The following is a 57,671-nucleotide window of genomic DNA, read 5'->3' on the forward strand; positions in this document are numbered from 1 at the left end:
AATACTACTAATCATTCAGTAATAAAAACAATCAATGTGGGAAGAAAACCAAATGGGATTGTTATAAAAATGTAATCATTATTATAAAGACTAAACCTGATTAAACATTAGGTTTAGTCTAACAATAAAAAACAACAAAAATGAAACTTAATATAATCGCGGTTTTACTCCTAACTTTTCCAATGCTGACAAATGCACAAATCAATATTGGTGATAAAATTCCATCAGTTGAGTTAAAGAGCAGTTCAAATGAGCAAATAGATTTAACCAACTTTAAAGGAAAATTTATCCTAATCGATTTTTGGGCTTCTTGGTGTGCACCTTGCCGATTGGGAAACAAAAAGTTAGTAAAACTTCACAACGAATTGAGTGCAAATACAATCGAAATTATTGGAATATCAATCGACACCGATACAAACAAATGGTTAAAAGCGATAGAAAAAGATAAAATCAAATTCACGCAAGTAATAGATCCGAACGGATTTGATGCTAAGGCAGCAGTACTATTCGGAGTAGACGAATTACCTTCCAAATACCTATTTAATCCCGAAGGTATTCTTATTGCAATAAATCCGTCAGAGGAAGAAATAATGAAATTAATAAAATCATAAAAATGAAAAAAGTATATATAATGATAGCATCAATAGTTTTGATGTTTTCAATAAAAAGTAATGCGCAAATTTCAAAAGCAGAAATTAGAGCAACAGGATTAACCTGTTCTATGTGTTCCAATGCCATCAATAAACAGTTAAAAACACTTCCTGAAGTCCTAAATATTGAGACCGATTTGAATACAAATACGTTTACAGTAACGCTAAAAGAAGGAAATACTATCAACCCTAAAGTATTCAAAGAAAAAGTAGAAAAAGCGGGTTTCTTTATTGGTTCACTTATTTTGACGGTTAACCCAGAAATAATAGTAAAAGAGCCTTATGTTATCGTAAATAAAAAAGAGGAAAAACAGAGCCAAGTTCAAATTCAAGTTTTAGACAAAGGATATGTGACCGAAAAGGAATTTAAAAAACTATCCAAATCTTATAAAGATATTGTGACGTACGCAAATGGTAATGAAGACGATTTTCATATTAAAATAGTAAATTAATGAGAACGTTTTTTATTCTAATCGCACTGGTAAGCATTCAAAAAAGTGTAAGTCAGGAATTGTTTCTAATCACTGATCCGGCGAGTAATGTACCAGCTAATTCACTCGGAGTAAATCTTCTTCAATCGCGCTTTAAAGAGGAATATAAATCGGGATATAATTACCATTTGATGCCCGAAGTAACCTATGGAATTAATAAAAATTTGATGGTTCGTGCATCGGCTTTTGTAAGCAATAGAAGCAACAGCTTAGTAACTGAAGGCGGAAGTTTTTATACCAAATACCGTTTCTATTCTAGCGATGATTTAAACAGTCATTTTCGTTTGGCAGCATTTGGAAGATACAGTTTAAACAATGCAGATATTCACCAGGAGCAAATCGAAATTATGGGACACAATACAGGTTTTGAAACAGGAATTGTAGCTACAAAATTGATTAAAAAGTTGGCAATCAGTTCGTCAATTAGTTTTGAAAAGGCATTTGACAACAAACCAAACTATCCGTTTCCGGCTGAGTTAGGAGATAATGCCACAAATTATACGTTGTCATTTGGTAAACTAATGTACCCAAAAAAGTACACTAGTTTCAAGCAAACCAATATCAATTTTATGATTGAATTTGCTGGTCAAACCATCAATGAAAATGGTAAATCCTATATGGATGTTGTACCGGTGATCCAATTTATTTTCAACAGTCAAGCAAGAGTTGATATAGCTTACAGACAAGAATTAATGAGTTCAATGGTTCGTTCGGCACCTAATGGAGTGTACTTCAATTTGTATTATACTTTCTTCGATTTAACAAAATAAAAAGTTTAACAACTAAAAAGTCAAAAACTATGTCTAAAAACATCTTTAAAAATCACACAATACCACTATTAGTGATGCTTGTTTTTAGTTTTCATCCAATTTATGCTCAAGATAAAATAATTGGTATTTGGCAAACTGAAAATAATCTAGCTAAAGTTGAAATATACGAAAACAAGAATTTAATATATGGTAAAATAATAAGTGTTTCTGACCCAAAGAATAATTCTAAAATTGGATTGTTAATTCTTAAGAAATTCAAACCAATTGGCAATACTTATCATGATGGTACAATTGTAGAACCTAACCATAATCATTCTGTAAACGGAACATTAGAGTTAAGTAGAGATGGAAAAAAATTAGTTGTAAAAGGAAAAGCCTTCCTTGGGTTAATATCAAAATCTGAAATATGGACAAAAATTGATTAGCTATGGAAAAGGAAAAATATATTCCAGCTCTTGGCTACGATTTTTTGAGTAAATACTATGATTTTGCTATTAAAATAACTATGCCTGAGAAAAAATTTAGAAATAAGTTAATTGATTTTGTTAACCCCATTGCAAATGAGAAAATACTTGAATTCGGATTTGGTACAGGTCAGAACATTATCATAGCAAAACAAAGAGAAAGTAATTGTAGGATTGAAGGTGTCGATATTGACCCAAAAATCAAGTCAATCGCTACATTTAAACTAAACAAGCTGGAAATGAATGTTCCTCTACATCTGTATGATGGAAATAAATTGCCATTTGAAGACAATTCATTTGATAAAATTTTTAGTTCATTAGTTTTTCATCAATTAGACAGCATCACAAAATTAAAATGTTTAATCGAACTTAAAAGGGTTTTGAAGCCAAACGGTGAGTTAATAATTGGGGATTGGGGTAAAGCAAAAACAAGATGGATGCGGTTCTCCTTTTACGTAGTTCAATTATTAGACGGTTTCAAATCTACCACTGATAATGTAAATGGATTAATTATAAAATACATTGCCGATGCAGGATTTGAAAATGCTCGTGAAGTAGATTTTATCAACACCACAATTGGTACATATTCGTACTACAGAGCCAATAAAAAAATCGATGAGTATTAATGTTTAAAAATTTGACTATGAAAAACATAAACCTTAGTAAGTTATTAATGATTGTTGTTATTATAATAATGCCAACATTAAGTTTGTTTTCTCAAGAAGGATTCAATTCAAAAAAGCCACATAATGGGGTAATTAAAAAGGCAAAAGGATTTCGATTTGAATGTATTACCAAAGAAGGTAAATTATATTTTTTTGTATTTGATAAAAAAATGAATCAATTATCTAACACCGAAATAACGGGAACTGCATCAATAGTATTAACAAATGATGAAACAAAAAAAGTTGAGCTTATAAAATCAGGCTTAGATGGTTTTATAATTAACGAAACAAATGTTACTAATTATTATAGCATGAATGTAACTTTTAAGATTGGAGAAAAATCAATCACAGTAACATTTTATAAAGAGAGGAAAATGGAACATTTTAAAGAAGACAAAACAAAACATTATCACGAGCAAGGTTCACAACACAATTACAAATAAGAAAATAAAACAACCTTTAAATTCAAATAATATGAAAAAATTAATTTTAGTAACAGTAATAATAGCTGCTGTAGTAACTTCATGCAATCAGAAAAGCAAAGAAACAGAATCACAATCAACAGAGGCTTCAACAACTACTAATGAGTTATTTGCTTGTCCAATGCACCCCGAAGTAACGGGGAAAAAAGGAGAAAAATGCACTAAGTGTGGAATGGAATTAACAGAACCGGTTGCACAAACTGAGTCTTCTCACGACCACACGGATGGTACTCATGCACATAAGGATGATGCTTCTTTTCAAACTCAAGAAACTGCAAAGACTTCTTCCTCTGCGTTTTCCACTAATGAGATTATTGACAATTATTTAAAAATCAAAAATGCGCTAACTAAAGATGATGCAAATGCCGCAGCTAAGGCTGGTAAAACTTTGTATAAAACCTTCAATGCTACAAATACAGACAATTTAACGCCAAGTCAGAAAAAAGAATATTTAGACATCGCTGATGATGCCAAAGAACACGCAGAACATATAGGTGACAATGCAGGTAAAATTGACCACCAAAGAGAGCATTTTGCAATATTGAGTAAAGACATTAATGATTTAATTAAACTTTTGGGTTCAAATCAAAAATTATATCAAGACCATTGTCCTATGTACAATGATGGTAAAGGTGCCATTTGGATAAGCGAAACCAAAGAAATAAAAAACCCATTCTATGGATCTCAGATGCTTACTTGCGGTAGTTTGAAAAAAACATTATAAGTATGAAAAGTAAATTTAAAAAAGTAGGCATAGCACTTTTTTTGGTATTGATAGCAATTCAATTCTATCAACCTGCCCTAAATCATAATTCGGAGCAGGATTATACAGACGATTTCCTTGTCACAACTAATGCGCCAAACAATATTTCAAAACTAATACAGGCTTCTTGTTATGATTGCCATAGTAATAACAGCAAGTATCTGTGGTATGATTATATTCAACCCGCCAGAATGTTTGTAGAAACACATATTACTAATGGTAAAAAAGAGTTAAATTTTAATGAGTTTGGCAGTTATTCAAATCGCAAACAACAAAGTAAGTTAGAAGCAATAAGCAAACAAATTATATCCAGTGAAATGCCCTTAAGTTCCTATACGATATTACATCGCGATGCAGTACTTAATGAAACTCAAAAACAAGAAATAATCACCTGGTTTAATTCAATAAAAGAAAACAGCTTATCTAAAAATTAAGGAAGTATGGTAGAAAAACTAATAATATTCTCACTCAGAAACAGAGCAATTGTGCTACTGGTCGCTGCATGTTTATTTGCGTGGGGAATCTATAGCGTGAGACAAAACCCCATTGATGCCATTCCTGATTTATCAGAAAATCAAGTAATTGTTTTCACAGAATGGATGGGCAGAAGTCCACAGGTTATCGAAGCCCAAATAACATATCCCTTGGTTTCCAACTTGCAAGGAATCCCGAAGGTAAAAAACATTCGTGGTGCATCGATGTTTGGGATGAGTTTTGTCTACATAATTTTCGAAGATGATGTTGATGTCTATTGGGCAAGAACTCGGGTTTTAGAAAGACTTAACTACGCACAACGATTATTACCACAAAATGTAGTTCCTTCTTTAGGTCCGGATGGAACAGGTGTTGGTCATATATTTTGGTATCATTTAGAAGCTAACGGAATGGATCTCGGAGAACAAAGAGCATTACAAGATTGGTATGTGAAATTTGCATTGCAAACAGTTCCTGGTGTAGCAGAAGTAGCTTCATTTGGTGGTTTTGAAAAACAATATCAGTTGGTGTTAGATCCATTAAAAATGCAGTACTACAACGTTAGTATGATGGAAGTAATGAATGCTGTAAAGACTAATAACAATGACGTAGGCGGTCGAAAGTTTGAAATGAGTAATATGTCATACATCATTAGAGGTTTAGGGTACATAAAAAACATAAAGGATGTAGAAGACATTGCTATTAAAAATTACAATTCGGTTCCCGTAAAAGTAAAGGACATTGGCTCTGTGCAAATGGGTGGTGACTTACGTCTTGGAATCTTTGATCAAAACGGAACCGGAGAAGTAGTAGGCGGTATAGTGGTAATGCGTTATGGCGAAAATGCAAATGAAGTCATTAAAGCAGTAAAAACAAAGATGAAAGAAGTTGAAAAAGGTTTGCCCGATGGTGTAAAATTTAAAACTTCATATGATAGAAGTGAGTTAATAGAAAAAGCTATTGAATCTGTCAAAGGAACACTTATAGAAGAAATGATAGCGGTTTCACTAGTCATATTAATCTTTTTATTCCATTGGAGAAGTGCTCTTATAATCTTAATACAACTTCCTATATCGGTGGCAATTGGCTTCATACTACTCGAAGCATTTGGTATTTCTTCAAATATTATGTCGTTAACGGGTATTGCACTAGCTATTGGAGTTGTAGTAGATGATGGTATTGTAATGGTCGAAAACGCCTTTAGGACAATCTCAGAGAAGCAGGAAGAAATGGATGGCAACAAATAACATAGTATCATGAGAGACAAAATTAAAAATCTATTTAAAAAGGAGCATGATCCCTTATCGTCTGAAGAGAAATTAAAACTCATCGAGAGCTCATCAAAGTTAGTTGGTCCGGGTGTTTTTTACTCAACACTAATCGTAATAGCCTCTTTTCTACCCGTTTTTTTACTTACTGGTATGGAAGGAAAGTTATTTAGTCCTTTGGCTTGGACAAAATCATTCATTCTTATTGTGGATGCATTTTTGGCAATTACCCTTACACCAGTGCTTATAAGCTTCTTATTAAAAGGTCGGCTTCGTCCCGAAAATAAAAATCCAATCAACAAAAAATTGGAGAATTTTTATACTCCAATTTTGGTTTTTTGCTTAAAATGGAGAAAAACTGTGTTAGGATTTAACATAATTGCTTTACTTATTGGTATAATCATGTTTACTCGATTAGGTTCTGAATTTATGCCTCCTTTAGATGAAGGCTCAGTACTTTTCATGCCTGTCACATTACCCGATGTTTCCAACTCGGAAGTAAAAAGAATATTGCAGGTTCAGGACAAGCTGATAAAGTCAATTCCCGAAGTAGATCATGTTTTAGGAAAAGCAGGTAGAGCAAACACAGCTACAGATAACAGCCCGATAAGCATGATTGAAACCATCATTTTATTAAAACCTCAAAATGAATGGAGAGAAGATAAAACAAAGAATGATATTATCACAGAAATAAACAATAAACTGCAAATTCCTGGAGTAACAAACGGATTTACTCAGCCTATCATTAATAGAATAAATATGCTTTCTACCGGTATTCGAACAGATGTTGGTATTAAAGTTTATGGAGAAAGTCTAGATACCATCAATGCGTTGTCACAAAAAATCAAAAAAGCACTTGAAGGAACTTCAGGTGTCAAAGATTTATATGCAGAGCCAATTACGGGCGGCAGATATATTGATATTGAAGCAAAAAGAGACATGTTGGGAAGATATGGTCTTTCAGTTGACGATATTAATTCTGTGGTGGAAGCCGCTATTGGAGGAATGAAACTTACTACTACAATTGAAGGGCGACAACGCTTCTCTGTAAATGCCAGATATGCACAAGAATATCGAAACAGTATTGAGGCATTAAAAAAATTACAAGTACAAACCATGCAATATGGACCAATTCCTCTCGAAACTGTTGCAGATGTAAAAATAAGCGATGGACCACCTATGATAAATAGTGAAAACGCAATGCTTAGAGGAAGTGTGCTGTTTAATGTTAGAGACCGTGACTTAGGCAGTACTGTGAAAGAGGCTCAAGAAAAATTGAATTCAATGATATCTAAAATGCCTAAAGGATACTACATCGAATGGAGTGGCCAGTGGGAAAATCAATTAAGAGCCAATAAAACGCTGAGCATGATACTACCTATAGTGGTAATTATTATCTTCCTCATTTTATACTTTACATACCACTCGATAAAGGAGGCTTTGATAACAATGATAACAGTACCTTTTGCCTTAATTGGAGGTGTGTTTATGGTTTATTTTTATGGAATAAATTTATCAGTTGCTGTTGCTGTTGGTTTTATTGCACTTTTCGGAATGGCCATTGAAACAGCTATGTTAATGACTATTTATTTGAATGAATCTATGAACAAAATGGTCGAGAAACACGGAAATAGTTCAAAAACAATTACAGAAGACATATTAAAACAATACATCATTGATGGATCAGCCAAAAGATTGCGACCAAAATTAATGACGGTATCTGTTTCTTTATTTGGTCTTATCCCTATACTATGGGCAACTGGTACCGGTGCCGATGTAATGTTGCCTATTACTGTTCCTCTTATCGGAGGAACAATAACTTCCACAATTTATGTATTATTAGTAACTCCTATTGTTTTTGAAATGGTGAAACTTCGCGAATTAAAAACCAATGGTAAAATAGAACTTATAGATGTTAAAGAATAAATACTATACCGTTATAAGCTTTTTGTTTTTAAGCTATACAAATGTCAACGGACAAGTTATGTCCTTGGATAATATTTTGAACACAATCAAAACCGATAATCCGCAGTTAAAAATGTATGATGCCGATATCCAAAGTATGGATGCGGCCGCTAAAGGTGCTAAGAGTTGGATGCCACCTCAAGTGGAAACCGGATTTTTTATGACACCTTATAATACTACAATGTGGAAAGCGGACGAAATGAGTCCGGGCATGGGTAGTTACATGATTGGAGTTTCGCAAATGATTCCCAATGCAAAAAAGCAGAATGCCGAATACAAATATATGAGCGCTATGTCTTCCGTTGAAAAAGAAAACAAAAACTATACTTTAAATCAACTATATGCCATAGCTAAAACAAATTACTATCAATGGCTTACATTAAATAAAAAAATCAAAGTGGCCAATGATAATTTACTCCTCTTAAACTACATGATAAAAAGCATGGAAATAAGGTATCAATACAATATGGATAAGCTTCCTACTTATTACAAAGCAAAATCCCAGTATAACGAATTAGAGAGTATGATAATCATGCTTCAAAACGATATTTCCCAAAAAAGAATTATGCTTAATACTTTGATGTCCCGGGATAAAAATATTGTATTTGAGATTGACGAAACATTCGAATTAAAGGAATATGATGCAATACTATTGGATACTACTTCACTGTCCAAAAAGCGGAGCGATATAAATGCCTTAACAAAAACCATAGAAATAAATCAACTAAGAATTGAAGCTGAAAAATCTAAACTACTGCCCGAGTTTGGAATAAAATATGACCATATGTTCACTTTTGGACAACAACCACAACAATTCTCACTAATGGGTATGATAACTATCCCCATGCCTTGGTCAACAAAAATGAACAAAGCCAACATAAGTAGCTTTCAAGTTAAAAATGAAAGCCTCAATTGGCAAAAAAAAATGATTTTAAATGAAGCCGTTGGAATGATTTCAGGGATGAATACAGAACTTTCTAACCTAAAAAAACAATACATGATTTCCGAAAAAAGTATCATCCCATCATTGCGAAAAAATTATGACACTGCAATACTGGCTTGGCAAAATAACACCGGTGATTTGTTCGTTGCTTTAGATGCTTGGGAAGCCTTGAATATGGCCCAAATGGATATGTTCAACAAATTACAGGCAATTTTTAATACGCAGGTAGAAATCGAAAAACAACTAGAAATTAAGTAGCTATGAATAAGTATGTAAAATATGGTTTAATTTTAAGTGTAGTAGCAGTTATCGGTGCTATTATTTATTTCTTTATCATAAAACCTGAAGATCATGATACAAGTTCACATGAAGATGTTGTATATACCTGCTCAATGCATCCACAAATCATCAGAGACAAGCCTGGAAACTGTCCTATATGTGGCATGACTTTAGTAAAAAAAGCAACTGACAATCATGAAAAAGAGGATCATAATCTTGATAATGTTATTAAACCTACTGATAACTTTATAGTTGGCAAATTTCAAACTACTACAGCAATAGATTCAACACTATACAATGAGATTAATCTTTCGGGAATTGTTGCCTACGACCCGAACTCAGCAGTAAACATTGCTGCAAAAACAAGTGGAAGAATAGAAAAAATGTATATAAATTTCAAATACCAACGCATTACTAAAGGACAAAAATTATTTGATTTATATAGTCCTGAACTGTTAACAGAGCAAGAAAACTTCATTTACTTAATTTCAAATGATAGCGAAAACCATTCAATCATAGAAGCATCTAAACAAAAGCTGTTGCTTTACGGCATGACTAAGAACCAAATAAACGCGCTAATTAATTCCAAAAGGGCTAATCCTAAAATAGCTATCTACAGCCCTTCAAATGGAATTGTTATAGGAACAGAATCAATGGTTACTTCAACAAATTCTGGAATGCAAAGTATGAACAGTAGCACTGAAAAACTTGAACTAAAAGAAGGTAATTATATAAAAAAGGGTGAGGTCATTTTTAAATTGATAAATACAGACAAAATTTGGGGAGTATTAAATATTACACAAGAAAACAGTAGCCTTATCACTGTCAATCAACCGATTAAAATTACTACAGAACTCAATAATAGTGAATCTTTAGATGCTAAAGTTAATTTTATTGAAACACAATTTAATTCAGGCGATAAAACCAATAGAATAAGGGTTTATTTAAATAATACCAGCAAATGGCCGATAGGTTTAAGATTGCAAGGAGTTGTAAAAACAAAGGCAATTAGCGGCGTTTGGGTACAAAAAAATGCAGTGGTAAGTACCGGCAATAAAAAAATCGTTTTTATCAAATTTCAGAATGGTTTTGAAGCAACACCTGTAAAAACAGGATATGAAATGAAAGAGTATATTCAAATCATTACAGGTATTTCAGTAAAAGATACCATTGCGAAAAATGCACAATATTTAATCGATAGCGAAAGCTTTATTAAAACAGAGTAAATATGAAAAAATCAAATAAAATAGGTATCCTTTTATTATTTGTCTTAATACTTATGGCTTGCAATTCCAAAGAGCATCAAGACCATTCGGTGACCGACAAGGAAGACCATTCCCAACATGATAATAATAAAGAAGCCACTTTTTATACATGTTCGATGGATCCTCAAGTGAAAGAAGACAAACCGGGTAAGTGTCCTATCTGCCATATGGAGTTAACACCTGTAAAACGTGATGAGAATGAGGTAAACCAAATAAGTCTGAGTAGGCAACAAATACAACTTGGCAATATTACAACCCAAGTTATCGAGCAAACACAAAATAATGTCGAACAAAATTATACTGGTGTTCTAACATTCAATCAAGAAAAATCCAAAACAATTGCTGCAAAAGCAATGGGTAGAATAGAAAAGTTATATTTCAAATCCACAGGTGATTATATAGCCACAAATCAACCTGTATTTCAATTGTATAGTGAAGATATAGCAATCGCTAAACAAGATTATTACGCTGCATTTAAACAACTGGAGATGCCCGGCGATTTTGGCAAAAACGCAAAAAACATATTGAATTCGGCCAAACAAAAACTCCTCTTTTACGGACTGTCGCATTGTCAAATTGAGCGTATAAAAATCACTAAAGATGTTTCACCTTACACCACGTTCTACAGTACTATAAGTGGTGCAATCTCTGAAATAAGTGCTGTTGAAGGAAGTTATGTTATGGAAGGCGCTCCAATAATTAAAGTGACTGATTTAAGCAAACTTTGGCTTGAAACACAAGTAAATATCAACTATTTCAAAAGCCTCCAAATAGGTCAAAGTGCTACAATAACCTTTGCCGATTTTCCCGATAAAATAATAAATGCTAAAGTAGTATTTATAAATCCCGAAATAAATCCGGAAACAAGATTACTATTGGTTCGATTTGAAATACCTAATCAAAATCTAATCTTAAAACCCGGTATGCAGGGTATTGCAAAACTCATGATTTCCGGTGGCAAAGGCATCTACATTCCCACTGATTCGGTAATTAGGGAAGAAAATGCATCCTACATCTGGGTAGAAAAAAAGCCCGGCGTTTATGAAAATATGATGGTAGAAACAGGGTTAGAAATCAATGGACTAATCGAAATAAAAACTAAAATCGAAAATGGTCAAAAAGTAGTCATAACAGGAGCCTACGCCATCAACAGCGAATATAAATTCCGCAAAGGAAGTAATCCAATGGAAGGGATGAAAATGTAATTTAAATAGTAAGAATGAACAATTTTAATCAAATAATACAGCAATACAAAATCGATACAGAAAGCGTTTATAATACTTGGTTTGTTGATAATGACCAAAGATTGAAAGCATTCCGAACCATCCGTCGTGGAATCATTCAGGTAGTTGAAGACATTAAAAATAAATCATTCCCAAACGATTTTAAAAATAGTAGCTTAGAGTTTGTACTAAATTGCATTGCCGAGCAAAAGCAGGTATTTGTTGGCGTTTCACATCCTTTTTATTGGAAACCAAAACTTAGGATTCCTGATATCTATGAAAATCAAACCAATAAAGTTGCTTTTGGTCAATTCTTGGAAAATTGCATTAACGCAAAAAACGAAGAACAGGTACTTAAAGAAATTGTTAAACTAGACGATTTACATATTAAGGGATTGGGTCCGGCAGTTGCCAGTATTTTGTACTTCTTGCATCCAACATGGTTTCCTCCTTTTAACACGGCAATTGTAAACGGTTTTAATTTTTTGTTCAAGGATAAAAAGAAATTGGGAAGCTGGAGTGAATACTTAAAAATTAGAGAGACATTAATGGAAACCAATAACAAATTCAAATCGGAACTATCTAATGATTTAGGTGCAATCGCAGGATTGTGTTTTGAAATTGGAACTCAAAAAATGCTAATAGGAAATGATGATTATTTGAGTGAAGATGAGCGCCATAAATTCGAAAAAAACATAGTTAAACGTCAAAAAGAAATTATTGAAGAAAAGAAGGAAGATAATTTGCATAGTGAAATGCAATACCATTTATTGAAAATTGGTGCATCATTAGGTTTCGATGTTACTCCTGCCAGTAATGATAAAAGTAAAGCATACAATGGGCAAAGTTTTTCTTTTATCTCTATTAATAAATTCCCGGAATTACCATGTGACAAAGACACCCAAAACACCATCAAACTAATAGATGTATTGTGGTTTGAGAAAGGAACAAATAATATTATTGGGGCATTTGAAGTAGAGAAAAGTACTAGTATTTACTCGGGTATTTTACGCCTTTCCGACCTTTATTTTAGCATTTCAGATGGTGATGAAGTATTTTATATAATAATTCCTGATAGTCGTGAAAAAGATGTTATTCAACAACTAAACAGACCTGTTATAAAAAATTCGAAAATGAATATCAAATACATTCTTTTTTCAGAGTTAAGAACCAATTGCGATGCAATTTGCAAATTTGGGACAGACCATTCCATTATGGATAAAATAGCAAAAACAATTTAAGACCTAATAGATGAAACTACACATTAAAAATATGGTATGCAGCCGCTGTAAAATGGCGGTAAAATCTGTATTTGAAAGTATGGAGATTAATCCTATCTCTGTGGAGTTGGGTGAAGTTGAATTAAAAAATGATATACAAGAAAGTCAAAAAAACGAGTTACTAAAAAACCTTCGTGCTTTTGGCTTTGATTTAATAGATGATAGGAAAAGTAAAACGATTGATAAAATTAAAACACTCATTATTGATTTGGTCCAAAATAAAAACAATGATTTAAAAACAACCCTTTCCGAGTTTCTATTCCAAGAACTGCACCAGGACTACAATACTTTGAGCAATCTCTTCTCTGAAGTAGAAAACACAACAATTGAAAAATACTTTATCAATCAAAAAATTGAGAAAGTAAAAGAGTTGATTATGTATGATGAATTATCGCTTAGTCAAATAGCCTACTCATTAAATTATAGCAGTGTTTCGCATTTAAGTAACCAATTCAAAAAAGTAACTGGCTTTTCACCAACCTACTTCAAGAATTTAAAAACCATAAAAAGAAAACAAATAGAAGATATATAAATCTTGCAAATCAAACCCAAAATTGTGCAAATCCATAAAGCAGTTATGATAGAAATTTGTATTAAAATAATATAAAAATGATACATACTTACAACATTACCGGAATGACTTGCGATGGTTGTCGCACTAAAGTTGAAAAAACATTAAATACTATTGAGGGTATTGAGGCAAAAGTTTCATTAAATCCACCAATAGCAACAATAACTATGGATAAGCACATTCCAACTGAAAAGCTTAAAGAAGCTTTGACAGCAGTGGGAAAATACACCATAGAAATGAGTAAAGGAAACGTTATTGAGCATTCTGTAACAAACAAAGCAACTGAAAAATCATGTTGCTCCACCCAAACTCATGATCATAAAAAAGAAACAACTATACCAAACAATGCACAAGGAAAATATTACTGTCCAATGCATTGTGAAGGCGAAAAAGTATACGACAAGATAGGCGACTGTCCTGTATGTGGAATGGATTTAGTCAAAGCACCTGAGTTAGCAAGTAGCAAAACTTTGTACACTTGTCCAATGCATCCCGAGGTAATTAGTGAAACTCCGGGTTCATGTCCTATTTGCGGTATGGATTTAGTACCCATGGAACCAAGCGAAAGCGAAGATCAAAGGACTTACAAAGATTTGGTCAAAAAAATGAAAATTGCAGTGGTATTTACTGTTCCCATTTTCGCTATTGCAATGATAGAAATGGCTCACAATAATCCTTTATTGCAACTAATGGATGCCTCAAAGTGGAATTGGGTTCAATTGCTCCTTTCCTTGCCTGTTGTTTTTTATGCTTGTTGGATATTCTTTGTTCGGGCATGGAAATCAATCATTACTTGGAATTTAAACATGTTTACCCTAATTGGTATAGGTACAGGAGTGGCATTTTTATTTAGTTTAGTCGGAATGTTTTTTCCTGATGTTTTTCCAAGCGAATTCAAAACCGAGCACGGAACAGTACTATTGTACTTTGAAGCGACAACCGTAATTCTAACTTTAGTTCTACTGGGACAATTACTCGAAGCCAGAGCACACAGTCAAACCAGTGGAGCCATAAAAGAATTATTAAAATTGGCACCAACCGAAGCCACTTTGGTAACTGACGGCGGCGATAAAATAATTTCAATCCATGACATCAAAAAAGGCGATTTATTGAGAGTAAAACCCGGAGACAAAATTCCTGTTGACGGAAAAATAACCGAAGGCGAAAGCAGTATTGATGAAGCTATGATTACAGGCGAACCCATACCAGTTGACAAAAAGAAAGACGATAATGTAATTTCCGGAACAATAAACGGCAATAAATCCTTTGTGATGATAGCCGAAAAAGTTGGTTCCGAAACTTTGCTTTCTCAAATCGTGCAGATGGTAAATGATGCCAGCCGTTCAAGGGCACCAATTCAAAAATTAGCAGATAGTATATCTAGATATTTTGTGCCAATTGTTGTTATTGTATCGGCAATAACTTTTTTGGTTTGGGCAAAATTTGGTCCGGAACCGGCATTAGTATATGGTTTTATAAATGCTATTGCGGTATTGATTATTGCTTGTCCTTGTGCTTTAGGATTAGCTACGCCAATGTCAGTAATGGTGGGTGTGGGTAAAGGTGCCCAATCCGGAGTATTGATTAAAAATGCGGAAGCCTTAGAAAACATGAATAAAGTGAATGCTTTAATTACCGATAAAACAGGCACAATCACTGAAGGAAAACCATCTGTCGAGAAAATTTATGCAGCTAATAACAACAATGATGATTTATTACAAAGTATAGCATCATTAAATCAATACAGCGAACATCCATTAGCGCAAGCAGTTGTTAATTATGCTAAAACTAAATCTATTTCTTTAATTGACGTAAAAGATTTTGAAGCTGTTGCCGGTAAAGGCGTAACAGGAACAGTCACCAATAAAAAAGTGGCATTAGGAAATAAAAAACTAATGGAACTAGTCAGAGTAACTGTTCCTGTCGATTTAGAAAACAAAATTATTGCAGAGCAGAAACTCGGTAAAACGGTTTCATACATTTCAGTTGATGGGATTGCCGTGGGTTTTGTATCTATTTTTGACGCTATTAAAGACTCAAGCGCAACAGCAATCAAAGAATTAATCAACCAAGGTGTCGAAGTAATTATGCTTACTGGAGACAATGAAAATACAGCCAAAGCGGTCGCTGATGAATTGGGGTTAGCCTCATTCAAAGCAGGATGCTTGCCCGAAGATAAGCTCAAAGAAATTAAACGATTACAATCAGAAGGCAAAATTGTTGCCATGGCAGGTGATGGTATAAATGATGCACCGGCATTAGCTCAAGCTAATGTTGGAATTGCAATGGGAACCGGGACTGATGTAGCAATAGAAAGTGCCAAAATCACTCTGGTTAAAGGCGATTTACAAGGCATAGTTAAAGCCAAAAATTTAAGCCATGCTGTAATGAGAAACATTAAGCAAAATTTATTCTTTGCGTTTTTCTATAATGTATTGGGAGTGCCAATTGCAGCAGGAATTTTATATCCTTTTTTTGGTGTTTTATTATCTCCAATGATTGCAGCTTTAGCCATGTCTTTTAGCTCAGTATCTGTAATTGTGAATGCGTTACGATTACGAAATTTAAAACTTTAAAAAATGCAAGCGGAAATAAAAAAAATAATCTTTACAAGCTTTATACTGGTTCAATCTTTATTAATAAATGCTCAAGATAAAGTTCAAATCAGAACAACCTCAGCAAGCCCGGCGGCTTCATTTGAGCAAGAAGTAGGCAGTGCAAAAATAAAAATGGCATATAGCAGACCATTGGTAAGAGGCAGAAAAATATTTGGTGAGTTAGTACCATTCGATAAACTTTGGCGAACTGGTGCGAGTGATTGTACAGTAATAACAACTTTCGAAGATATTTCTTTTGGTAACAGTGTATTAAAAGTCGGTAGTTATTCAATATTCTCAATCCCTTCAATTAATGAGTGGACAATAATCGTTAACGCTGATACCACCTTACATGGTGAAACTGGCTATGATGAGAAAAAAGATGTCATACGTTTCAAAGTCCCTACAGAAAAAAGCCCCAATTTCTATGAAACATTTACAATTGAATTAAATGACATCAATAGCAAAGGCGAAGCATTTTTAAAAATACTTTGGGAAAATACCATGGTCAAAATACCTTTAAAGAGTAAGGAAGATGATACCATATTAGCATTGATAGACCAACATATTACTAAAGGAAAAACACAAGATGCTAATTTGTTATTTCAGGCTGCTAATTATTATTACAGTACAAATAGAGATTTTAAACAAGCAATTGAGTGGCTTATTGAAGCCGAAAAAATAAATCCTCAAAATTTCTATTATCCAAATTTGAGACAAAAATTAGCCTCTGAAAATAAAGATTACATGAATGCTATTGAAGCCGCAAAACGAGCTATTTCATTAGCTGACAAGGAAAAAATGAAAAAAACTATCGAAATATTGAACAATAAAATTGCAGATTGGGAAATATTGCTAAAAAGATAATTTCATAAGAACAAATTTTAAAAAATGAAAATACTAAAATGGATTTACAAAACATTCTTTCAAAAAAATTGTTGCAAATAGTAGTAGTACTTCTGGTGACACAATCTTTATTTTCCCAAAAAATAATCCGTTACGATTTATACGTTCGTGATACTATTGTCAACTATTCCGGAAAAGAAAAAAGAGCTATTGCGGTAAATGGTCAAATACCTATGCCAACACTAACTTTTACAGAAGGCGATATTGCCGAAATTTATGTTCATAACGAGTTAAAAGAAGAAACTTCATTACACTGGCACGGTTTGTTTTTGCCCAACAAAGAAGATGGCGTTCCTAATCTTACTCAAATGCCAATAAAACCAGGTACAACTCACAAATATACTTTTCCAATAATTCAAAACGGAACACATTGGTACCACAGTCATTCGGGTTTGCAAGAACAAATCGGAATGTACGGCATGTTTATTATGAACAAAAAACAAGAGGATAAAACCATAAGAAAAGGAATTGATGATTTGCCAACCATTCCTTTAATACTAAGTGAATGGACAGATATGAAACCCGAAAATATTCATAGAATGTTGCACAATGCTTCAGACTGGTTTGCAATAAAAAAAGGGACTACTCAAAGTTATTCCGAAGCCATTAAGCAAGGACATTTCAAAACAAAAATTGCAAACGAATGGAAGCGAATGAACGCCATGGATGTTAGCGATGTGTACTATGACAAATTTTTAATCAATGGAAAACCCGATAGTCAAATAGAAACTGTCAACGGCAAAAAATTAAAAGCAGGTGATAAAGTTCGTTTGCGCGTAGCCAATGGCGGTGCTTCAAGTTATTTTTGGTTAACCTATGCCGGCGGAAAAATTACTGTGGTAGCCAGTGACGGAAACGATGTAGAACCGGTTGAAGTAGATAGATTATTAATCGCAGTTTCTGAAACCTACGATATCATTGTCACCATTCCGGCCGAAAATACTTCTTACGAATTCTTAGCCACACCCGAAGACAGAACAAAATCAACATCACTTTACATTGGTGATGGTATCAAACAACTCATTTCTCCTTTACCTAAATTAAAATATTTTGAAGGAATGAAAATGATGAATGGTATGATGAAAATGAACGGTGACTTAGACGATATGGGAATGCAAATGTCATTAAACCAAATGGACATGAACGTTGTAATGTACCCAGAAATAACGGGAAGCAGCAAACAAATGAAAAAGGATGGAATGGAAAGTATGCCGATGAATTCAGATCATGCTAACCATTCTCAAAATCAATACAATTCCAATGCACTTTCAAGTATAAAAACCTTGAATTACGCTATGCTAAAAGCAACAGATAAAACTACTTTACCCAAAGATGCTCCAGTTAAAGAATTGCGATTTGAGTTATCGGGTAATATGAACCGTTATGTATGGAGTTTAGACAATAAAGTAGTTTCTGAAACCGATAAAATACTAATCAAAAAAGGGGAAAATGTTAGAATTACGCTTTACAATGGTTCTATGATGCGCCATCCAATGCATTTGCACGGACACGATTTTAGAATAATCAATGGTCAGGAAGAATACGCTCCATTAAAAAACGTAATGGATTTAATGCCGATGGAAACCAATGTAATTGAGTTTAATGCTAACGTTGAAGGCGATTGGTTTTTCCATTGCCACATTTTGTACCACATGATGGCAGGAATGGGAAGAGTTTTTACATACGAAAACCAAGCACCAAATCCATTAATTCCTAATCCAAAATTAGCACAGCGCAAACTATTTGCAGATGACAGGCAATTTCACTTTATGGCAGAGAATGACTTTGCCACTAACGGTAATGATGGTATGGCAATGATACAAAATACACGTTGGAGTTTAGGTGCAGAATGGCGATTAGGGTATAACGATATGCATGGTTACGAAGCCGAATTTCATCTAGGAAGATACATCGGAAAAATGCAATGGATAATGCCATTTATAGGTTTTGACTGGCGTTACCGTAAAATGGATGGCGAAATAGAAGAAAACATATTCAACCAAAAAAACACCAAAGACAAGAGAGCCGTTTTAAGTGCCGGTATCAATTACACTTTACCAATGTTAGTGGTGGCTCAAGCCGAAGTATTTCAAGATGGTAATGTTAGATTACAGTTAATGCGAGAAGACATTCCTGTATCAAAAAGAATTCGGGCAGGTTTCATGGTCAATTCAGATAAAGAATTCATGTTGGATGCTAGATATATTATCAAAAGAAATTTCAGTTTCAGAACGCATTATGATAGTGATATGGGATTTGGAATTGGTGCCACATTAAATTATTAAATAAATTCAATTTTTATTCAGAATTTCAATTGTTTCTTTGCATCATGAAAATTTTAATAATTGAAGACGAAATTGAAATTGCCACAAGTATCAAAAATTACTTGAGCAGCAACGATTTTGTGTGTGAATCTGCAAGTACACTAAAAATAGCTATCGAGAAGATCGATTTGTATTCCTATGATTGTATTCTACTAGATTTGATGCTGACAGACGGTGATGGATTTAAAATATTAGAAATACTAAAAAGTCAAAATAAAACTGACGGAGTTATTATAATATCTGCTAAAGATACTTTAGAAACTAAAATTGAAGGTCTGACACTTGGTGCAGATGATTATCTAACAAAACCATTTCATCTATCAGAATTATTAGTTAGAATTCAAGCATTAGTTAGACGAAAACAATTCAACGGAAACAACGTAGTTTCTTTCAATGAAATAGAAATTGATACAATAAGCAAGTCGGTTAAAATCAAAGGGAATAAAATTGAATTTACCAAAAAGGAAATGGATTTATTACTATTTTTGATTGGTAATAAAAATAAGGTCTTATCCAAAAGCGCGATTGCAGAGCATTTATCGGGCGATATGGCGGATATGTTAGACAATCATGATTTTGTTTATGCGCATATTAAAAATATGAAAAAGAAACTCAAAGAGATGGGTGCGTCAGATTATCTTAAATCAGTTTATGGAACAGGTTACAAATGGGAGGATGAATAAAAAACTACTTAATAAAACACTTAATTATTATTTCATTTATGCACTAATTATACTAATCACTGTTGGTCCAGTTTTTTATGTAGTTACAAATATTTTGTATGAAGATGATGCCAACGAAGATTTATATGCTATAAAAAAACAGTTTGATAAATTTAATAAAGATGATCTAAAAATAAGCGAAATTCTGCTTTGGAACAGGTTCAACCGTGATGTCACCATCCAAAAATTTAATGGTATACACAATGATAGTTTATTTGACCATAGCTATTATGATGCATTAAATAAAGAAAACGAACCATTCAGAGTACTAAATTCTCCTGTCAAGATTGAGGGTAAATGGTTTACCTTTTCTGCTAAAATAAATATGGTCGAAAAAGAAAACCTAATTGGAAGTACAGCTTTTCTTTTCATTTCCTTACTCTTACTACTTATTATTGGCTTTTTTATTATCACTAAAATAATATCAAAAAAATTATGGCTACCATTTTATGCAGCATTAGAAAAAATGGAACAATTTGAAATTGATAAATCAACATCAGTTAAGTTAATACAAAGCACAACCGAAGAATTCAACCGATTAAATAATGCGATCGATAACTTAATCCGAAAAAACAGTAGTATCTATCAAAGTCAAAGAGAATTTATAGAAAATGCGGCGCACGAACTGCAAACACCAATAGCAATTTTTAAAGGTAAGTTAGAGAATATTCTACAACGAAAAGACCTAAACTCTGAACAATTCAAATTGATTGATGATTTAAACAACACTACTACAAGACTGGTCAAGCTTAATAAAAACCTATTGGTGTTATCAAAAATTGATAGTAACTCATACAATGAAATTGAGAAAATAAAATTAAGTGAGATTATAAATATTCAACTGGCATTTTTTAGCGAACAAGCACTTTCAAAAAAAATAAATATTACAACAGAACTATCAAATGAAGTTGAAGTCAAATCAAATCATTTTCTCGCAGAAATACTGATCAGTAATCTATTTTTAAACACCATAAATCACAATGAGTTAAACGGTCAAATTATAGTTAAATTAACTAATGAAAGTATAATATTCTCGAACACAGGAACCCTTTTACCATTGCATACTGAAAAAATGTTTGAACGCTTTTCTAAATCCAATCCATCATCCCAAGGAAATGGTTTAGGACTATCCATTATTAAAAAAATCGTTGATATAAACCATTGGTCTATTAACTATCATTTCAATAACAGAATGCATACTTTTGAAATAGTATTTTAAAATTCAGAATTTCTCCAAATTCCATTTATATTTTTGGCCTATTAAAATCAAAAAGATAAAATATAATGCGAATTAAAATCCTACTCTTAGTTACATTTCTAGTATTATCAGTCACAAATTTAATAGCTCAAAACAAATCGGTTACGCTATCTGGCAATACCAAAGACAAATCTACAAAGTTGGCTTTATCATTTGTAAATGTTGTATTAAAAACTTCAAAAGAGGCTACTTTAATTGCTGGAACAATAACCAATGAAGAAGGTCGATTTTCATTGGCCAATATAAAATCTGGAAACTATGTTTTAGAATTCACCTTCCTAGGCTACAAAACCAAGACACTAACAGTGTATGTTGGTTCCCTTTCCGAATTTTTAGATCAAGGTACTATCGAATTAGAAGAAGATGCCACAACTTTACAAGAAGTAGTAATAGTTTCTAAAACAAAAACCGTCAGCGAGAAAATGGATAAGAAAACGTTTTCCATGGCTGACAATATCAGTCAAAGTGGTGGCTCTGTTTTACAATCAATGCAAAATTTACCTGGTGTTAGTGTCCAAGATGGTAAAGTACAAATAAGAGGCAATGATAAAGTGACCATATTGATAGACGGAAAACAAACAGCTTTAACAGGTTTCGGAAATCAATCTGGTTTAGATAACATTCCTGCTTCAGCAGTAGATAAAATCGAAATCATTAATAATCCATCAGCAAAATACGATGTCAATGGGAATGCAGGAATTATCAATATAATCTATAAGAAAAATAAAAAAGAAGGCTTCAATGGTAAAGTGGGTTTTACTACTGGTTTAGGTGCTTTGTGGGAACGAAAAGAAAATCTGCCTACAATAAGAGCACAATATTCACTGACACCAAAAGTAAATCCTACCGTATCGCTCAATTACCGTAAAAACAAAATTAATGCGTTCTTTCAAGGCGATTATTTGTATACAGAAACGCTAAATAAAAATGAATTTGTAACACGAACGTACAATGATGGATCTATAATTAATCAGCAATTAAAAAGAAACCGAAACACCCATTTCACTACTATCAAATCAGGCATTGATTGGACTATTAACGATTATAATATGCTAACCATTTCAGGTTTATTTGGTTCAGAAAAAATTATTGATAACGGCGACCAACCTTTTTTTAATGCAGATTATTCAGAGCGACTGCGACTTTGGCAGTTTTTAGAGGACGAATTAAAAACTACGTTTATGGGAACAGCTTCCTATCAACATAAATTCAAGCAAGCCGGACATTTATTAAATGTAGGCTTCAATTATACGTTTCACAGAGAAGATGAAAAATATTTTTTCGATAATGTTTTGCCAAACTCTTTGAGTAAAGATTCTTTCAAATTATTATCAGACGAGAGTGTAATTGATTTCAATATTGATTATATTAAGCCATTAAAATACGGTCGTATTGAAACAGGGTTCAAATTTAGGAACCGAATAATTCCAACCAACATGCAATTCTTTCCGGGAACAAATTCGCCTTTAGACGCAAGCGCAGGCGGTAAAGCAACCTATGAAGAAATCATTCCTGCGGTTTATGGAAACTACATATACGAAAACAATAAAATCGAAGCTGAAATAGGATTGCGTTTGGAATATTTGGATTTAGAATACGAGGTAAATCCTAATCATCCAACATACCGAACAGATGGATACTCCTATTTTGAACCATTTCCTAATTTCCGTTTTGCCTATAAAATCAATGATGACAACAAAATATCATTGTTTTACAATCGCAGAATTGACAGACCAAATGAAGTAGATATTCGAATATTTCCAAAGTATGACGATGCCGAAATTATCAAAGTAGGTAATCCTGGTTTACGTCCACAATTCACTAATTTAGTAGAATTAGGTTTCAAAAGAAATTTGAAAAAAGGCTATTTATATTCGGCTATATACCATCGTTTTGCCAATGAAACTATAACAAGAATAGCTTCAACCGTTCCTAATAGCAATCTAATTTATGCCATCTTTCAAAACGTAAATAAAAGCGCTAATACAGGTGTTGAAATGGTTATTTCGCAAGACATTGCAAAATGGTATTCTTCCAATCTTAATGGTAATGCCTATTACAATCAAATCGGTGCGTTTACAGTTCAAAATTTATATCCAGAGCCCAATACCTTTTCAGCAGCAAAACAAGATGTTTTCTCTGGAAATATAAAGTGGAACAACACATTACACTTAACTAAAAAAGTTGATGCACAAGTAACGGCAATTTATTTAGCACCAGATATTATTCCGCAAGGCAAAATAAAATCGCGTTTCTCAATTGATTTAGGACTGAAAAAATCAGTTCAAAATGGCAAAGGTGAATTTTTTATTAATGCAACCGACCTATTAAATACGTTAGTAATCAAAAAAGAAATTCAAGGTCAGGATTTTAGTTACACCAGTAATGATTATTACGAAACACAAGTAATTAGATTGGGTTATAATTATAAATTTTAAAAAATATATAAATTTATTTTTGCTTTAATTCAAAATTCAACATTTCTACAAAATTGGTTTACAACTTTGGCTATTATTAATTCAAAAAAATATAATAGCAATGAGAAAATCAGTAATTATTGTAGTGGCATTAGTGTTATCTACAATCGCTTTTGCACAAAAAGTAAAAGCAACAAAAGTACCAGAGATTGTAACTAAATCTCTAATGTCAAAATATCCCAATGCAAAAAATGTAAAATGGGATAAAGAGGAAAACAATTATGAAGCAAGTTTTGAGAGTAATAAAATAGAAAACTCTGTTTTATTCAATGCCAATGGCAAAATTATCGAAACAGAAGTTGAAATTACCGCTGCGCAATTACCAAAACCAATTCTTAATTACATAGGTAAAAACTATAAAGATCAAAAAGTAAAAGAAGCGGCAAAGATAATTTCAGATAAAGGTATTGTTACCTATGAGGCTGAAATTAAAGGAAAAGATTTGCTTTTTGATGAAAACGGAAAGTTACTTTCAGTTAGTTAATTTTTTCATGTTTTGGGCATTCACATCATTTGGTGTGAGTGCTCTTTTTGTTTTTATAATAACCTAATAAAATACCTATGTTCAACAGAATAAAAATTGCTAATCGTTACAGTTTGCTACTTGCATTTATATCATGGTTTATAACATTCTCTTTCTTCCTAAGAATAATATTTACAATATGGCAATACGATGAAGTTTCCTTCAATCTATTCACCATTATAGGGACTTTTATAACAGGATTTTTTTATGATATCGGAACCATAAGTTTCATAATTATTCCTTCAGCCATCTACTATTTTGTATTTCCGAATAAATGGATTGGTTCATGGATTGATAAAATTCTCGTTTGGTTTTTCACTTCACTAACCATTTTCATATTAGTTTTTACATTCTTTGCAGAGATTACATTTTGGGATGAATTTAAAACACGATTTAATTTTATTGCTGTTGATTATCTAATTTATACCCATGAAGTTGTTGCTAACATCCAACAATCATATCCGTTACCTTTTCTTGTATCGGGGGTTCTTTTAATTACAGGAATTATACTTTTTACTTTTTACAAATTAAATATTTTCAAGGAAACATTTACAACAACAGCCAGTCTAAAAGACCGAACCATTGTTTTAGCTACAACAGCAATAACCGCAATGCTTTTCACCATTTTCATTACTAATAATCAAGCTGAATGGTCATCGAACAGATACAATGCTGAAATTTCAAAATCGGGAATTTATTCCTTTTTTGCAGCCTTCAGAAACAATCAAATGGAATACAATGAGTTTTACACTTCTATTAATAACAAAGTAGCATTTGATATCATTAAAAGTAAACTAAATGATAAAGACAGTAAATTCCAATCACAAGGATTATCCATTCACAGAACAATAACAGACACAACGAAACAAGAACCAAGTAAGAAAAATGTAGTTTTTATTTTGGTTGAAAGTTTAAGTGCTAGTTTTATGAAAGAGTTTGGTAATAAAGAAAACATAACACCATTTTTAGACAGTTTAGCTCAAAAAAGCATCTTTTTTGATAACTTATATGCAACAGGTACAAGAACAGTTCGTGGCATGGAAGCAATGACACTTTGCATTCCACCAACGCCTGGGCAAAGTATTGTGAAACGTCCCGAAAATCAAAATCTATACACTGTATCAAATGTTTTCAAAAGCAAAGGATATAACTCCAATTTCTTTTATGGTGGCGATGGCTATTTTGATAATATGAACGCCTATTTCGGTGGAAACGGTTTTACCATTTATGATCGTGGTCGCGGTAGTGTATTAAGTGATAAAATCAAAACGGTACGAAATAATATTAACGATGATGAAGTAACCTTTGAAAATGCTTGGGGAATATGTGATGAAGACATTTATTCTAAAATGCTCAACGTAGCTGATGAGCATTATAAAGTAGGTAAACCATTTTTCAATTTTGTAATGACGACTTCAAATCATAGACCATATACTTATCCAGATAACGCCATCGATATACCTTCGGGTACAGGTCGAGAAGGCGCAGTAAAATATACTGATTATGCTTTAAAAAAAATGTTTGAAAAGGCTAAAGATAAGCCATGGTTTAAAAACACTGTTTTTATAGTTATTGCTGACCATTGTGCCAGTAGTGCCGGAAAAGATGAAATAGATGTTGCCAATTACCACATTCCTGCATTCATAGTAAATTTTCCTGAAGAACTCAATCATAAAGTAACAAAGCAGTGTTCTCAGATAGATGTATTTCCTACATTTTTTTCATTAATGAATTGGAGTTATGAGAGTAATTTTTTTGGAAAAAACGTTTTCAATACAAATTTTGAGGAAAGGGCTTTAGTAGGTACATACAGAAAGTTAGTATTGATGAAAAAAGAAAAAGTAATGATTTTGTCTGATCAAAAAAGACAAGCATTTTATTCTTGGAATAAATCAGATAACAGCCTCAAGCCATTGCCTATGGATAAATCATTCCTTAATGAAACGATTTCATGGTATCAAACTGCTGATTATTTATTTACAAACAAACTGCTCAAATAATGAAATACATACATTTTATAATTAATCCAATATCAGGCGATGGAAAACACAATCTAAGCAGAACAGTTTTGGAAAAATATTTTTCTGAAAAAGAATACAAAATTGCTGTAGACTACTCAAATCATAAACACCATGCTATTATGTTGACCAATAATGCTGTGACTAAAAGCCCAGATTATATTGTTGCATGTGGTGGCGATGGTACAATAAATGAAGTAGCGTCCTGTCTTATCAACACTCAAATTAAACTTGGTATAATTCCTATTGGTTCGGGTAATGGTTTAGCCTCAAATCTTAAAATCCCAAAACTATTAGAAGAAGCAACACAAGTTATTAAAAATGGGAAAACACAATCCATCGACATCGGAAAAGTAAATCAACAATACTTTTTTAGCAATATGGGTATTGGGATCGATGCGTTAATAATTAAAAAATACGATAGCTACAAAAAAAGAACATTAACCGCATACATAAAGGCTTCATTACAAGCTAGTTTAAAATACAAGCCCATAAAAGCGATTCTATCATTCAATAGTCAGATTATAAACAGTAATGCTTTTATGCTTTTCATTTCCAATTCAAACGAAATGGGTTATGGCATGAGCTTAACACCAAATGCAAGTTTAATTGACGGTAAATTAAATTTAGTGCTAATTCCAAAAATAAGTCTAATTAATCAAATCAAGTTAGGACTTCATATAATTTCAAAAAAATCAGAAGCTTATAAAATGGCGCAACACAGTTTAATTGAAAACATAGCTATCGAATTACCAGAGAAAATATTTGTTGACATTCAGGTAGATGGCGAATACCATAACTTAAAAACAAATAAAGTCAATGTTTCAGTTATCAAAAACGGACTTGAAATAGTGTCATGATAAGCGTAAAAAGTTTAATAACAATCAAATAAGTTAAGTGAAAATGAAAATAGTAGAAACAAAAAATATAAACAAAATTGCTGAAATAACAATATTGTTTTGGGTTATGAAAATTGTAGCAACCACGCTCGGAGAAACACTCGGAGACTTTATTTCAATGACTTTAAATTTGGGGTATTTAACCGGAATAGCAATAACCGTTGTCTTTTTTACTGTGGTGCTATATAACCAACTTAAAACTAAAGAATATAACCCACTACCTTTTTGGTTGGTTATAATAGCTACTACAACATTAGGTACCGAAATTTCAGATTTCATTGACCGTAGCTTACACCTAGGCTATACAATAGGTAGTTTAGTATTGTTATCAGGTTTACTCTTTACACTCTATCGGTGGTATTCAAAATATAAAAATTTGAATGTTAATCCGATAATAGAAAATAAGAAAGAAATATATTTTTGGATAGCAGTTTTGTTTTCAAACAGTCTCGGTACTGCATTTGGAGATTATTTAGGAGATGTTCTTGGACTGAGCTACATTCAAGGTGCTTTGATAACTGCTTCAATTATCATAGCAGTAGTTTTAATTCACTATTACACTAAGATTAACGAAGTGTTTTTATTTTGGTTAGCTTTTGTTTTTACGAGACCATTTGGTGCTACTTTCGGAGATTTTTTAACCAAACCACTTGCAAAGGGTGGATTAGACTTGGGTACTTTACAAGCATCAGTAGTTTCAATTGTAATAATGTCTTTGTTGATTTATTATTCTCAAAAAAAAAATTCTGCACAAATTTGAATTGATTATTAATCTAAAAAAATCTAGCTTATGCAAAAAAAATACTTTTATTAATTCTAAATTTTAAAGTATGTATTCAAAAGTGTTTTTATTTTTTATGGTTGGTTCAATCGGTTTTGCACAGCAAATAAAAGATTCATTAGCTATCAATGAGCCAAAAGAGAACAACAAAAAGTTTAACTTCAAACAATTAATAATCCCAACTGTTTTAATTGGGTACGGCGTTATCGGTATAGAAAGTGATGGTTTAAAATTTATAAACTCTGGAATAAAGGAAGAAGTAAACGAAAACATAGACCAAAAAATAACAATCGATGATTTTTCACAATATGCTCCAGCAGCATCTGTATATGCTTTAAATGCATTTGGCATTAAAGGAAAGCATAATTTTAAGGATAGGACAATAATCTTAGCTACATCTTATTTATTGATGTCGTCAACAGTACTAAGCTTAAAGTCAATTACCAAAGTAGAGCGTCCAGACGGTTCAGCTTTCAATTCTTTTCCGTCAGGTCACACTGCAACAGCATTTGCTGGCGCAGAATTCCTATGGCAAGAATACAAAGATGTTTCGGTATGGTATGGTATCTCGGGATATATAGTAGCAGCAGGTACAGGAGCATTCCGAATTTATAATGATAAGCATTGGTTAACAGATGTTGTTGCGGGTGCAGGAATTGGAATTTTAAGTACAAAAGTTGCCTACTGGTTACACCCATTCATTCAAAAAACTATTTTCAATTCTAAAGAAACTAATTCTACAACTGCAATGACACCGTTTTATAATGGAAATCAGTTTGGGGTTGGCTTTTTAAGAAGATTTTAATATTCAAGTGATTGAAATAAAATTTAATTTTCTATTTTTACACTCGTGAAATTTTTAAATATCATATTATCATTCTATCTCATAGCACTTTCGTGTTTGCCTTGTGCGGATATGGAAGTAAGTAGTGCGGCGCATAAAAAAATTGAGATTGCTGATAATCATGACGAAAAATCACACAGCCACGATAAAGAAAATGATTTGTGCTCTCCTTTTTGTAGTTGTAATTGTTGCGGTTCACAAATTGTGAGTTATTTTAAAATTATTAATTATAGTTTCGACTTTTTTTCAAAAAGTATTAAAACTCAACTTCCAACTTACACCTCTAAATTCGCTTCCAATTTTTACGGAAGTATTTGGCAACCACCTCAAATAGTATAATGATGCCCGAGTAATTTCGGGTTAGAAAATTGTGACCTTTTCACAAATAATGGCAAATAATTTATTTGCTAATTTCTAATTCATTATAATATTTTCAATGTTAGACAAAATCATACAATTCAGTATAAGGAACAAGTTCGTTATACTACTTTTTACCTTAGTGCTTTTAGCATGGGGTAGCTATTCCATTAAACAATTACCACTTGATGCGTTACCGGATGTAACCAATAATCAGGTTCAAATTATTACAACAGCACCTACACTTGCCAGTCAGGAAGTCGAACAATTAATCACATATCCTTTAGAGCAATCGGTTAAAACAATTCCAAAAGTTATTGAACTCAGAAGTATTTCTCGTTTCGGACTCTCAGTAGTTACCGTAGTTTTTAAAGATGATGTAGATATTTATTGGGCAAGAGAACAAATTTTTCAACGACTGGCTCAAGCCAAAGAAAACATTCCGGCTTATGCAGGTTCTCCAGAGTTGGCTCCTATTTCAACTGGTCTTGGCGAAATCTATCAATACGATGTTTACGCCAAAAAAGGATATGAAGATAAATTCGATGCAGCAAAATTAAGAACCATTCAAGATTGGATTATTATTCCTCAATTACAAGGCATTGAAGGCGTTGCTGAAGTAAGTACTTGGGGCGGAAAATTAAAACAATACGAAATCGCGGTAAACCCAAATACGCTTAATAGTCTTGGAGTTACTATTACTGAAATTTTTGAAGCTCTCGAAAAAAACAACCAAAATACAGGAGGCGCATACATCGAGAAAGATCAATATGCTTATTTCATTCGTGGTGTCGGAATGGCTACAGGATTAAATGATTTGCAGAATGTGGTTATCAAAAACAGAAACGGCGCTCCAGTATTAGTTAGAGATGTTGCCACAGTTCGTGAAGGTATCGCCTTGCGTTATGGCGCATCAACCAAAGATGGTAAAGGCGAAATTGTCTGTGGATTAGCCTTGATGCTCAAAGGCGAAAACTCAAGTGCAGTAGTAGAAAGAGTAAAAGAAAAAATGGAGCAAATAAACAAAACCTTACCCGAAGGAGTTGTTGCAGAAGCTTTTATTGACAGAGGTAAATTAGTAAATAACGCCATTGGTACAGTTACTAAAAACCTAATTGAAGGAGCATTAATCGTAATCTTTGTGCTTATTTTATTTTTAGGAAATCTTAGAGCCGGACTAATAGTAGCTTCAGTTATTCCCTTAGCAATGCTATTTGCTGTAATCCTAATGAATATTTTTGGAGTAAGTGGAAACCTTATGAGTTTAGGTGCAATCGACTTTGGTATTATTGTCGATGGAGCAGTAATTATTGTCGAAGCCACAATGCACCATCTTCAAAAACTAAAAAGGAAAAAAGAATTAACCCAATCCGAAATGGATAGTGAAGTATATAATTCTGCTTCCAAAATAAGAAACAGTGCTGCCTTTGGCGAAATCATCATTCTTATAGTATATCTGCCTATTTTGGCATTGGTTGGTACCGAAGGTAAAATGTTCAGACCAATGGCCATGACAGTAGGATTTGCCGTTATCGGAGCATTTATATTGTCATTAACTTATGTACCAATGATGAGTGCTATGTTTTTATCTAAAAAAACAGAACACAAAGAAAATTTTAGCGATAAAATGATGGCTTGGTTTGAACGAAAATATGCACCGCTTTTAAACAAAGCATTACAAATTAAAAAAACCGTAATCATTGCTTCAATAGCACTATTTGCTATAGCTTTATTTACATTTCAAAACATGGGTGGCGAATTTATTCCAACCATCGAAGAAGGCGATTTGGCAATCAATGCAACCATTATGACAGGAAGTTCCCTCACGCAAATGGTTGAAACTACCACTAAATACGAACAAATCCTAAAAGCAAAATTCCCGGAAATCAAAACCATAGTAACCAAAATCGGTAGTGGTGAAATTCCAACCGATCCAATGCCTATCGAAAGTGGCGATTTGATTATTGTTTTAAAAGACAAATCCGAATGGACCTCTGCCGACAATTGGGAAGATTTAGCCAATTTAATGAAAGAAGAAATGGAAGCCATTCCCGGAGCTAACATCGAAATATCACAACCTATTCAAATGCGTTTTAACGAATTGATGACAGGAAGCAGAAGCGATATTGCCATTAAAATTTTTGGTGATGATTTAGAAGTTTTAGATAATAAAGCCAAAGAACTAATTTCAAAGATCAATACAATTGATGGTATTGGCGATTTAAAAGCAGATAAAGTAACAGGTTTACCACAAATCACGGTAAAATACGATTACAATAAAATTGCGTTGTATGGTTTGAACATTAGCGACATCAACCAAATAATCCGTTCCTCATTTGCAGGCGAAAGCGCAGGTAAAATTTACGAACAAAGCAAACGTTTTGATGTGGTAGTTCGTTTAGATAAACAAGACAGAACCGATATTTCGGATGTAAGTAATTTATTCATTCCGCTTCCAAATGGTCAACAAATTCCTTTATCACAAGTGGCCAACATCAGCTATGAGCAAGGTCCGGTTCAGGTTTCACGTGAAGATGGAAAACGAAGAATTACAGTAGGTCTAAATGTACGCGGTCGTGATATAAAAAGTGTTGTCGAAGAAATCCAAGACAAGCTAAAAACCAATTTTCAACTTCCGGCAGGGTATTATGTAACCTATGGTGGTCAATTTGAAAACTTGATAGAAGCCAACAAACGATTATCCGTTGCGCTACCAATTGCTCTGGGCTTGATTATGGTTTTATTGTATTTTACATTCAATAGTATCAAACAATCATTACTCATCTTTACAGCCATCCCACTTTCGGCTATTGGAGGTGTTTTTGCACTTTGGTTACGAGGAATGCCTTTCAGTATTTCGGCAGGAATTGGTTTCATTGCGTTATTCGGAATAGCGGTTTTAAACGGAATTGTACTCATTTCCTACTTCAACCAACTCAAAACAGAAGGAATAACCGACCCATTGCAACGCGTTCTAATCGGTACTAAAATAAGATTACGACCGGTTCTTATGACCGCTGCGGTTGCCTCTTTAGGATTTTTACCAATGGCATTATCAACCAGTGGCGGAGCCGAAGTACAAAAACCGTTGGCAACCGTAGTAATTGGCGGATTATTTTCGGCAACATTACTAACTTTAATTGTTTTACCAATCCTTTATCTACTTTTTGAGAAGGGAATTAAAAGAAGAAAAAAAATGGCAACTCCAATTGTTACAATACTCGTTTTATTAATCAGTTCATTTTCATTTGCTCAAAATAGCCAAACCATAACGCTCGAAAGAGCCATTGAAAAAGCAAAGGCAAATAACATCGATTTAAAAATTGCCGATAAGGAAATTGAAAAACAAACCGTTCTAAAAAAGACAGCTTTTCAGGTAGATCCTTTACAAGTGCAATACCAGGGCGGACAATTCAACAGTGTTGATTACGACCATAATGTTTCTATTCAACAATATTTTCCTATTGGTAAAATCACAAAAGCCAACAGGCAATTACAGGAAGAGTTGGCAAAATTAGCTGAGAAAAGAAAAGCACTCACCGAGTACGAAATAGAAAAAGCGGTAACACTTGCCTATTATCAATATTTATATGGTGTTTCTATTCAAAATCTAAATAATGAGTTGTATGCCATTTATTCAAAATTTCTAAAAAATGCCGAACTGCGTTTTCAAACAGGCGAAAGTGGTAACATAGAAGTAATAAGTGCCAAAGCAAAAACAAAAGAAATCGAAACTCAAAAAGCACAACTAGAATTCGATTTAATGGTATATCAAAAGCAATTGCAATATTTCATTCAAACTGATGAAAACATTGTTCCAGATGTGAATACTCCTTTGCAATATGCCAATCCAACAGATTTGAATAATATAAAAGTTGAAGGATTAGTAACCGAATTTTACACGCAACAAATTTCGGTGTATCAAAAAGAAGCCAATACGTTTAAAGCAATGAGAACACCAAAATTAGGCTTGGGATATTTCGGTCAAACCATCGATACTAAATCCTATTTTCAAGGATTTACAGCAGGTTTACAAATACCGCTATTTGGAGGAGCCAATACCGCCAAAGCCAAAGCTTCTCAAATAAGTGTTTCTCAATCGCAATTAGAACTCGATAAAAGTAAGTTGGCTTTAAAATTGCAAAAAGAACAATTGCAAAATGAATTTGAAAAACAGAAAAAAGCATTGCTTTATTATCAAAATGAAGGATTGCAGTATGCCGAACAAATCATTACTACGGCCCAAAAAAGTTATGCCAATGGCGATATGAGTTATTGGTCATACATCAGTTTTTTAAACCAGGCCATTGATATTAAAAAACAAAATGCCGAAGCGGTCAACTCGTATAATCAAAGTGCCATTCAACTGCAATTTCCTTCTTTCAATAATAATTAATAATCTACGATATGAAAAATATATTTTTAAAATCAAATTATAAACCAGGTTCATTTTACAACCTCTTTGTTCTATTATCTTTTTTCTTTGTTCTAACTTCCTGCAACGATAAGAAAACCGAAGAAACCCACAAAGAAGAAAAATCAGAAACCGAAGTGGCTTTAACCGAAGCACAATTCAAAACAATTGGTATTGAAACAGGAAGTATCGAAATGAAAAACCTAAATACTGTAATCAAAGCCAATGGATACACAGCCGTTCCACCGCAAAACAGAGCCGATGTATCTACATTAATTGGAGGTGTTGTAAAAGACATTTACGTTTTAGAAGGAACATTTGTGTCCAAAGGAAAAACATTGGCAACCATTCAAAATTTGGAAGTTTCAGAAATGCAGGAAGAGTATCAATCTGCAATAGCCAACATCGAATACTTACAATTAGAATACAACCGCCAAAAAACATTGAGTGACGAAAATGTAAATCCGCGCAAAACCTTTCAGGAGGTAAAATCAAAATTAGCAGCTGAGCGAGCAAAAGCACAAGCGGCAAAAACCAAATTACAGGCGTTGAATGTTAGTTTGAACGGAAATACTTCTTTGGTTCCAATCATAGCTCCAATCAGCGGTTATGTAGGTAAAATTAGCATTACCAAAGGTGCGTTTGCCGAAACAGGAGTTACACTTTTTGAAGTGGTCGACAACAGCCAAATGCACTTAGATTTGAATGTATTCGAAAAAGATTTAGGTAAAATCTCCGTTGGTCAGGAAGTCGATTTTGTGCTGACAAACCAATCCAATAAATCCATTAAAGGAAAAATATTTGGTATCAATAAATCATTTTCTAACGAAAGTAAAACGGTGGCTGTTCATGCCAAAATAAACCCGGGCGATGCTAAAGATTTAATTTCGGGTATGTATGTAGCAGCCAATATTAGTATTTCCAATCAAACAGTTTCAGCTTTACCAAAAGATGCAGTGGTTAGAAATGGAGAAAAGTATTTTATTTACATTCAGGAAGAACACCACGAAGAAGCACCAAAAAAAGAAGAAAAAGAGCATGTGCATAAAGAAGGAGAAGCACACGATGAACACGCCGAAGGTGAAGAAGAAGAACACAATGAAATACATTTTAAAGCAGTTGAAGTCGTTCCCGGAACTACCGATTTGGGTTACACTGAAGTAAAACTAATAGAAGAACTTCCTGCCAATGCAAAAATTGTCATCAAAGGGGCTTTCTATTTATTAGCACAATCAAAAGGTGGTGGCGAACACGAACATTAATAAATTTTTAAACTTTAATATTTACACTATGAGAACTACAATTTTAAAATCAATTTTTTGCTTTGCAGTAATGCTATTTGTTTCTAATTCCGCTATAGCACAAAAAAACAATGCCAAAGCGGTAATTAAAACTACTTTGCATTGCGACCACTGTAAACAGTGCGAAACCTGCGGATTAAAATTCAATACCGAAATGCTTAAAATCAAAGGCGTTAAAATGTATGAACTGGATGATAAGAAAATGACTTTTACCATCTATTACAATCCAAAGAAAACCACTTTAAAGGAAATCAAAGAAGGCATTGCAAAATTAGGTTATGATGCCGATGATGTTAAAGCAACTGCTGATGGAATTGCATCTTTAGATGGGTGCTGTAAAGCCTAATCTTATGGAAAATCAAAAAAGCCATTGGGAAAATGTATTTGCAAACAAAAATCCAAATGAAGTAAGTTGGACACAAAAATATCCAAAAACATCAATCGATTATTTGGAAACACTAAACCTGCCGTTAACGTCAACTATAATTGACGTTGGCGGTGGTGATAGTAATTTAGTAGATGCTTTACTAGAAAAAGGATACTCCAACATCACTGTACTTGACATTTCTGAATTCGCATTAGAAAAAGCAAAAAAACGCTTAGGTAGCAAAGCCGATTTGGTTCATTGGATTGTTTCTGACATAACCGAATTTAATCCGGAAATCAAATTTGATTTTTGGCATGACAGAGCTGTTTTTCACTTTCTTACAACTAAAGAAGGTATAAACAAATATGTTTCACTTATTGGTAATGCCATTAACAATCAGGGACATTTTTTATTAGGGACATTTTCAGAAAACGGACCATTAAAATGCAGTGGATTAGAAATAACGCAATACTCAGAAAGTAAAATGACTGAAACATTCAAAGAAAATTTCGAAGTGGTGAGATGTTTTACCGAAGACCATAAAACGCCTTTCGATACCATTCAAAACTTTCAATTCTGCGGATTTAAAAAGAAATAATTTATGAAACATCAACACAAATATGATGAGAATGGCAAACAGCTTTGTTGCACTTTAGAAGAGAAAATACATAAACATTCTAATGAAAAATCTGGATGTTGTTCAACAGAACAAGCACATGCTGATGACGATGGTCACGAACATAGTCACTCAACCAACGATAGCACTGTAAAACTGTTTTTTCCTGCCATTGCTTCATTGGTTTTATTACTATTGGCCATTGGCTTTGATAATTATTTCCCTCAATCTTGGTTCAAAGGATATATAAGAATGAGTTGGTATCTTGTGTCCTATTTGCCTGTGGGTTTTCCTGTTTTAAAAGAAGCTTTAGAAAGCATTCGTAAAGGCGAAATTTTTTCAGAATTTTTATTAATGTCCATTGCAACCATCGGAGCATTTGCTATTGGCGAATATCCCGAAGGTGTTGCTGTAATGTTATTTTATGCGGTTGGCGAGGTGTTCCAGACATTAGCCGTAACAAGAGCAAAAGCCAATATCAAAACGCTATTAGACCAACGACCTGATGAAGTAACCATTGTAGAAAATAATATCCCAAGAACAATCAAAGCATCTGAGGCAAAAATCGGAGATATTATTCAACTTAAACCAGGTGAAAAATTAGGTTTAGATGGTGAATTACTCTCTGATACTGCTTCATTCAATACAGCTGCGCTCACAGGCGAGAGTAAACCTGATACAAAATCCAAAGGCGCAACTGTTTTGGCAGGAATGATCAATTTGAATACGGTTGCTCAAGTAAAAATAACTACGGCTTATACTGATAGTAAGTTGAGTAAAATTTTAGAGTTGGTTCAAAATGCTACAGCCCAAAAAGCTCCAACCGAATTATTCATTAGAAAATTTGCAAAAATATATACACCAATAGTTGTGGTACTCGCAATTCTTATTTGTGTTGTTCCCATGCTTTTTATTGCGAATTACGTTTTTAGTGATTGGTTATACAGAGCCTTAGTATTCTTGGTTATTTCGTGTCCTTGTGCATTAGTTATTAGCATTCCTTTGGGTTATTTTGGCGGAATTGGAGCAGCTTCAAAAAACGGTATTCTATTCAAAGGAAGCAACTTCTTAGATGTCATTGCTACTATTCAAAATGTAGTTATGGATAAAACAGGAACCATGACCGAAGGCGTTTTTAAAGTGCAGGAAGTAGTTTTTAATTCTAACTTCAATAAAGAAGAAATTTTGCAAATGGTTAACGCTCTTGAAAGTCAAAGTACACATCCGGTTGCTACAGCCATTCATCAATTTGTTGGTACTATAGACAACTCAATTCAATTACAAGAAGTTGAAGAAATTTCAGGACACGGATTAAAAGCAATCGTAAACGAAAAGCAGTTATTAGTTGGAAATTTTAAGCTAATGGATAAATTCTCAATTAAGTATAATATAGATCCAACAACCATTGTTTACACGCTAATTGCCGTAGCGTATGATAATACATTTGTAGGTTATCTAACCATTGCAGACAGTATCAAAGAAGATACACAAATTACCATTGATAAACTAAAAGCATTAGGTGTGAAAACGACTATGTTAAGTGGTGATAAAAATACTGTTGTTCAATTTGTTGCTCAAAAGTTAGGTATTTCAAATGCTTTTGGTGATTTACTACCCGAAGATAAAGTCAATAAGGTCAAAGAAATATCCGCCAAGAATGAAACAGTTGCTTTTGTAGGCGATGGTGTAAATGATGCTCCAGTGGTTGCCTTGAGTAATGTTGGTATTGCAATGGGTGGTTTAGGCAGCGATGCTACAATAGAAACTGCCGATGTGGTTATTCAAGATGATAAGCCAAGTAAAATCCCAATGGCTATAAACATTGGTAAGCAAACCAAAAAAATCGTTTGGCAAAATATTATTTTGGCATTTGTTGTAAAGGGCATTGTTTTAATTCTCGGTGCAGGTGGTTTAGCAACTATGTGGGAAGCTGTTTTTGCCGATGTCGGTGTTGCTTTACTTGCTATTTTAAATGCTGTGAGGATACAAAAAATGAAGTTCTAAACTTAATTAAATTATATATAAAAAAAAAAAAAAAAAAAAAGTAAGCATTTTTTTTATATCATTATATCATTCAGCTGCACAAAAATTGCTCCTAGTCCAAGTATTCCTTGCATCAATTATTTGTTTGCTTCATTTCGCTAATTTTGTAAAAACAATATACTAATTTAAATTAATAAAAATGAGTAAAATTTTAGGTCTTGATTTTGGTTCAAACTCAATTGGTTGGGCAATTATTGATAGTGAAGCAAAAAGCTTATTAAACTTTGGAATGAGAGTTTTGAAAATTTCTCCTAAACAGAGAGTGATAAAAAAGAGGATAAATCAAAAGACATTTATTTCATTAAATATAATATTCATTATCTCATTAATTTTAGTTGTTTTAAATTTTGAAAATTGGCAGTTTTGGTTAAATATTACACTAACCTCTGTTATCACTAAAATAACATTATCAAATCAATAAATTTAACAATGGAATTTAGAAATCCTCACTATATAGTTCCACCAGGTTCTGCTAAACAAATTCTATCTCATCCATTTTTAAAAAGAGGAGTTACTGAGTTAGCTATTTTTCAAGAACACAGATATGCTTTTTTTTATTGGTTAAAATGGACTAGAGAAAATACAGATTGTAAACCACCTTGTTTAGTAAGCTTAGATTGGCATCAAGATTTGTGTTATCCGTGTGAAACAGAAAAGAGATGGTTATCAGAACTTGATCAATCAAATGATGGCGAAGTAGCTTTATTTAGTTGGGCAAAATTAGCAGGGAATAATGACGGTCACATTTTATCTGCTGCATATCTGAATATTATTGGAGATATTTATGTTCACTGCCGACAAGGTACTTTTGAAAGTAATTGGGAAGATGAAGAACTTATTGATATAAAGGGTAACAAACATAAGATTAAGAAGTTTAAAACACATAAAGAATTAGAAGATTGTTTGTTAGTCTCTGATGAAAACAAAGTATATTTTGATATAGATTTAGACTTTTTTACCTTAAATAATCCTTACAATGGAAAAGGTAAAAAATTCACATATATGAAAAAAGAAGAAATGCAAAATATACTTTCAATAGGTAATCCTTTAACAGAATGGATATTTGAAAGATTGTGTGGTTTCACAATAGCAACAGAACCAAAACATTGTGGAGGGCTTTTGAAATCTAATAAACTTTTAGATATCATAAATAAAATATATTTCAATCCAAGTATCTTTTCTGAAAATTGCGATTGGAAACACAAAAGAGAAGTGTAAAAGATAACATTTTTGGTTTTCAGTTGCCACTCCTTCCCAACGCTCCAAAAAGTTTTTGTATGCCAGAAATATATTACTCCGAAAGAAAAAAGTACAAGGCAACAAAAACTTTTCCCAAAGCTTAGTTACATAATGTGGCATTATAGTGCATAAAGAAGCACTATCTATTTCATGTAACATAGGGATGCACTATAATAACATTATGTAAAAAAGCCGCGCACCCAGCGCACAAGGCAGTGGCTCTAGGGCAACTTTTTTGATAGCAGTAAACTATCTCAAGCTATGTCATCCTGAGCGCAGTAGAAGGCTAACTAAATTAGGTCAGCTATCAAAAAAACCACCCTTCGCCACCGCCACAAACACAGCTATTATTTCAGTTGACTCCAAACTAACTTCAACTTCCATTATAAACCATAGCGCAACTATCTTAGCTACTTTGTACATACATAGGTAGTCCTTGCATTGCTTTTATGCACAGCTTACCTAGTTCAAACTAATCCTAACTGAACACTGACACAGAATATTGAACACTAAAAAAGCTGTCCATAAAACCAAATCCCCAGCAAGAGTATTTCTTTTTATTTGCCAGAAGCAATAATTTAAACTGCTTTCACGATGGCTAAATGCCAAACCGTTTCTCAACAATAAATACTCTGAAAACTGAGACTGCGACTGTCAACTAACAAACAGGCATCTATCCATCACAAAAGCAATCACCACATCCAAAAAAGCAAATAAAAAGTAATACCCTTGCCCCCGCTACTGCCACCTCGCACTAGGAAGTAAAATGCATTGCTTTTTGGCGATGCTTCAATATCTCGAAAGAAACCAAGCTGAATACTGACTACCGACCACTGAAGACTCAAAAAGCATCCCCAAAAACCAACTAAAGAAAGCGTGTAAAATAGTATGGTGGCACAAACCCTCAACTCCGATTGAAAAACTGTAAAGCCACTCAACTATTGTACACCCTTTCTCCGACGCCCAGCGTTCGATTGAAAAATACTTTCATTAAAATTTGGGAAATCAATTCAAAATAAAAAAATAAAAAAAAGAGAGCAAAGATGCGTTCCAGGTATTCAAATAAGCAAGTTCAAGCCCTTCGGGTTTTATAAAAAATCTCCACCCTCACACGTCATTGTGAATGAAGCTTAGCGCAATAAAGCAATCCCATCTTGCAAAGCAACTCGGATTAAGGAAAGTCGGGTAGTATTTTTTCTAAAAAACTTGCTTATTTGAAACCTACCACTTCTACATATGGCTTTCTTTTTTTTCTTTTTTTCTTTTGAAATGAATTATTCTTCGCTTCCAATTAAAAAAACAATTAGCGAAAAAATTTATGTGTGTGCTGAGCATAGCGAGGCACCGAGTTTTCATCAGAAGCTAAGCAGGAAAAGAAGATTTTATAATCTTTAAAAATCCTAAGCCATGACCAATTTTATCATCAAAACCCACAAAAAAGACACCCTCTACGCCAAACCTCACATTTTCATCCTCAACAAAGGAATGAACAGCGGTAAACCACTAAAAGAAGCCTGTGCCAATTGTTTTACACTCATTTTCGAAAACGCCGAAGATACCGAAAACTTCTATTTCATCGCATACAGTATGTGGCAAGCCAAATTCTGGCACATTCACCTTTGCGGTTCCGTAATCCCATTTTTGCGCTTGAACGATTTTAGAAAAGAATTCTTCTTAAAATCCCAGCAGTTAATGAATGATTTTGAAGAACACCAAAAAAACATTGCGGCACTTAAACTTTTAGAACAAAAGGAACTGCAATTTCATCAGAATATAGGCCTTATCAACGATTTACGCAGAGTGATACTGCATCGTTATTGCAATCGATAAGTTTAATCCTAAAATCAATAAAAATGACACTATTCATCCTATACCAAACCGACATCTGGAAAACCAAAAACTCCCGAATCTATTTCGGCGTATTCGATTCAAGAGAAAAAGCAAAAGATTGTGCAAAATATTATGGGTTATATGTGCCAAGTGCAAAAGTTGTTATTGAAAAAGTGGCTCTGAATCAATTCCACAGTAATTAGCAATTAAAAAGCCCGATCTCACGACCGGGCTTTCATTATTAACCTAAAAGTCACCACAACAAAAGGCTAAACTATTTTTTGTGCTTCTTAAAAAGACACTTCAGTAGCAGTGATACTAAAAAACTTACCGTTGCTCCAATAGAAGCCAATACAATGGTTTTAATCACATCAGACGAACCAATAGTCGCCATCAAACTGAGTAAAGTGCCTCCTGCTGTACCCATTAAGGTAGGTTGATTTACACTCATCCTGATTCCGATTGGGTATCATCGTCAGTTGTTGTTAACTGACACACCGCTGTAATTACACCACCAGCCACAGTCAAATAACCTGCAGTTGTTGTTACTATAACAGGTAACAAAATCGGTGCTGTTACAATCACACCTCCAACTGTGGCCAATACCAGTCCGATAGTTCGAAGCACTTTAAAAAACTTTGGAGTGGGTGCTTGTATTCTCTTAATCAATCTCATAACTATATGCTTTTAATTGATTCAAACAAGCAAAACAGTAGTCGTAGCTTTGCATCCTCCGCCAATATCGAAAACGATAGTTTCAGGGTGGAATTTGATTATAATAATGTCTCTTCCACCACCAATATCAGCATTCGAAGCAGCAAATCTTGAGATGTTACCTGTCAAAACAGTATTTCTACCTCCTATATCAACAGCAGCAAAAACCATTTTTCCCACATTCGTGCTTTTGCCTCCAATATCAGTTGTAGCAGTTGCCTCTGAAAATTGAAGTCCTCCACTAGAATTTTTACCACCTCCAATATCGGTTACAGTAGTAAATTCACCTTTAATGGTTTTACTACCGCCAATATCATCTGTGGAAGCTGATTCTTTCCGAATTTCTTGCGCACGAGAACCGCCAATATCGGCCACAGCTTTTTGCGAATTATCTCCACATCCAACAGTAATTGTGGTGATGAAAACTAGCATTACAAATACAATGCTTTTTAAAATTCTTGATTTGTGCGCCACCGCGCCATTTACATTTTTCATGATCTTTTACGATTTAATAATTAATAAAACTTTTTCTGCGCTATCCAAAGCACTGTATACCAAGTTTTTCAACTTGATAAATGCCTTTCTGGACATCAGACCTAAGCCTGGTCCAGAAAGTTTTGTCACTGGAGCAATACAACCTTGCAATTCCTTTTGAGCATTATTTGCAGGATGAAAAAGAATAAACTTTCTATTCGGCACATCCACCAATTCTAGATGCCATTTATACTTTGCACTGTATCGCTTTCTAATAAAATATTTCCCTTCCGGAATGCAGGAAACCTTCGTTCCGTTCATCTTCCAAGGCAATTCAATGGTGTTACAAATGAATTTGCCTTCGCATTCGAGTTTACCATTTGCTCCATCAGGGAAATAAGCTCTGGTGAGTAATAAAACCATTACACACCACTATCAACTTTCGCAATCGATAATGGGTTAAATGCGCCATTTTTCAACGGATACATAGTACCATTAATTTGTTGATAGAATTCAATTCCCAAAGCCAAAAACAAAGGTTTTGTACTAGCAGCCGTAACGGCATTTACATGGTTAATGACAGCTGTTGGAGTTGCATCCCAAGGCAAAATTGCTGTTTCAGAAGTAGCAACAACAAACGTTTCAGCTTCAAAATCTACCTCAGCTCCACCAGAGATAATTCTAAAGTGTGTAGTTCCACTAGGAGCAGCAATCATATTCGCAGGAATAAACGAAGCAATATCAACAGAGACTTCACCAGTAACACGATCAATTGTTGCCACAAATGGCGCGAACAAGCTTGTTCCAAGTTTTCCACGAATATTGAATTCAAAACCAAATAACAATTCAGCTTCTCCATCAATCACGTTACGCAAACCTCTTTCACTCACTAAATCGGCTTGAATAACCTTAATCATAGCTTGGGTTAAACGACTTACCATTCTACCATCTGCAGAATTGATAAGTAATGGTCTTAAAGCAGTGCGTAAAAGCTTCCCTGCTTTTCCAGCTCTACCAAACTCGGAGCCATTCTCACGAGTTCTTTGAAACGCTGGATCACTGGCAATTCTACTAGCGTCAATTCCGCCTTTTTCTCTGGCCAAGTGTCCATCCTGCGTTTTGTAAAAAGTAATATCCCCGATAGTACCTTTTAGTTTAATTATGCCTTTCTGTCTAGCCATAATCTTAACAATTTTTGTTTAATACTCATTTTCATAACTCACTTTCATTTCGTTAATCGTTGCAACAAAATCCCGAATGATTTAATCAAAGGTTCAATCATTAAACCCACATTTCAAACACTCTCATTTCTAAACCAAACAAAATCACACATAATCGACTATTTTAATATGTTCTATTAATCAGAAATTACCTAGCTTTGTGATAGATAATAAAGCTTACTCAAAGCCTAGTCAAAGGCATAGATAAAGCATTAAATTATAGAATAGTGATACCAAGCAGCACAAGGGTATGTATATATCCAAAAGATGTGCAACGCATAATGGGAAAAGAATATGCTCAAGCAAGATTATATTTATTGAAGGTAAAGAAGCACCTAAATAAAGAACCACATCAACTTATCTCTATTGAGGAATTTTGCGAGTATACAGGACTTAAAATAGAACACGTAGTGCGTTGCATAGTTGGATGAAAATTGAACAGCTAAAAGACTGCTAAACCACTAAAAATAAAGGAAACTAGTTCAAAAAATAGCATTGCTAATTTTGTCAATTAATGATAATTCATTACATTTGAATTGTCAAAAAGGTACAAATCGAATTAATCTATAAGGGGCACAATTCGGGGTACTTTAAAATAGTAAAATTGCAAGGTCAATAAAATAAAGACATACGAGAGCGGGTTGCAAACCCTCTTTCTCCGCCAGCTGGAAAGCAAATTGAATTAAAACCCTTAAAATCGTATGATTTTAAGGGTTTTTCTTTTTATCACATATCAAATTATTCATTCATTCGTGAACCTAAAGGGATAAAATCGGTTACCCTAAACAATCCAAATCTTGGGTAACCGATTTTTATTTCAGACTAGTATTCACAAGGCTTTACAGCCAGTTCAACAACCAGTTTAAAAACTGTACATCTTGTGGATTAGTCATATTGAAGTTAAATTTAATAACAACAAAAAAAGTCACCACAATGAAAACAAAAGTTTCAATTCTCTTTTATGCAAAGAAAGCGAAAGCAGCTGCAAATGGTTTAATTCCTATCTACACGAGAATTACAATTAACGGAAAGCGTATCGAATTGAGTACAAACCGATTTGTAGAAATATCCAAATGGTCCACAGAAGCAGGTAAAATTAAAGGTACTTCAGAAGAAGCGCGTTCAATAAATAACCATCTTGATTTACTGAAAAGTCAAATAAGAGATGCTGAAATGGAACTGATCTATAAAAAGATAACTGTAACTACAGAAACAATCAAGAGCAAACTATTAGGAGTTGATGAAAGAGCAAGAATGCTAGTTCCTATCTTCCAAGACCACAACAACAAAATAAAAGAATTGGTTGGAAAAGAATACGCTCCAGGAACATTAGAACGCTACACTACTTCACTAAAACATACTATCGAGTTTATGCAATGGAAATACAATGTTTCCGATATTGATATAACAAAGATTGATCATGCTTTTATTACCGATTATGAGTTTTGGTTACGAAGCGTTAGAAACTGTGCTAATAATACAGCTGTCAAATATCTTAAAAACTTCAATAAAATTATCAAGCTTTGTTTGGCCAATGACTGGCTAGAAAAAAATCCATTTGCAAACTACAAATCAAAAGTTAAGGAAGTTGAACGAGTTTATCTCACTGAAGCAGAAATCCAATCAATAATTGAAAAAGATTTTAAAACAGAAAGACTTTCATTAGTTCGCGATATCTTCCTTTTTAGCTGCTTTACAGGTTTGGCATACATAGATGTTAAAAACTTAACAAAATCGCATATAAGCTACGGAATTGATGGCGAGAAATGGATATTCACTCACAGACAAAAAACTGAAAGTGCTTCCAAAATTCCAATCCTTCCTGTTACTCAAATGATAATTGATAAATATGAAAATCATCCACAATGTAATAACGAGGATAAACTACTACCTATCCTATCCAACCAAAAAATGAATGCTTATTTAAAAGAAATTGCAGGAGTTTGTGAAATAGAAAAAGAATTAACTTTTCACATTGCTCGACATACTTTTGCAACGACTGTAACGCTTACAAATGGAGTTCCTATTGAATCAGTAAGTAAAATGTTAGGGCATAAAAATTTAAGAACTACTCAACACTACGCAAAAGTACTAGATAGAAAAGTGAGTGAGGATATGAAAATTATTATGAGTAAGTTTAGTGAGGTAAACTTAAAAAGAAATGTTCCTTAAAAAGAAAATCATTAAAAGAAAGCCACTAAATGCAGCTTTCTTTATTAAGAAAATACTTTCTATCTGATACCTTTTTCAACCTGAATACGAACCATTTTTGTAAACCATGACAGTGGTAATAACCATCTTAAAAACAATAATATTGGGCCTTGACCACCCACTGCATACCTTAAACGATAGGAACTATCATTTGCGGCTTTCCAAACTTTTTTAGCCACTACGTCTGCTGTTGGTGCTGTTTTATAAGTGTCTAACATATTATGATGTGCCTTGATTGCATAATGATCATAATCGTTAGTTGATACAAAATCAATAGCAGTTTCAAATTCCGTTTTAATTGCACCAGGCTCAATGTTTTTAACTTTGATATTAAATTGTCTTAGTTCAAATTGTAGACTCTCCATAAAACCTTCTATAGCCCATTTTGTAGCATGATACACGCTATATAAAGGAAAAGTTATGAGTCCACCCATTGATGTAGTGTTTATGATTATACCTTTCATATTAGCTCTAAAATGCGGTAAAATAGCTCTAGTCACATTCATTACTCCAAAAACATTTGTCTCAAATTGTTTATTAATTTGGTCTTGCCTCATAGCTTCAAAAGCACCTACAAGCCCGTAACCAGCGTTATTAAACAATACATCAATACCTCCAAAAACACTTATCGTATCTTTCACGGCTTGTTTAATAGTACTTTCGTTCATAACATCTAAAGCAAATACTCGAAGACTTGGATAATGCAACAAATCATCACCTTTTTCTTTGGTTCTCATTGTTGCGGCAACATTCCATCCTCTTTCTGCGAAGTAAATCGCTGTTAATCTTCCTATACCAGAAGAAGCACCAGTAATAAATATTGTTTTACTCATTTCTTTATTTTTTAAATTATTTTGTAAAAGTATATGTTATATTTGTAACCATAAAGTATGAAGTATAGTTCATGGTATTGAATTTAACACAAGATTAACATCAAATGAAATTAATAAATCAAATTTCTAAGGAAACAGGTATTCCTATAGCTACAATAAGATTCTATGAGAAATCAGGTCTATTTTCAGGAAAAAAAAGAACAGATATTAAGAGTAATAACTATACTTATTACGATGACGAAGTAGTTTATAAATTAGATCTGATTAGAGATGCCAAATCAGTCGGATTTACCTTATCTGAAATAAGAGAACTTATAGATGCATGGTATAGTAAGCAGATTACAAAAGAAAAAAAAATAACTATTTTAGATTCTAAGCTAAAACAAATCGAGGAAAGAATAAGTGAATTAAGAGCCGTTAAAAAACAAATTGCATTTCTTAAAGCAGAGGTTGAAATGAAGGATTGTTAACAACGAGTTTTTTCAATACTTCTAAATTAATTGTTTTGTAACACGTCAAACATTAGAAAAAATAAGTGTTGTCAATCTTCAAAGCAAACCTATACCGGTCATCACAGATAATGAAATTAAATCAGAGCATAAATTTGGAACTATAGCAATTCAAAGAGCAAAACTGTTAAATATTTTAGCTTAATATGTTTTTCCTGAAAATAACTATATGAACAAATAAATACAGATAGAGATAAAAAGAAATATTTGTTAAAAATCATCAAAAGAAAGGGCTCTTCACTTGATTAAAATCTTAAGGACGAACAAATACTCATTCTTAAATTTGATAATTAGATTGTGGATGCTCTTCGTTATCCGGAAAGTTCAAATTTTACTTACTAAATTAATATATTATAGTCTTTTCCTTTTTGGTTCTTATAATGTAATTTTACTACACTAAAAATTTCTAAATTTAATTTAATTAATTGCCATACTTAAATAATTTAATAGGTGAGTTTTCTAATTTTCATTTTTCATTGCTTGATTAAACCTATATTTAATACCCCACTCGCCCATTGATTGAAGAATTGGACTCAAAGTCATACCAAATTCTGTTAAGGTATATTCAACTTTTGGCGGAATTTCAGCATAAATCTTTCTAGCGATTATACCATCATCTTCGAGCTCTCGTAATTGTGAAGTAAGCATAGATTGTGTTATTCCAACAACTGACCTTTTTAACTCACCAAATCTTGCTGGAGTAGTCTGATAAATAGCATTTATCAAAATTGGTTTCCATTTACCACCTATAACGTGCATAGTTGCAGTCACCGGACAAGAATTTTCATCAAAAATAATTTTTTTTTTCATTTTTAAAATATTGATTATCAGTATTTGTATGTTTTTTAATACTATGTTTTATATATAAAACTACTTTTATAATAAAATATTAGTATGTAATATTGCGGTACAAATATAAAATAAAAAATTATGAAAACGCAACAAAAAATTCTAATAACAGGTGCTAGTAGCGGATTTGGTTTTTTAACTGCTAAAGCAATAGCAGAAAAAGGACATATAGTTTTTGCAACTATGCGGGATACAGAAGGTAGGAACAGAGCTAAAAAAGAAGACATAATTAATTGGGCTAAGGAAAGACTTTTGGATATACGTGTTGTTGACCTTGATGTTACCTCTGATTTAAGTGTTGAAAGTGCAAAAAAAGAAATTCTATTACAAACAGATGGAGCCATTGATGTCATTATAAATAACGCTGGTATTTATGGAGGTGGAATTCAGGAAACTTTTACAATTGAAGACTATAAAATGTTTTTCGATGTAAATGTTTTTGGTGGTGTAAGGGTAAACAATGCATTCTTACCAGTACTTCGTGCTCAAGGAGACGGATTAATAATTCAAATATCAAGTACTCTTGGTAGAACTATCATTCCGTTTGGTGGTGTTTATGGTGCTACCAAATGGGCTGTTGAAGCACTCTCTGAGAATTTGGCTTATGAATTAAAACCTTTAGGTATAGAGGTAGCAATTGTTCAGCCTGGTCCTTTTCCGACTGAAATTTTTCAAAAAAGTTTTACACCTGGCAACATATCATTAAGTGAAAACTATGGAAAGTCAACTGAAATCATGATTGCTCTTTTTGATGGTATTAAATTAATGATGTCAGATGAAAATGTTCCTAATAAACCGCAAGATGTAGCCGATGCTATTTTAAACCTTATCAACCTTCCTCAAGGCAAACGTCCACTTCGAACTGTTGTTGATAAAATGATGAGTGGCACTGCCGAAATAATTAACGACACATCCAACAAAGTGCAAGATGGTATACTTCAAAACTTTGGACTTAACGAATTAAATATTTACAATTAACAATTAAAACAATGAAAACAATGAAAAATCTAAAAGTATTAGTATTTACGTTAGCTATCATTACCATGGCAACGATTAGTAGTTACGCACAATCAAAAGACGATGGTAAAACAGAGAAATTTATGTTAGTATTCAGAGGTGGTGACACTCATCCTCAAAATGCCAATTCAAAAGAAGCTAAAGAATACATTCAATCATGGATAACTTGGATGCAAGATCTTGGTCAAAAAGGGATTCTTGCAGGGGGTGAAAATCTTGAGCGCACTGGTAAACAGGTAAGCGGAAAAAGTAAAGTCGTGACAGATGGTCCTTTCATTCAAGACAAAGAAATGATTAATGGCTATCTTATCATTAATGCAAAAGACATTAACGAGGCTGTAGAGATAGCAAAAGGGTGCCCTATTTTTAAAGAGAACGGAAAAGTAGAAGTTCGTCAAGTTCATAAATTGGATAACTAACATCAATCTAGATATCCTTATACCCACAACTCTTTGGTATAGCTTAAAAAAAAATAAACAATTAAATCAAAAAAAATGGAAAAATTTATGTTTTTATTCAGAGGCGGTGACACTCATATTTCCACAGCTAATTCACAAGCCGCAATGGACATCATCCAAACGTGGAATGATTGGATGCAAGGACTTGCAGAAAAAGGAATTCTTGCTGGAGGCGATGCACTTCAAGTATCAGGCAAGCATGTGAAAGGTTCAAAAAAAGTAGTTTCGGATGGTCCTTATGCTGAAGGAAATGAAATGGTTGGCGGCTACTTAATCGTAAATGCAAAAGACATTAACGATGCCGTAGAAATTTCAAAAGGGTGTCCAATTTTTAAGGAAGACGGTAGCTTAGAAGTTCGTCCAATTCAGAAGCAAAATTAATTTCCACCGCTAAGTCCAAATACCCAAAACTCATTAGTAATGAGAATATTATTCAAAATAAATAAATAATTAAAATCGAAACAAAATGGAAAAATTGTATGAAGCCGAAGTAACAACGGTAGCAGGTCGTAATGGTCACACAAAATCATCAGACGGATTATTAGATTTAGATGTACGATTCCCAAAAGAAATGGGCGGAGCTGGTAATGCTACCAACCCAGAACAACTTTTCGCAGCAGCTTGGTCGGCTTGTTTTGGTACCAGTGTAACAGTTGCTGCAGGAATCGAAAAAGTTAAAATTGGAGAGGTTACGGTAACAGCTAAAATTGGTGTTTTACATGATAATGGAAATTTTGATCTTGGAGCCCATCTTCTAATTAAAATAAATGATATAGACTACAATACTGCAAAAAAACTGGTAGAAGCCACAAAATCGATTTGTTCTTATTCAAAAGCAACAAAAGGAAATATCAACGCTATATATGAAGTTGTACCAAATTAGTTAAAGAAAAATGATCACAATGAAACAGATAATAGTAAATGAATTTGGAGGTCCTGAAAAATTGATCTCACAAGATGTGCCAATGCCCTCTGTTGGCGAAGGTCAAATTTTAATTAAAGTAGAAGCATCAGGGGTGAATTTTTCTGATGCCATGCAAAGACGAAATCAATATGTATTCCCTGTCTCTTTACCTTATTTACCTGGTTGGGAAGTGGCTGGAACGGTTACCGAAATTGGAAAAGGTGTCGAGAATATTTCAGTAGGAGATCGAGTACTTGCTATGCTTCCTAATGGTGGCGGATATGCGCAATATGCTGTTACAGCCTCATATTTGGCCGCAGTTATTCCGCCTACTATATCTTCTCAGGAATCTGTGGCACTGCAGGTTCAAGGTCTTACAGCATATCTAATGTTGAAAGACGGAGCGAAACTACAACCAGGGCAAACTATTCTAATACACGCAGCAGCTGGTGGTGTGGGTACATTACAAGTTCAAATCGCAAAGCAAATGGGTGCAGGTAAAATAATAGCAACCGCAAGTAATGCTGAAAAACTTGCTATTGCCAAATCATTAGGTGCCGATGAATTAATAAATTATACAGAATCTGACTGGGTTCAAAAAGTAAAGGATGCTACAGGAGGAAAAGGTGTTGATATAATAGTAGATTCTGTGGGAGGCGAAACATTACGAAATAGCCTTAATTGTCTTGCTCCCTTTGGTAGACTGATAAGTTTTGGTAATCCCACCGGTGAATCTACATCGATAGAAGCCTTTAACCTTGTAAACAACAACCTAAGTTTACTTGGTTTTGGCTTAGCGAGTTATTTTGAAAAGCCAGATTTAATGCAAGAAGCTTATCAATACTTGTTTTCACAAACTGCATCAGGAAAACTGAAAGTCCACATAGGGCAAACCTTTCCTTTGGCAGAAGCTTCCGAGGCACACAGACAAATGGAAAACAGGAAAACAACAGGTAAAACGGTGCTAATTTCTTAAAACAAAAAAATTAAAAACAAAAATAAATTTAAATTTTATAAACATGGTAAATTCTCTAAATTGGTTTGAAATCCCAGCAACAGATTTCGCAAGAGCAACAACTTTTTATGCAAAAGTTTTAGATGCTCAAATTCAAGTCGACCCTAATTCTAACATGCAATATGCCTATTTACCGTCTGATACACAAAAAGGTGCATTTGGCGGAGCAATTGCTAGCGGTGAAAACTTTGTTCCAGCAATGACTGGTACAACCGTTTACTTAGATGGCGGAAATGACCTTTCAGTTCCATTAAGCAGAGTAGAAAGTGCTGGCGGAAAAGTTATTCTACCGAAAACTGCTATTGGTGGCAACGGCTTTATTGCCCTTTTCATCGATTCAGAAGGAAACAAAGTTGGATTCCATTCAATGGGATAATAAAGATTTCTCCTGAATACTTTTAAAATAGCTGATAGAAGTGTCTCCGCTGATATTTCTATCAGCTTTAGAAGTAGTACAGAACTTTTCACTGGCAGAAGCAACAGAAGCCGCAGCTGCATTGAAAATAGAAAACAACTGGAAAAAAAAGTATTAATCCCTTAAAATTAAACAAATGGAAATTACACTCACAGGTGCCGCGGGTCATTTCACCAAAACATTTACGTATGCTACCCAATTCTGCTTACTCACACTTGTTCTACTGTGTACAGCAAAAACAAGTGCTCAAACTTATGAATGGGAAAAAGATGAAAAAGGAAGTATCCTTTTTGGATTGGCTCAACCTTTATCGGGAGGTTTTAACATCGAGGGAAACTATATTTACAAACGATTCATTTTTGATTATTCCCATGGAGTTTCCCTCGACTATAAAGAACGTAACGTAACAAACTCATTAGAAAATCAGGGAGTTGCAGTCCATATTCCTTATACAACCGGTTTTGGAGTTGGTTACAGGTTTAAAGAATGGATTAACATCAGAGTAGAACCTAAATGGCACAGATTTGAATTTTATTACAATGGAGAAACACAGAATGAAAGTAACAGAATTACCGCTTTCAATACATTTACTTTAGGAATAGGTGTTTACTTCGCTTATGAACCATTTAAGAAACAAAACAATTATCTAAGAGGATTTCTAATTGCGCCAAGTATTAGATTCTGGCCAACAATTAGTTCTACATTGAATAATGACCGATTTGTCTATTTTAACAAGTTAACACAACGTGACGAAAAAATTGAAACTTTTGGTCCAGGAATCGGATTTAGTCCTTTAATTGTAAACATAAGTTTGGGCTATACTTTCAATTTAAAAAAATATAAAGCTAACTAACCATTGGAAAATAACAGACAACATTTCTTGGTAAGGTCTGTTTAAGAAAAACCAATCAACATACATTCGACAAAAAACTAACTAATCCCATAAAAACAAATGAAAATTACATTGACAGGTGCCTCAGGTAACATAACAAAACCTTTGGCGGAAAAATTACTAAAAGCAGGACATCAAGTTTTTGTAATTGGCAGAAATGAAGAAAATTTGAAATCTTTATCCGATATCGGTGCAATTGCCTTAATTGGTAATATTGAAGATGAAAAATTTGTTATTGAAGCTTTTAAAGATGCTGAAGTTGTTTACACGATGTTACCTGCACCATATCATCGCGCAGATTGGGTTACTTATGGTGAATTAATTGGCGAGAATTACAGAAAGGCAATTGCAAGTAATTCTATAAAAAAAGTAGTAAACCTAAGTACATACGGAGCACATAAATTGGAGGGTATTGGTGCTATAAACTCTATCGGTCAACTCGAAAAATCATTAAACAAACTGAATGATACTGAAGTCATACACCTAAGGGCGGGTTACTTTTACAGCAATTTGGTTCGACAAATCGATACTTTAAAAGCCACAGGAATTTTAGGTGCAAACTATGGTTCAGCCGATGGTAAAATGATTTTTGTACACACTCAAGATATTGCAGACGTTACCTTTGAAGCGATCACTAATTCTTCATTCCCATCAAAAGATCCTTACTACGTTGTTAGTGATATTAGAAGTTGGAATGAGGTAGCTGAATTAATTGGTCAGGCAATTGGTAAAGAATTAAACTGGACTGTATTTACCGATGATCAATTTGAAGCTGGTGGTAAACAAGCAGGTTTTCCTGATTTTATGATTGCAATTTTAATTGAAATTGGTCAAGGTATTGCATCTAGCAAGTTTACAGAGCACTATTTTTCACTTAACAAGAAGCCCAGTTTAGGCAAGACCAAATTAGAGGATTTTGCAAAAGAATTTGCATTGGTTTATAATTCTTAAAGTAACAAAATCATAAACTTTACCTTGATTATATATCAGGGTAAGGTTTTTAAACAAACACATTATGTCACAAAATTTTCTAATAACAACCTCCTTACGCAATTGGGAGGAACAAAACAAACGATTACTTAATTTAGTTGATTATCTTTCTGATGAGCAACTAAAAAGTGAAATTGCACCAACAAAAAACACAGGAATATACCTATTAGGTCATTTAGCTGCCATTAATTATGGCATGATTGTACTGTTTGGTTTGGCTGAAAACCCACAACCTCAATTAGACACTATTTTTCTTTTTAATGCAGATAAAGCTATAACTCATAATTACAAGGTCTCTAACCTAAGAGAAGTCCTTACTCAGAGTATAAAAGATTTAGGCGAAAAATTAAAATTGTTAACTGATTTAGATTGGTTAGATAGACATAATAATATTTCAGTAGAAGAATTTAAAACGCAACCACATCGTAATAAAATTAATGTGCTTGTTAACCGAACCTTACACTTATCCTATCATTTAGGACAATTATCATTATTAAAAAAATGAGAACAAAAAAGATACTATTTTACATTATTCTAAGCCTAACAACTATTGTATTTACAATTTCTGGATTGGGTAAACTAATTGGCTTGGAAGAAGCCATTAAACAAAATCAAACATTACATTTAGATATAATAATAAAGCATTGTCAATAAATATTGCTGCTTTATCCTATCGTAATGAAACTGTAGCTACGACCTCTATATTAACAAGAATTTGGGCTTATATGCTAACATTAGAATAATTTGGTTTATAGTCTTAAAATCAAAGAAAGAAACATGAAATTTCAAAATCTATTTTTTAATCTTCAAAAAAATTACAAGTAAAGTATGGTTTTGAAATATATAATTTTAAAAAAAGAAAACACTCCACTAATCTTCCCAAGGAAACCATTTTCGCATTATGAAATTGCACAAAATAAAGGTGAGGTATTGTCTGCAGGATTTTGTATTTTTTCTATAAAAGAAAATGAAATTACTGTCACTTGTTTTGGGAGCTCATCAACTTTGGATATAGACTCCAATCCCTCAGAAGATAAAATAATTATAGAAGCTTTTATTAAGTATTAATTTTGAGTAATAAACTAAATGTATTGTTGAAAAGTTTAAATGAGCAATTAAACTTTATCGATCTGGAAATTGACAACCCAATCTTAAAATGTGAAAAAGCTATTGAAATAATTTTGGGTTCTATTTCAAATTTAAAGAAAGTTATCTCAAAAACTAATTTTAAAACAGATACAGAAGAAATAGTTTTTTTTAAAGAGTTTAAACCTCAATTTACTTCTAAATTAGTTTACTACAATATGGTCTATAAAATTGAAATGAAAAGACCAAATGGTGGGAATCGAATTTTAAAAAAGTATTACAATAATGAACTCCTTAAGCTGAAAGCTTTTTTTGATAATGAGTTAGAGTTTTATCAATATTACAGAACAGGAAACACATATTTGGATTATAAATATTTTCAGCGAGGTAAGTTTGATATAAAATTGGCGTTAGATAATTACTACTTTGAGACAGATACAACCTTTAGTACCTCTCACGATTTTAAAGTAGCTCAAATACTTGCCAACGATTTAATTCAATTATACTTAGAAAACCAATTAATTATGATTGATAATAAAGATAATGTAGAAAAGTCACAACGCAAACCGAATGTAAAATTAACTTGGACGAGCTCAAAAGTAGCCTTAACAGAGCTTTTATATGCGTTACATTCGGAAGGTGTTTTCAATAACGGCGCAGCTGATCTAAAAGAAATTGCTGAATATTTAGAATACGTTTTTGAAATTGATTTAGGGCAATACCGTCGTACTTTCCTAGAAATCAGAGTGCGCAAAACCGAAAGAAGTAGGTTTTTAACTTCATTAAACGAAGCACTTCTCAAACGAATGGATAATTCAGATGATGTAATTTAAACAAAATCGTTCACAACATGAACCGCGTTGTGAATTAAAATCATTCAATCTTCACAATTTTGTACCATAACAATATAAAAAATCAGTTATGGCAATCGAAGTTATCACTCGCGAAGACTTAAACGAATTCAGAAGTCTTCTTTTGAACGATTTAAAAGAAATCATTCAGTCCAAACCGCAACAAACAAAACAGTGGCTTAAATCCAATGAAGTCAGAAAACTGTTAAACATTTCTCCAGGTACTTTGCAAAATCTCCGCATCAACGGAACACTAACCTACACCAAAGTTGGTGGCATTATGTATTATGACAATTCAGATATTGATAAGTTATTAAATGGAAATAAGGTAAATGCTTTACCCACTCTGTTCAAATAATTACAATCCAAATGAATTACATAAAACATCTTACTGGTTTCTTTGAGAAAGTAGCCATTGATAAAACGCTAAATCCAACACACGTAAGCCTATACATTGCCTTGTTTCAATTTTGGAACTGCAATCGTTTTAAAAATCCAATCAGCATCAATCGCGATGAGGTAATGCGAATTAGTAAAATCAGTTCCAAAGCAACCTATCATAAATGTCTGAAGAACTTGCATAGTTTGGGGTACATCAATTACGAACCATCCTACAATCCGTTTAAAGGAAGTCACGTCATATTATTCAATTTTTCAGAAGATTTAAAACCGTTGCCAAAATCCGAAAGAAAACCAAAAAATGAACCACTTATTGAACTTGTTTCTGAACAAGCTTTGAACAAGTCTTGTACTAGTAGTGAAACAGGTACTGAACAAGCAGTAGTACCTTCTATAAACTATATAAACAATACAAACATTTTAAACGATAAAAACGTTTCAAACTTGGAAAAGCACACAAAATATTTTGAAGAAATAAATAATTCAGTTTTAAAAAATGAAATTGAAGAAGAGAAAGAAAAAAAGTTGCGCGAAAAAAAGAAAGATGAATTTGTCACTTCGAGCGAAGTCGAGAAACCAACAATCGAAATAGTAAAAACCTATTTCCAAGAAAACAGCTTTCCAGAACAAGAAGCTCAAAAATTCTTCAACTACTTCAAAAGTGTCGGTTGGTTAGTCGGTGGCAAAACACCAATGATCGATTGGCAAGCAGCAGCACAAAATTGGATGATTAACGCACCAAAATTCATTTCAAATGCAGAAAAACCCAACAGAGCAAGACAACTCAAAACAACAATCGACAAAGATTATTCAGAGCCTTTATAGCTATGATGAGGTCATTACTTGGTTAGAAAATAAAGGAGTTGAACTATACGGCAATCATTTCAAAATAATAGAAACCGATTACCCAATCGTTTACAAACTAATTGCCTATTTCTTAAAAGACGAACCAACATGTTTTCAATATGGAATAAACCTCAACAAAGGAATATTATTAACTGGGCCAATTGGCTGCGGAAAAACCTCATTGATGAATTTAATGAAGTATCTAACAGCCACAGAACATAAGTTTTTCGTAAAACCGTGTCGAGACATCAGTTTTGAATTTATCCAGGACGGCTACCAAATCATTCACAAATACAGCATCGGTAAACTATACCAATCCGAACCAAGAACCTACTGCTTTGACGATTTAGGAACAGAAAACAATCTAAAATATTTCGGCAACGAATGCAATGTCATGGCAGAAATTCTATTAAGCAGATATGATCTATTCATTTCAAAAAAACTACAAACCCACATAACCACAAACCTATCCGCCACAGAAATAGAAAAACACTACGGCAACCGAGTCAGAAGCCGATTACGTCAAATGGTAAACCTAATAGCATACGATAAATCAACACCAGATAAGAGATAAAAATTGTCACACTGAGCGCAGTCGAAGTGCTTTGCGACTTTGTGCTGTCATCCTGAGCTTGTCGAAGGGCTTTGCGTTCTTTGCGGTTAAAAATAAATAAAATGAACACAATAACCAACTTCTGGAACTACTTCCAACAAAACAACTTCGTATTCCTACTCCTAAACGAAATCCCGAAAGACGAACTAAAAACTCACCTCGACAAACTACTCGAGATTTTACATCAATACAACAAAGACCTAGACCTCATCATCAAAAATAAAAAAAACGGTGCAGAGTTAATAATAACCGCAAACGGAAATCCCTATCTTTTCAAAGAAGTAGAACTACTAGCCCATCATGCAC

59 protein-coding genes and 1 pseudogene (2 of these 60 cut by a window edge) are annotated in these 57,671 nt (G+C 33.3%); 54 read left to right on the forward strand and 6 right to left on the reverse strand.

Going from position 1 to position 57,671, the window contains the following annotated elements; genetic code table 11:
• The 37 genes and pseudogenes from Q0049_RS05480 to Q0049_RS05660 all read left to right on the forward strand — a co-directional run.
• Positions 1-75 carry the 3' end of a YncE family protein gene (locus tag Q0049_RS05480; RefSeq protein ID WP_298117426.1) on the forward strand. Its footprint begins 981 nt before the window's first position, so the window shows 75 of its 1,056 coding nt (coding positions 982-1,056); its start codon lies beyond the left edge, outside the window; its stop codon occupies positions 73-75.
• A gap of 65 nt (positions 76-140) precedes the next feature.
• The gene (locus Q0049_RS05485; RefSeq protein WP_298117428.1) at positions 141-611 is read left to right on the forward strand and encodes a TlpA disulfide reductase family protein; all 471 of its coding nucleotides are present in this window, start codon (positions 141-143) and stop codon (positions 609-611) included.
• 2 nt (positions 612-613) lie between these two features.
• Positions 614-1,102, forward strand: a complete 489-nt coding sequence (locus Q0049_RS05490) for a heavy metal-associated domain-containing protein (RefSeq protein WP_298117430.1) — start codon at positions 614-616, stop codon at positions 1,100-1,102.
• A complete protein-coding gene (locus Q0049_RS05495) occupies positions 1,102-1,911 on the forward strand; it encodes a hypothetical protein (protein ID WP_298117432.1) in 810 nt (269 codons plus the stop codon). Before Q0049_RS05490 ends, Q0049_RS05495 begins: the two co-directional genes overlap by 1 nt.
• A gap of 29 nt (positions 1,912-1,940) precedes the next feature.
• A complete protein-coding gene (locus tag Q0049_RS05500; protein WP_298117433.1) occupies positions 1,941-2,336 on the forward strand; it encodes a DUF2147 domain-containing protein in 396 nt (131 codons plus the stop codon).
• A gap of 2 nt (positions 2,337-2,338) precedes the next feature.
• Positions 2,339-3,001: a class I SAM-dependent methyltransferase gene (locus tag Q0049_RS05505; RefSeq protein ID WP_298117435.1), complete on the forward strand. Its 663-nt coding sequence runs from the start codon at positions 2,339-2,341 to the stop codon at positions 2,999-3,001.
• Between the two features lie 17 nt (positions 3,002-3,018).
• On the forward strand, positions 3,019-3,483 hold the full coding sequence (locus Q0049_RS05510) for a hypothetical protein (RefSeq protein WP_298117437.1): 465 nt from the start codon (positions 3,019-3,021) through the stop codon (positions 3,481-3,483).
• A gap of 31 nt (positions 3,484-3,514) precedes the next feature.
• Positions 3,515-4,246, forward strand: coding sequence for a DUF3347 domain-containing protein (locus Q0049_RS05515; RefSeq protein WP_298117439.1), 732 nt, complete (start codon positions 3,515-3,517; stop codon positions 4,244-4,246).
• Between the two features lie 2 nt (positions 4,247-4,248).
• Positions 4,249-4,719, forward strand: coding sequence for a heme-binding domain-containing protein (locus Q0049_RS05520; protein ID WP_298117442.1), 471 nt, complete (start codon positions 4,249-4,251; stop codon positions 4,717-4,719).
• Between the two features lie 6 nt (positions 4,720-4,725).
• A pseudogene (locus Q0049_RS05525) lies at positions 4,726-7,953 on the forward strand (efflux RND transporter permease subunit).
• Positions 7,940-9,193 carry a TolC family protein gene (locus Q0049_RS05530; RefSeq protein WP_298117444.1) on the forward strand — a complete coding sequence of 418 codons (1,254 nt, stop codon included), beginning with the start codon at positions 7,940-7,942 and terminating at the stop codon, positions 9,191-9,193. The pseudogene Q0049_RS05525 and the gene Q0049_RS05530 overlap by 14 nt, the downstream one beginning before the upstream one ends.
• 2 nt (positions 9,194-9,195) lie before the next feature.
• The gene (locus Q0049_RS05535; RefSeq protein ID WP_298117447.1) at positions 9,196-10,440 is read left to right on the forward strand and encodes an efflux RND transporter periplasmic adaptor subunit; all 1,245 of its coding nucleotides are present in this window, start codon (positions 9,196-9,198) and stop codon (positions 10,438-10,440) included.
• Between the two features lie 2 nt (positions 10,441-10,442).
• Positions 10,443-11,684 (forward strand): efflux RND transporter periplasmic adaptor subunit, encoded by a 1,242-nt coding sequence (locus Q0049_RS05540; RefSeq protein ID WP_298117449.1) that lies wholly within the window; start codon positions 10,443-10,445, stop codon positions 11,682-11,684.
• A 14-nt stretch (positions 11,685-11,698) separates the two neighbouring features.
• On the forward strand, positions 11,699-12,943 hold the full coding sequence (locus tag Q0049_RS05545) for a hypothetical protein (RefSeq protein WP_298117451.1): 1,245 nt from the start codon (positions 11,699-11,701) through the stop codon (positions 12,941-12,943).
• Between the two features lie 10 nt (positions 12,944-12,953).
• Positions 12,954-13,514, forward strand: coding sequence for an AraC family transcriptional regulator (locus tag Q0049_RS05550; RefSeq protein WP_298117454.1), 561 nt, complete (start codon positions 12,954-12,956; stop codon positions 13,512-13,514).
• Between the two features lie 77 nt (positions 13,515-13,591).
• Positions 13,592-16,129, forward strand: a complete 2,538-nt coding sequence (locus Q0049_RS05555) for a heavy metal translocating P-type ATPase (RefSeq protein WP_298117456.1) — start codon at positions 13,592-13,594, stop codon at positions 16,127-16,129.
• A gap of 3 nt (positions 16,130-16,132) precedes the next feature.
• Positions 16,133-17,017, forward strand: coding sequence for a DUF2911 domain-containing protein (locus Q0049_RS05560; RefSeq protein ID WP_298117458.1), 885 nt, complete (start codon positions 16,133-16,135; stop codon positions 17,015-17,017).
• Positions 17,018-17,055: 38 nt separating this feature from the next.
• On the forward strand, positions 17,056-19,341 hold the full coding sequence (locus Q0049_RS05565; protein ID WP_298117460.1) for a multicopper oxidase domain-containing protein: 2,286 nt from the start codon (positions 17,056-17,058) through the stop codon (positions 19,339-19,341).
• A gap of 44 nt (positions 19,342-19,385) precedes the next feature.
• Entirely contained in the window at positions 19,386-20,063 is a 678-nt protein-coding gene (locus Q0049_RS05570; protein ID WP_298117461.1) for a response regulator transcription factor, read from the forward strand.
• Positions 20,056-21,321 carry a HAMP domain-containing sensor histidine kinase gene (locus Q0049_RS05575; RefSeq protein WP_298117463.1) on the forward strand — a complete coding sequence of 422 codons (1,266 nt, stop codon included), beginning with the start codon at positions 20,056-20,058 and terminating at the stop codon, positions 21,319-21,321. Before Q0049_RS05570 ends, Q0049_RS05575 begins: the two co-directional genes overlap by 8 nt.
• A 65-nt stretch (positions 21,322-21,386) precedes the next feature.
• Positions 21,387-23,798, forward strand: coding sequence for an outer membrane beta-barrel protein (locus Q0049_RS05580; protein ID WP_298117465.1), 2,412 nt, complete (start codon positions 21,387-21,389; stop codon positions 23,796-23,798).
• A gap of 100 nt (positions 23,799-23,898) precedes the next feature.
• Entirely contained in the window at positions 23,899-24,321 is a 423-nt protein-coding gene (locus Q0049_RS05585; protein WP_298117467.1) for a PepSY-like domain-containing protein, read from the forward strand.
• A gap of 77 nt (positions 24,322-24,398) precedes the next feature.
• Complete coding sequence (locus Q0049_RS05590; protein WP_298117469.1) at positions 24,399-26,360, forward strand: LTA synthase family protein; 1,962 nt, start codon at positions 24,399-24,401, stop codon at positions 26,358-26,360.
• Entirely contained in the window at positions 26,360-27,238 is an 879-nt protein-coding gene (locus Q0049_RS05595; protein WP_298117471.1) for a diacylglycerol kinase family protein, read from the forward strand. Before Q0049_RS05590 ends, Q0049_RS05595 begins: the two co-directional genes overlap by 1 nt.
• Before the next feature lie 43 nt (positions 27,239-27,281).
• Positions 27,282-28,037 (forward strand): hypothetical protein, encoded by a 756-nt coding sequence (locus Q0049_RS05600; protein WP_298117472.1) that lies wholly within the window; start codon positions 27,282-27,284, stop codon positions 28,035-28,037.
• A gap of 70 nt (positions 28,038-28,107) precedes the next feature.
• A complete protein-coding gene (locus Q0049_RS05605; protein ID WP_298117474.1) occupies positions 28,108-28,863 on the forward strand; it encodes a phosphatase PAP2 family protein in 756 nt (251 codons plus the stop codon).
• Positions 28,864-28,908: 45 nt separating this feature from the next.
• Positions 28,909-29,241, forward strand: a complete 333-nt coding sequence (locus tag Q0049_RS05610; RefSeq protein WP_298117476.1) for a DUF6660 family protein — start codon at positions 28,909-28,911, stop codon at positions 29,239-29,241.
• Between the two features lie 97 nt (positions 29,242-29,338).
• Complete coding sequence (locus Q0049_RS05615) at positions 29,339-33,655, forward strand: CusA/CzcA family heavy metal efflux RND transporter (protein ID WP_298117478.1); 4,317 nt, start codon at positions 29,339-29,341, stop codon at positions 33,653-33,655.
• Positions 33,656-33,666: 11 nt separating this feature from the next.
• Positions 33,667-34,935: an efflux RND transporter periplasmic adaptor subunit gene (locus Q0049_RS05620; RefSeq protein WP_298117480.1), complete on the forward strand. Its 1,269-nt coding sequence runs from the start codon at positions 33,667-33,669 to the stop codon at positions 34,933-34,935.
• Between the two features lie 28 nt (positions 34,936-34,963).
• Positions 34,964-35,320, forward strand: a complete 357-nt coding sequence (locus Q0049_RS05625) for a hypothetical protein (protein ID WP_298117482.1) — start codon at positions 34,964-34,966, stop codon at positions 35,318-35,320.
• A gap of 4 nt (positions 35,321-35,324) precedes the next feature.
• Positions 35,325-35,939, forward strand: coding sequence for a trans-aconitate 2-methyltransferase (locus Q0049_RS05630; protein ID WP_298117484.1), 615 nt, complete (start codon positions 35,325-35,327; stop codon positions 35,937-35,939).
• Between the two features lie 3 nt (positions 35,940-35,942).
• Entirely contained in the window at positions 35,943-37,961 is a 2,019-nt protein-coding gene (locus Q0049_RS05635; RefSeq protein ID WP_298117486.1) for a heavy metal translocating P-type ATPase, read from the forward strand.
• 178 nt (positions 37,962-38,139) lie between these two features.
• Positions 38,140-38,421, forward strand: coding sequence for a hypothetical protein (locus tag Q0049_RS05640; protein WP_298117488.1), 282 nt, complete (start codon positions 38,140-38,142; stop codon positions 38,419-38,421).
• An 8-nt stretch (positions 38,422-38,429) separates the two neighbouring features.
• Entirely contained in the window at positions 38,430-39,218 is a 789-nt protein-coding gene (locus tag Q0049_RS05645) for a hypothetical protein (protein WP_298117490.1), read from the forward strand.
• Between the two features lie 1,428 nt (positions 39,219-40,646).
• Entirely contained in the window at positions 40,647-41,069 is a 423-nt protein-coding gene (locus Q0049_RS05650; protein ID WP_298117492.1) for a hypothetical protein, read from the forward strand.
• 23 nt (positions 41,070-41,092) lie between these two features.
• Entirely contained in the window at positions 41,093-41,272 is a 180-nt protein-coding gene (locus Q0049_RS05655) for a hypothetical protein (RefSeq protein WP_298117494.1), read from the forward strand.
• A 78-nt stretch (positions 41,273-41,350) separates the two neighbouring features.
• Complete coding sequence (locus Q0049_RS05660; RefSeq protein WP_298117609.1) at positions 41,351-41,509, forward strand: hypothetical protein; 159 nt, start codon at positions 41,351-41,353, stop codon at positions 41,507-41,509.
• A 7-nt stretch (positions 41,510-41,516) separates the two neighbouring features.
• Here Q0049_RS05660 and Q0049_RS05665 read toward each other — a convergent pair whose 3' ends face one another.
• The 4 genes from Q0049_RS05665 to Q0049_RS05680 are packed head-to-tail and all read right to left on the reverse strand — an operon-like array spanning position 41,517 to position 43,438.
• Positions 41,517-41,744, reverse strand: coding sequence for a hypothetical protein (locus Q0049_RS05665; RefSeq protein WP_298117496.1), 228 nt, complete (start codon positions 41,742-41,744; stop codon positions 41,517-41,519).
• 21 nt (positions 41,745-41,765) lie between these two features.
• Positions 41,766-42,278 carry a hypothetical protein gene (locus Q0049_RS05670; protein WP_298117497.1) on the reverse strand — a complete coding sequence of 171 codons (513 nt, stop codon included), beginning with the start codon at positions 42,276-42,278 and terminating at the stop codon, positions 41,766-41,768.
• 6 nt (positions 42,279-42,284) lie between these two features.
• The gene (locus tag Q0049_RS05675) at positions 42,285-42,680 is read right to left on the reverse strand and encodes a DUF5675 family protein (protein ID WP_298117499.1); all 396 of its coding nucleotides are present in this window, start codon (positions 42,678-42,680) and stop codon (positions 42,285-42,287) included.
• Positions 42,680-43,438 carry a hypothetical protein gene (locus Q0049_RS05680; RefSeq protein WP_298117501.1) on the reverse strand — a complete coding sequence of 253 codons (759 nt, stop codon included), beginning with the start codon at positions 43,436-43,438 and terminating at the stop codon, positions 42,680-42,682. Before Q0049_RS05680 ends, Q0049_RS05675 begins: the two co-directional genes overlap by 1 nt.
• 972 nt (positions 43,439-44,410) lie before the next feature.
• On the opposite strand from Q0049_RS05680, the gene Q0049_RS05690 reads away from it, so the two are divergent.
• The gene (locus tag Q0049_RS05690) at positions 44,411-45,649 is read left to right on the forward strand and encodes a site-specific integrase (protein ID WP_298117505.1); all 1,239 of its coding nucleotides are present in this window, start codon (positions 44,411-44,413) and stop codon (positions 45,647-45,649) included.
• A gap of 59 nt (positions 45,650-45,708) precedes the next feature.
• On the opposite strand, the gene Q0049_RS05695 is transcribed toward Q0049_RS05690, so the two are convergent.
• On the reverse strand, positions 45,709-46,521 hold the full coding sequence (locus tag Q0049_RS05695) for an SDR family oxidoreductase (RefSeq protein ID WP_298117507.1): 813 nt from the start codon (positions 46,519-46,521) through the stop codon (positions 45,709-45,711).
• A gap of 104 nt (positions 46,522-46,625) precedes the next feature.
• Between Q0049_RS05695 and Q0049_RS05700 the strand changes: the two genes are divergently transcribed.
• Complete coding sequence (locus tag Q0049_RS05700) at positions 46,626-46,991, forward strand: MerR family transcriptional regulator (RefSeq protein ID WP_298117509.1); 366 nt, start codon at positions 46,626-46,628, stop codon at positions 46,989-46,991.
• Between the two features lie 498 nt (positions 46,992-47,489).
• On the opposite strand, the gene Q0049_RS05705 is transcribed toward Q0049_RS05700, so the two are convergent.
• Complete coding sequence (locus tag Q0049_RS05705; protein ID WP_298117511.1) at positions 47,490-47,840, reverse strand: helix-turn-helix domain-containing protein; 351 nt, start codon at positions 47,838-47,840, stop codon at positions 47,490-47,492.
• A gap of 120 nt (positions 47,841-47,960) precedes the next feature.
• Here Q0049_RS05705 and Q0049_RS05710 point away from each other — a divergent pair, with 120 nt between their 5' ends.
• The 15 genes from Q0049_RS05710 to Q0049_RS05780 form a co-directional block, all read left to right on the forward strand.
• Positions 47,961-48,857 (forward strand): SDR family oxidoreductase, encoded by an 897-nt coding sequence (locus Q0049_RS05710; protein WP_298117513.1) that lies wholly within the window; start codon positions 47,961-47,963, stop codon positions 48,855-48,857.
• A gap of 11 nt (positions 48,858-48,868) precedes the next feature.
• Positions 48,869-49,315 (forward strand): YciI family protein, encoded by a 447-nt coding sequence (locus Q0049_RS05715; protein ID WP_298117514.1) that lies wholly within the window; start codon positions 48,869-48,871, stop codon positions 49,313-49,315.
• A gap of 87 nt (positions 49,316-49,402) precedes the next feature.
• Complete coding sequence (locus tag Q0049_RS05720; RefSeq protein WP_298117516.1) at positions 49,403-49,735, forward strand: YciI family protein; 333 nt, start codon at positions 49,403-49,405, stop codon at positions 49,733-49,735.
• Between the two features lie 85 nt (positions 49,736-49,820).
• Entirely contained in the window at positions 49,821-50,237 is a 417-nt protein-coding gene (locus Q0049_RS05725; RefSeq protein WP_298117518.1) for an Ohr family peroxiredoxin, read from the forward strand.
• Between the two features lie 19 nt (positions 50,238-50,256).
• Complete coding sequence (locus tag Q0049_RS05730) at positions 50,257-51,234, forward strand: quinone oxidoreductase (RefSeq protein ID WP_298117520.1); 978 nt, start codon at positions 50,257-50,259, stop codon at positions 51,232-51,234.
• Positions 51,235-51,277: 43 nt separating this feature from the next.
• A complete protein-coding gene (locus tag Q0049_RS05735; protein ID WP_298117521.1) occupies positions 51,278-51,649 on the forward strand; it encodes a VOC family protein in 372 nt (123 codons plus the stop codon).
• Positions 51,650-51,824: 175 nt separating this feature from the next.
• The gene (locus Q0049_RS05740; RefSeq protein WP_298117523.1) at positions 51,825-52,541 is read left to right on the forward strand and encodes a hypothetical protein; all 717 of its coding nucleotides are present in this window, start codon (positions 51,825-51,827) and stop codon (positions 52,539-52,541) included.
• Positions 52,542-52,640: 99 nt separating this feature from the next.
• Positions 52,641-53,531 carry an NmrA family NAD(P)-binding protein gene (locus Q0049_RS05745; RefSeq protein ID WP_298117525.1) on the forward strand — a complete coding sequence of 297 codons (891 nt, stop codon included), beginning with the start codon at positions 52,641-52,643 and terminating at the stop codon, positions 53,529-53,531.
• Between the two features lie 64 nt (positions 53,532-53,595).
• Positions 53,596-54,075, forward strand: a complete 480-nt coding sequence (locus Q0049_RS05750; RefSeq protein ID WP_298117527.1) for a DinB family protein — start codon at positions 53,596-53,598, stop codon at positions 54,073-54,075.
• Positions 54,072-54,224 carry a hypothetical protein gene (locus Q0049_RS05755; protein WP_298117529.1) on the forward strand — a complete coding sequence of 51 codons (153 nt, stop codon included), beginning with the start codon at positions 54,072-54,074 and terminating at the stop codon, positions 54,222-54,224. The genes Q0049_RS05750 and Q0049_RS05755 overlap by 4 nt, the downstream gene beginning before the upstream one ends.
• A gap of 437 nt (positions 54,225-54,661) precedes the next feature.
• Complete coding sequence (locus Q0049_RS05760) at positions 54,662-55,489, forward strand: RteC domain-containing protein (RefSeq protein ID WP_298117530.1); 828 nt, start codon at positions 54,662-54,664, stop codon at positions 55,487-55,489.
• Between the two features lie 88 nt (positions 55,490-55,577).
• Entirely contained in the window at positions 55,578-55,865 is a 288-nt protein-coding gene (locus tag Q0049_RS05765; protein ID WP_187657846.1) for a helix-turn-helix domain-containing protein, read from the forward strand.
• Between the two features lie 11 nt (positions 55,866-55,876).
• On the forward strand, positions 55,877-56,731 hold the full coding sequence (locus Q0049_RS05770; RefSeq protein WP_298117533.1) for a transcriptional regulator: 855 nt from the start codon (positions 55,877-55,879) through the stop codon (positions 56,729-56,731).
• Complete coding sequence (locus tag Q0049_RS05775; protein WP_298117536.1) at positions 56,661-57,326, forward strand: ATPase; 666 nt, start codon at positions 56,661-56,663, stop codon at positions 57,324-57,326. Before Q0049_RS05770 ends, Q0049_RS05775 begins: the two co-directional genes overlap by 71 nt.
• Positions 57,327-57,427: 101 nt before the next feature.
• Positions 57,428-57,671, forward strand: the beginning of a protein-coding gene (locus Q0049_RS05780) for a hypothetical protein (protein ID WP_298117538.1). The gene runs 377 nt beyond the window's last position; 244 of the gene's 621 nt are visible here — the first part of the coding sequence; it begins with the start codon at positions 57,428-57,430; its stop codon lies off the right edge, out of view.

Origin of the sequence: Flavobacterium sp. (assembly GCF_027484205.1) — a bacterium.
In the GTDB taxonomy this organism is placed as follows: Bacteria; Bacteroidota; Bacteroidia; order Flavobacteriales; family Flavobacteriaceae; genus Flavobacterium.

What these genes read in the sequence shown, in the direction of transcription:
- Q0049_RS05715 (WP_298117514.1), top strand. Translation starts at nt 48,869, where the DNA reads ATGAAAACAATGAAAAATCTAAAAGTATTAGTATTTACGTTAGCTATC.
- Q0049_RS05530 (WP_298117444.1), top strand. Translation starts at nt 7,940, where the DNA reads ATGTTAAAGAATAAATACTATACCGTTATAAGCTTTTTGTTTTTAAGC.
- Q0049_RS05560 (WP_298117458.1), top strand. Translation starts at nt 16,133, where the DNA reads ATGCAAGCGGAAATAAAAAAAATAATCTTTACAAGCTTTATACTGGTT.
- Q0049_RS05755 (WP_298117529.1), top strand. Translation starts at nt 54,072, where the DNA reads ATGAGAACAAAAAAGATACTATTTTACATTATTCTAAGCCTAACAACT.
- Q0049_RS05740 (WP_298117523.1), top strand. Translation starts at nt 51,825, where the DNA reads ATGGAAATTACACTCACAGGTGCCGCGGGTCATTTCACCAAAACATTT.
- Q0049_RS05520 (WP_298117442.1), top strand. Translation starts at nt 4,249, where the DNA reads ATGAAAAGTAAATTTAAAAAAGTAGGCATAGCACTTTTTTTGGTATTG.
- Q0049_RS05650 (WP_298117492.1), top strand. Translation starts at nt 40,647, where the DNA reads ATGACCAATTTTATCATCAAAACCCACAAAAAAGACACCCTCTACGCC.
- Q0049_RS05605 (WP_298117474.1), top strand. Translation starts at nt 28,108, where the DNA reads ATGTATTCAAAAGTGTTTTTATTTTTTATGGTTGGTTCAATCGGTTTT.
- Q0049_RS05595 (WP_298117471.1), top strand. Translation starts at nt 26,360, where the DNA reads ATGAAATACATACATTTTATAATTAATCCAATATCAGGCGATGGAAAA.
- Q0049_RS05535 (WP_298117447.1), top strand. Translation starts at nt 9,196, where the DNA reads ATGAATAAGTATGTAAAATATGGTTTAATTTTAAGTGTAGTAGCAGTT.
- Q0049_RS05655 (WP_298117494.1), top strand. Translation starts at nt 41,093, where the DNA reads ATGACACTATTCATCCTATACCAAACCGACATCTGGAAAACCAAAAAC.
- Q0049_RS05765 (WP_187657846.1), top strand. Translation starts at nt 55,578, where the DNA reads ATGGCAATCGAAGTTATCACTCGCGAAGACTTAAACGAATTCAGAAGT.
- Q0049_RS05615 (WP_298117478.1), top strand. Translation starts at nt 29,339, where the DNA reads ATGTTAGACAAAATCATACAATTCAGTATAAGGAACAAGTTCGTTATA.
- Q0049_RS05515 (WP_298117439.1), top strand. Translation starts at nt 3,515, where the DNA reads ATGAAAAAATTAATTTTAGTAACAGTAATAATAGCTGCTGTAGTAACT.
- Q0049_RS05640 (WP_298117488.1), top strand. Translation starts at nt 38,140, where the DNA reads ATGAGTAAAATTTTAGGTCTTGATTTTGGTTCAAACTCAATTGGTTGG.
- Q0049_RS05680 (WP_298117501.1), bottom strand. Translation starts at nt 43,438, where the DNA reads ATGGCTAGACAGAAAGGCATAATTAAACTAAAAGGTACTATCGGGGAT.
- Q0049_RS05720 (WP_298117516.1), top strand. Translation starts at nt 49,403, where the DNA reads ATGTTTTTATTCAGAGGCGGTGACACTCATATTTCCACAGCTAATTCA.
- Q0049_RS05675 (WP_298117499.1), bottom strand. Translation starts at nt 42,680, where the DNA reads ATGGTTTTATTACTCACCAGAGCTTATTTCCCTGATGGAGCAAATGGT.
- Q0049_RS05495 (WP_298117432.1), top strand. Translation starts at nt 1,102, where the DNA reads ATGAGAACGTTTTTTATTCTAATCGCACTGGTAAGCATTCAAAAAAGT.
- Q0049_RS05690 (WP_298117505.1), top strand. Translation starts at nt 44,411, where the DNA reads ATGAAAACAAAAGTTTCAATTCTCTTTTATGCAAAGAAAGCGAAAGCA.
- Q0049_RS05725 (WP_298117518.1), top strand. Translation starts at nt 49,821, where the DNA reads ATGGAAAAATTGTATGAAGCCGAAGTAACAACGGTAGCAGGTCGTAAT.
- Q0049_RS05545 (WP_298117451.1), top strand. Translation starts at nt 11,699, where the DNA reads ATGAACAATTTTAATCAAATAATACAGCAATACAAAATCGATACAGAA.
- Q0049_RS05620 (WP_298117480.1), top strand. Translation starts at nt 33,667, where the DNA reads ATGAAAAATATATTTTTAAAATCAAATTATAAACCAGGTTCATTTTAC.
- Q0049_RS05600 (WP_298117472.1), top strand. Translation starts at nt 27,282, where the DNA reads ATGAAAATAGTAGAAACAAAAAATATAAACAAAATTGCTGAAATAACA.
- Q0049_RS05575 (WP_298117463.1), top strand. Translation starts at nt 20,056, where the DNA reads ATGAATAAAAAACTACTTAATAAAACACTTAATTATTATTTCATTTAT.
- Q0049_RS05555 (WP_298117456.1), top strand. Translation starts at nt 13,592, where the DNA reads ATGATACATACTTACAACATTACCGGAATGACTTGCGATGGTTGTCGC.
- Q0049_RS05770 (WP_298117533.1), top strand. Translation starts at nt 55,877, where the DNA reads ATGAATTACATAAAACATCTTACTGGTTTCTTTGAGAAAGTAGCCATT.
- Q0049_RS05670 (WP_298117497.1), bottom strand. Translation starts at nt 42,278, where the DNA reads ATGAAAAATGTAAATGGCGCGGTGGCGCACAAATCAAGAATTTTAAAA.
- Q0049_RS05485 (WP_298117428.1), top strand. Translation starts at nt 141, where the DNA reads ATGAAACTTAATATAATCGCGGTTTTACTCCTAACTTTTCCAATGCTG.
- Q0049_RS05665 (WP_298117496.1), bottom strand. Translation starts at nt 41,744, where the DNA reads ATGAGATTGATTAAGAGAATACAAGCACCCACTCCAAAGTTTTTTAAA.
- Q0049_RS05750 (WP_298117527.1), top strand. Translation starts at nt 53,596, where the DNA reads ATGTCACAAAATTTTCTAATAACAACCTCCTTACGCAATTGGGAGGAA.
- Q0049_RS05585 (WP_298117467.1), top strand. Translation starts at nt 23,899, where the DNA reads ATGAGAAAATCAGTAATTATTGTAGTGGCATTAGTGTTATCTACAATC.
- Q0049_RS05550 (WP_298117454.1), top strand. Translation starts at nt 12,954, where the DNA reads ATGAAACTACACATTAAAAATATGGTATGCAGCCGCTGTAAAATGGCG.
- Q0049_RS05565 (WP_298117460.1), top strand. Translation starts at nt 17,056, where the DNA reads ATGGATTTACAAAACATTCTTTCAAAAAAATTGTTGCAAATAGTAGTA.
- Q0049_RS05695 (WP_298117507.1), bottom strand. Translation starts at nt 46,521, where the DNA reads ATGAGTAAAACAATATTTATTACTGGTGCTTCTTCTGGTATAGGAAGA.
- Q0049_RS05735 (WP_298117521.1), top strand. Translation starts at nt 51,278, where the DNA reads ATGGTAAATTCTCTAAATTGGTTTGAAATCCCAGCAACAGATTTCGCA.
- Q0049_RS05590 (WP_298117469.1), top strand. Translation starts at nt 24,399, where the DNA reads ATGTTCAACAGAATAAAAATTGCTAATCGTTACAGTTTGCTACTTGCA.
- Q0049_RS05630 (WP_298117484.1), top strand. Translation starts at nt 35,325, where the DNA reads ATGGAAAATCAAAAAAGCCATTGGGAAAATGTATTTGCAAACAAAAAT.
- Q0049_RS05510 (WP_298117437.1), top strand. Translation starts at nt 3,019, where the DNA reads ATGAAAAACATAAACCTTAGTAAGTTATTAATGATTGTTGTTATTATA.
- Q0049_RS05570 (WP_298117461.1), top strand. Translation starts at nt 19,386, where the DNA reads ATGAAAATTTTAATAATTGAAGACGAAATTGAAATTGCCACAAGTATC.
- Q0049_RS05540 (WP_298117449.1), top strand. Translation starts at nt 10,443, where the DNA reads ATGAAAAAATCAAATAAAATAGGTATCCTTTTATTATTTGTCTTAATA.
- Q0049_RS05745 (WP_298117525.1), top strand. Translation starts at nt 52,641, where the DNA reads ATGAAAATTACATTGACAGGTGCCTCAGGTAACATAACAAAACCTTTG.
- Q0049_RS05700 (WP_298117509.1), top strand. Translation starts at nt 46,626, where the DNA reads ATGAAATTAATAAATCAAATTTCTAAGGAAACAGGTATTCCTATAGCT.
- Q0049_RS05500 (WP_298117433.1), top strand. Translation starts at nt 1,941, where the DNA reads ATGTCTAAAAACATCTTTAAAAATCACACAATACCACTATTAGTGATG.
- Q0049_RS05505 (WP_298117435.1), top strand. Translation starts at nt 2,339, where the DNA reads ATGGAAAAGGAAAAATATATTCCAGCTCTTGGCTACGATTTTTTGAGT.
- Q0049_RS05645 (WP_298117490.1), top strand. Translation starts at nt 38,430, where the DNA reads ATGGAATTTAGAAATCCTCACTATATAGTTCCACCAGGTTCTGCTAAA.
- Q0049_RS05635 (WP_298117486.1), top strand. Translation starts at nt 35,943, where the DNA reads ATGAAACATCAACACAAATATGATGAGAATGGCAAACAGCTTTGTTGC.
- Q0049_RS05625 (WP_298117482.1), top strand. Translation starts at nt 34,964, where the DNA reads ATGAGAACTACAATTTTAAAATCAATTTTTTGCTTTGCAGTAATGCTA.
- Q0049_RS05730 (WP_298117520.1), top strand. Translation starts at nt 50,257, where the DNA reads ATGAAACAGATAATAGTAAATGAATTTGGAGGTCCTGAAAAATTGATC.
- Q0049_RS05710 (WP_298117513.1), top strand. Translation starts at nt 47,961, where the DNA reads ATGAAAACGCAACAAAAAATTCTAATAACAGGTGCTAGTAGCGGATTT.
- Q0049_RS05775 (WP_298117536.1), top strand. Translation starts at nt 56,661, where the DNA reads ATGCAGAAAAACCCAACAGAGCAAGACAACTCAAAACAACAATCGACA.
- Q0049_RS05490 (WP_298117430.1), top strand. Translation starts at nt 614, where the DNA reads ATGAAAAAAGTATATATAATGATAGCATCAATAGTTTTGATGTTTTCA.
- Q0049_RS05705 (WP_298117511.1), bottom strand. Translation starts at nt 47,840, where the DNA reads ATGAAAAAAAAAATTATTTTTGATGAAAATTCTTGTCCGGTGACTGCA.
- Q0049_RS05580 (WP_298117465.1), top strand. Translation starts at nt 21,387, where the DNA reads ATGCGAATTAAAATCCTACTCTTAGTTACATTTCTAGTATTATCAGTC.